Annotated in this window: 43 protein-coding genes and 1 pseudogene (1 of these 44 running past the window's edge); 19 read left to right on the plus strand and 25 right to left on the minus strand. The window is 64.5% G+C overall.

All coding sequences use genetic code 11. The features are described 5' to 3' along the window. Positions 1-449, minus strand: partial view of an AraC family ligand binding domain-containing protein gene (locus ACFW0B_RS13290; protein ID WP_449148836.1) — the 5' portion only. The gene continues 433 nt to the left of window position 1, outside the view; the window shows 449 of its 882 coding nt (coding positions 1-449); the start codon lies at positions 447-449; the stop codon falls past the left edge of the window. 131 nt (positions 450-580) lie between these two features. On the opposite strand from ACFW0B_RS13290, the gene ACFW0B_RS13295 reads away from it, so the two are divergent. From ACFW0B_RS13295 to mmsB, 5 genes are all read left to right on the plus strand, one after another. Further along, positions 581-2,074 (plus strand): CoA-acylating methylmalonate-semialdehyde dehydrogenase, encoded by a 1,494-nt coding sequence (locus ACFW0B_RS13295; protein ID WP_449148838.1) that lies wholly within the window; start codon positions 581-583, stop codon positions 2,072-2,074. An 84-nt stretch (positions 2,075-2,158) separates the two neighbouring features. Then, complete coding sequence (locus tag ACFW0B_RS13300; protein WP_449148840.1) at positions 2,159-3,322, plus strand: isobutyryl-CoA dehydrogenase; 1,164 nt, start codon at positions 2,159-2,161, stop codon at positions 3,320-3,322. 10 nt (positions 3,323-3,332) lie between these two features. Beyond that, on the plus strand, positions 3,333-4,151 hold the full coding sequence (locus tag ACFW0B_RS13305) for an enoyl-CoA hydratase (protein ID WP_449148842.1): 819 nt from the start codon (positions 3,333-3,335) through the stop codon (positions 4,149-4,151). A gap of 23 nt (positions 4,152-4,174) precedes the next feature. Continuing rightward, the gene (locus ACFW0B_RS13310; RefSeq protein WP_449148844.1) at positions 4,175-5,278 is read left to right on the plus strand and encodes an enoyl-CoA hydratase/isomerase family protein; all 1,104 of its coding nucleotides are present in this window, start codon (positions 4,175-4,177) and stop codon (positions 5,276-5,278) included. Positions 5,279-5,318: 40 nt separating this feature from the next. Next, positions 5,319-6,203, plus strand: coding sequence for a 3-hydroxyisobutyrate dehydrogenase (gene mmsB / locus ACFW0B_RS13315; RefSeq protein WP_449148846.1), 885 nt, complete (start codon positions 5,319-5,321; stop codon positions 6,201-6,203). A 91-nt stretch (positions 6,204-6,294) separates the two neighbouring features. Here the strand turns inward: mmsB and ACFW0B_RS13320 are convergent, their stop codons facing one another. The 3 genes from ACFW0B_RS13320 to ACFW0B_RS13330 all read right to left on the minus strand — a co-directional run bounded on the left by ACFW0B_RS13320 (position 6,295) and on the right by ACFW0B_RS13330 (position 11,258). Further along, entirely contained in the window at positions 6,295-7,653 is a 1,359-nt protein-coding gene (locus tag ACFW0B_RS13320) for an HlyD family type I secretion periplasmic adaptor subunit (RefSeq protein WP_449148848.1), read from the minus strand. Then, positions 7,643-9,799, minus strand: coding sequence for a type I secretion system permease/ATPase (locus tag ACFW0B_RS13325; RefSeq protein ID WP_449148850.1), 2,157 nt, complete (start codon positions 9,797-9,799; stop codon positions 7,643-7,645). Before ACFW0B_RS13325 ends, ACFW0B_RS13320 begins: the two co-directional genes overlap by 11 nt. A 109-nt stretch (positions 9,800-9,908) precedes the next feature. Then, on the minus strand, positions 9,909-11,258 hold the full coding sequence (locus ACFW0B_RS13330; protein ID WP_449148852.1) for a TolC family outer membrane protein: 1,350 nt from the start codon (positions 11,256-11,258) through the stop codon (positions 9,909-9,911). Between the two features lie 338 nt (positions 11,259-11,596). On the opposite strand from ACFW0B_RS13330, the gene ACFW0B_RS13335 reads away from it, so the two are divergent. Together ACFW0B_RS13335 and ACFW0B_RS13340 are read left to right on the plus strand one after the other, a co-directional pair. Beyond that, positions 11,597-21,904 carry a retention module-containing protein gene (locus ACFW0B_RS13335; protein ID WP_449148854.1) on the plus strand — a complete coding sequence of 3,436 codons (10,308 nt, stop codon included), beginning with the start codon at positions 11,597-11,599 and terminating at the stop codon, positions 21,902-21,904. Positions 21,905-21,990: 86 nt separating this feature from the next. Then, the gene (locus tag ACFW0B_RS13340; RefSeq protein WP_151135946.1) at positions 21,991-22,341 is read left to right on the plus strand and encodes a tryptophan synthase subunit beta; all 351 of its coding nucleotides are present in this window, start codon (positions 21,991-21,993) and stop codon (positions 22,339-22,341) included. Positions 22,342-22,578: 237 nt separating this feature from the next. Here ACFW0B_RS13340 and lapD read toward each other — a convergent pair whose 3' ends face one another. The 3 genes from lapD to ACFW0B_RS13355 all read right to left on the minus strand — a co-directional run bounded on the left by lapD (position 22,579) and on the right by ACFW0B_RS13355 (position 27,214). Further along, positions 22,579-24,528: a cyclic di-GMP receptor LapD gene (gene lapD / locus ACFW0B_RS13345; RefSeq protein WP_449148857.1), complete on the minus strand. Its 1,950-nt coding sequence runs from the start codon at positions 24,526-24,528 to the stop codon at positions 22,579-22,581. Positions 24,529-24,536: 8 nt separating this feature from the next. Further along, the gene (gene lapG, locus ACFW0B_RS13350; RefSeq protein WP_449148859.1) at positions 24,537-25,244 is read right to left on the minus strand and encodes a cysteine protease LapG; all 708 of its coding nucleotides are present in this window, start codon (positions 25,242-25,244) and stop codon (positions 24,537-24,539) included. A gap of 185 nt (positions 25,245-25,429) precedes the next feature. Next, on the minus strand, positions 25,430-27,214 hold the full coding sequence (locus ACFW0B_RS13355; protein WP_449148861.1) for an alkyl/aryl-sulfatase: 1,785 nt from the start codon (positions 27,212-27,214) through the stop codon (positions 25,430-25,432). A 97-nt stretch (positions 27,215-27,311) separates the two neighbouring features. Between ACFW0B_RS13355 and ACFW0B_RS13360 the strand changes: the two genes are divergently transcribed. Then, positions 27,312-28,214: a LysR family transcriptional regulator gene (locus ACFW0B_RS13360; RefSeq protein WP_449148863.1), complete on the plus strand. Its 903-nt coding sequence runs from the start codon at positions 27,312-27,314 to the stop codon at positions 28,212-28,214. Here the strand turns inward: ACFW0B_RS13360 and ACFW0B_RS13365 are convergent. Beyond that, positions 28,211-28,786, minus strand: coding sequence for a hypothetical protein (locus ACFW0B_RS13365; protein ID WP_449148865.1), 576 nt, complete (start codon positions 28,784-28,786; stop codon positions 28,211-28,213). The two genes, ACFW0B_RS13360 and ACFW0B_RS13365, sit on opposite strands and share 4 nt — an antisense overlap. A gap of 295 nt (positions 28,787-29,081) precedes the next feature. Between ACFW0B_RS13365 and ACFW0B_RS13370 the strand changes: the two genes are divergently transcribed. From ACFW0B_RS13370 to ACFW0B_RS13380, 3 genes are read left to right on the plus strand one after another with little or no spacing between them, the layout of a single operon-like run. Then, complete coding sequence (locus ACFW0B_RS13370) at positions 29,082-30,152, plus strand: DUF2157 domain-containing protein (RefSeq protein WP_449148867.1); 1,071 nt, start codon at positions 29,082-29,084, stop codon at positions 30,150-30,152. Further along, the gene (locus ACFW0B_RS13375) at positions 30,149-31,003 is read left to right on the plus strand and encodes a DUF4824 family protein (RefSeq protein ID WP_449148869.1); all 855 of its coding nucleotides are present in this window, start codon (positions 30,149-30,151) and stop codon (positions 31,001-31,003) included. Before ACFW0B_RS13370 ends, ACFW0B_RS13375 begins: the two co-directional genes overlap by 4 nt. Before the next feature lie 55 nt (positions 31,004-31,058). Next, entirely contained in the window at positions 31,059-32,552 is a 1,494-nt protein-coding gene (locus tag ACFW0B_RS13380; protein ID WP_449148871.1) for a sensor domain-containing diguanylate cyclase, read from the plus strand. 198 nt (positions 32,553-32,750) lie between these two features. Here ACFW0B_RS13380 and modC read toward each other — a convergent pair whose 3' ends face one another. From modC to ACFW0B_RS13405, 5 genes are all read right to left on the minus strand, one after another. Next, positions 32,751-33,836 carry a molybdenum ABC transporter ATP-binding protein gene (gene modC / locus ACFW0B_RS13385; protein WP_449148873.1) on the minus strand — a complete coding sequence of 362 codons (1,086 nt, stop codon included), beginning with the start codon at positions 33,834-33,836 and terminating at the stop codon, positions 32,751-32,753. Between the two features lie 3 nt (positions 33,837-33,839). Continuing rightward, positions 33,840-34,526 carry a molybdate ABC transporter permease subunit gene (modB, locus tag ACFW0B_RS13390; RefSeq protein ID WP_449148875.1) on the minus strand — a complete coding sequence of 229 codons (687 nt, stop codon included), beginning with the start codon at positions 34,524-34,526 and terminating at the stop codon, positions 33,840-33,842. Positions 34,527-34,664: 138 nt separating this feature from the next. Further along, the gene (gene gloA, locus ACFW0B_RS13395; protein ID WP_449148877.1) at positions 34,665-35,057 is read right to left on the minus strand and encodes a lactoylglutathione lyase; all 393 of its coding nucleotides are present in this window, start codon (positions 35,055-35,057) and stop codon (positions 34,665-34,667) included. Positions 35,058-35,131: 74 nt separating this feature from the next. Beyond that, positions 35,132-36,349: an argininosuccinate synthase gene (locus tag ACFW0B_RS13400; RefSeq protein ID WP_449148879.1), complete on the minus strand. Its 1,218-nt coding sequence runs from the start codon at positions 36,347-36,349 to the stop codon at positions 35,132-35,134. 129 nt (positions 36,350-36,478) lie between these two features. Continuing rightward, on the minus strand, positions 36,479-37,465 hold the full coding sequence (locus tag ACFW0B_RS13405; protein ID WP_449148881.1) for a flagellar protein MotY: 987 nt from the start codon (positions 37,463-37,465) through the stop codon (positions 36,479-36,481). Positions 37,466-37,632: 167 nt separating this feature from the next. Here ACFW0B_RS13405 and pyrC point away from each other — a divergent pair, with 167 nt between their 5' ends. Together pyrC and rnt are read left to right on the plus strand one after the other, a co-directional pair. Further along, positions 37,633-38,679, plus strand: coding sequence for a dihydroorotase (gene pyrC, locus ACFW0B_RS13410; protein WP_449148883.1), 1,047 nt, complete (start codon positions 37,633-37,635; stop codon positions 38,677-38,679). Next, complete coding sequence (gene rnt, locus ACFW0B_RS13415; RefSeq protein ID WP_449148885.1) at positions 38,676-39,350, plus strand: ribonuclease T; 675 nt, start codon at positions 38,676-38,678, stop codon at positions 39,348-39,350. Before pyrC ends, rnt begins: the two co-directional genes overlap by 4 nt. Before the next feature lie 217 nt (positions 39,351-39,567). Here the strand turns inward: rnt and ACFW0B_RS13420 are convergent, their stop codons facing one another. Beyond that, positions 39,568-40,170 carry a peroxiredoxin gene (locus ACFW0B_RS13420; RefSeq protein WP_449148887.1) on the minus strand — a complete coding sequence of 201 codons (603 nt, stop codon included), beginning with the start codon at positions 40,168-40,170 and terminating at the stop codon, positions 39,568-39,570. 283 nt (positions 40,171-40,453) lie between these two features. On the opposite strand from ACFW0B_RS13420, the gene ACFW0B_RS13425 reads away from it, so the two are divergent. Beyond that, positions 40,454-40,672 carry a bacterioferritin-associated ferredoxin gene (locus ACFW0B_RS13425; protein ID WP_449148889.1) on the plus strand — a complete coding sequence of 73 codons (219 nt, stop codon included), beginning with the start codon at positions 40,454-40,456 and terminating at the stop codon, positions 40,670-40,672. 199 nt (positions 40,673-40,871) lie between these two features. Further along, entirely contained in the window at positions 40,872-41,342 is a 471-nt protein-coding gene (gene bfr, locus ACFW0B_RS13430) for a bacterioferritin (protein ID WP_449148891.1), read from the plus strand. 250 nt (positions 41,343-41,592) lie between these two features. Here bfr and grxD read toward each other — a convergent pair whose 3' ends face one another. The 3 genes from grxD to ACFW0B_RS13445 form a co-directional block, all read right to left on the minus strand. Continuing rightward, positions 41,593-41,919 (minus strand): Grx4 family monothiol glutaredoxin, encoded by a 327-nt coding sequence (grxD, locus tag ACFW0B_RS13435; RefSeq protein WP_044870651.1) that lies wholly within the window; start codon positions 41,917-41,919, stop codon positions 41,593-41,595. A gap of 93 nt (positions 41,920-42,012) precedes the next feature. Beyond that, positions 42,013-44,121: a molybdopterin oxidoreductase family protein gene (locus tag ACFW0B_RS13440; RefSeq protein ID WP_449148894.1), complete on the minus strand. Its 2,109-nt coding sequence runs from the start codon at positions 44,119-44,121 to the stop codon at positions 42,013-42,015. A gap of 136 nt (positions 44,122-44,257) precedes the next feature. After that, positions 44,258-44,695 carry a hypothetical protein gene (locus ACFW0B_RS13445; RefSeq protein ID WP_449148896.1) on the minus strand — a complete coding sequence of 146 codons (438 nt, stop codon included), beginning with the start codon at positions 44,693-44,695 and terminating at the stop codon, positions 44,258-44,260. A gap of 675 nt (positions 44,696-45,370) precedes the next feature. Between ACFW0B_RS13445 and argF the strand changes: the two genes are divergently transcribed. Together argF and ACFW0B_RS13455 are read left to right on the plus strand one after the other, a co-directional pair. Beyond that, positions 45,371-46,288, plus strand: a complete 918-nt coding sequence (gene argF, locus ACFW0B_RS13450) for an ornithine carbamoyltransferase (protein ID WP_449148898.1) — start codon at positions 45,371-45,373, stop codon at positions 46,286-46,288. After that, entirely contained in the window at positions 46,285-47,394 is a 1,110-nt protein-coding gene (locus ACFW0B_RS13455) for an ABC transporter ATP-binding protein (protein WP_449148900.1), read from the plus strand. The genes argF and ACFW0B_RS13455 overlap by 4 nt, the downstream gene beginning before the upstream one ends. 93 nt (positions 47,395-47,487) lie before the next feature. Here the strand turns inward: ACFW0B_RS13455 and ACFW0B_RS13460 are convergent, their stop codons facing one another. The 4 genes from ACFW0B_RS13460 to ybaK all read right to left on the minus strand — a co-directional run bounded on the left by ACFW0B_RS13460 (position 47,488) and on the right by ybaK (position 51,228). Next, positions 47,488-48,270 (minus strand): PhzF family phenazine biosynthesis protein, encoded by a 783-nt coding sequence (locus ACFW0B_RS13460; RefSeq protein WP_449148902.1) that lies wholly within the window; start codon positions 48,268-48,270, stop codon positions 47,488-47,490. Positions 48,271-48,369: 99 nt separating this feature from the next. Beyond that, the gene (locus ACFW0B_RS13465; protein ID WP_449148904.1) at positions 48,370-49,098 is read right to left on the minus strand and encodes a substrate-binding periplasmic protein; all 729 of its coding nucleotides are present in this window, start codon (positions 49,096-49,098) and stop codon (positions 48,370-48,372) included. A gap of 82 nt (positions 49,099-49,180) precedes the next feature. Continuing rightward, positions 49,181-50,668 (minus strand): glycerol kinase GlpK, encoded by a 1,488-nt coding sequence (glpK, locus tag ACFW0B_RS13470; RefSeq protein ID WP_449148906.1) that lies wholly within the window; start codon positions 50,666-50,668, stop codon positions 49,181-49,183. Between the two features lie 89 nt (positions 50,669-50,757). Continuing rightward, complete coding sequence (ybaK, locus tag ACFW0B_RS13475; protein WP_449148908.1) at positions 50,758-51,228, minus strand: Cys-tRNA(Pro) deacylase; 471 nt, start codon at positions 51,226-51,228, stop codon at positions 50,758-50,760. 101 nt (positions 51,229-51,329) lie between these two features. Between ybaK and ACFW0B_RS13480 the strand changes: the two genes are divergently transcribed. Together ACFW0B_RS13480 and glpD are read left to right on the plus strand one after the other, a co-directional pair. After that, positions 51,330-52,088, plus strand: coding sequence for a DeoR/GlpR family DNA-binding transcription regulator (locus tag ACFW0B_RS13480; RefSeq protein ID WP_449148910.1), 759 nt, complete (start codon positions 51,330-51,332; stop codon positions 52,086-52,088). Between the two features lie 136 nt (positions 52,089-52,224). After that, positions 52,225-53,754, plus strand: a complete 1,530-nt coding sequence (gene glpD, locus ACFW0B_RS13485; protein ID WP_449148912.1) for a glycerol-3-phosphate dehydrogenase — start codon at positions 52,225-52,227, stop codon at positions 53,752-53,754. Between the two features lie 180 nt (positions 53,755-53,934). Here glpD and ACFW0B_RS13490 read toward each other — a convergent pair. The 4 genes and pseudogenes from ACFW0B_RS13490 to ACFW0B_RS13505 all read right to left on the minus strand — a co-directional run. Beyond that, positions 53,935-54,156, minus strand: a pseudogene (locus ACFW0B_RS13490) (alpha/beta fold hydrolase); the annotation flags it as partial. A gap of 158 nt (positions 54,157-54,314) precedes the next feature. Further along, complete coding sequence (betA, locus tag ACFW0B_RS13495) at positions 54,315-56,000, minus strand: choline dehydrogenase (RefSeq protein ID WP_449148914.1); 1,686 nt, start codon at positions 55,998-56,000, stop codon at positions 54,315-54,317. Then, a complete protein-coding gene (locus tag ACFW0B_RS13500) occupies positions 55,993-57,474 on the minus strand; it encodes a purine-cytosine permease family protein (RefSeq protein ID WP_271472050.1) in 1,482 nt (493 codons plus the stop codon). The genes betA and ACFW0B_RS13500 overlap by 8 nt, the downstream gene beginning before the upstream one ends. Positions 57,475-57,477: 3 nt before the next feature. Then, complete coding sequence (locus ACFW0B_RS13505) at positions 57,478-57,651, minus strand: hypothetical protein (RefSeq protein ID WP_190834324.1); 174 nt, start codon at positions 57,649-57,651, stop codon at positions 57,478-57,480. Positions 57,652-57,671 lie beyond the last annotated feature (20 nt).

Here is a 57,671-nt window from a genome sequence, read left to right on the forward strand (position 1 = left end):
AACCCCAGTAGCGCATCGAAGTCGGCCAGCAGGCGCGGCTGCACGCCGATCCGGTGCAGGACCGACAGCCCCAGGGGCCGCAGGTAGTCCGCCACCAGTTCCCCTTCGAAGTGCACCCAGTAGATGCTCCAGGGCCGTTGTGCATGGGCGCCGTATGCATGGGCGCGGCCCTTGGGCAACAGCAGCAGGTCGCCACCGCCCACATCGAATCGTCCATCCTCGGTTTCCAGCCAGCCCTGCCCGGAGCGGCAGTAGATCAGCAGGTTGTCTTCCGGTTCATGGCGATCCATGAGGTGCCCGCGGGCCTCCGGGTAGTAGCCCAGTGCCAGTGGATAACAGGCGGAGGTCAAGGGGTGACGAGCCAGCAGGCGGCGCAGGCGGGGCGGCGTGGTGAAGCGCACGCTATCGGCCGGCAGCGGCCAGCTGGAGGTTTCGACGGAGCGGCTCATGGTCATCATTGGAGTGGCTCGCAATCCCAAGATCGTCCATCCTGCTACCAAGATCGTCAATCCACATCTGGATCAGCGGCCGCTATAAGGGCAAGAAACAACAGGGTCCCGTCTTACGGGTGGAGGACCAGATGGCTCGGACAATTCCGCAACTGATCGACGGTGAATGGCGCGAAAGCCGCGCCCGCGAACTGATCGAAATCACCGATCCGGCGACCCAGGAAGTCCTGGCGCTCGCACCCAAGGCCACCGCCGAAGAAATCGAGGCCGCCGTCGCCAGCGCCAAGGCCGCCTTCCAGACCTGGCGGGAAGTGCCCGTCCCGGAACGCGCCCGCCTCATGCTGCGCTACCAGCAGCTGCTAAAGGAACATCACGACGAACTGGCGGAACTGCTGGCCAGCGAGACCGGCAAGACCTATGCCGACGCCAAGGGCGATATCTGGCGCGGCATCGAGGTGGCTGAACACGCCGCCAACGTGGCGAGCCTGATGATGGGCGAGACGGTGGAAAACGTTGCCCGCGAGATCGACACCGCCAGCTGGGTCCAGCCCCTGGGCGTCTGCGTCGGCATCACCCCGTTCAACTTCCCGGCGATGATCCCGCTGTGGATGTTTCCGCTGGCGATCGCCTGCGGCAACACCTTCGTCCTCAAGCCCTCGGAGCAGGATCCGCTGACCCCCAACCGCCTCGCCGAACTCTTCATCGAAGCCGGCGCGCCCAAGGGCGTGCTGCAGGTGATCCACGGCGGTCGCGAACAGGTGGATGCGCTGCTGACCCACCCGGACGTGCGCGCCATCTCCTTCGTCGGCTCGGTGCCGGTGGGCCAGCACATCTATCGCACCGGCACTGCCCACCTGAAGCGGGTACAGGCATTCGCCGGCGCCAAGAATCACATGGTGGTGCTGCCCGACGCCCACAAGGATCAGGTCCTGAGCAACCTGGTGGGCGCCAGTTGCGGTGCTGCCGGCCAGCGCTGCATGGCCATCAGCGTGGCGATCTTCGTCGGCGAGGCACGCCAGTGGATTCCCGAGCTGGCTGCACAGATGGCCGAGTTGCGCCCCGGCCACTGGAAGGACGCCCATTCGGCATTCGGCCCGCTGATCAGCCAGCAGGCCCGCCAGCGCGTACTGCGGCTGATCGCCGAGGGCAAGGCGGAAGGCGCCGAATGTCTGCTCGATGGCTCCCAGTGCACGGTGCCGGGCTACCCGAACGGCAACTGGCTGGGCCCGACCCTGTTCCGCGGCGTGACGCCGAAGATGGGGCTGTACCGCGAGGAAATCTTCGGCCCTGTCCTGGTCTGCATGGAAGTGGAAAGCCTCGAAGAAGCCATCGCCCTGGTCAACGCCAACCCCTACGGCAACGGCACCAGCCTGTTCACTCGCTCCGGTGCTGCCGCGCGGCACTTCCAGCATGCAGTGGAAGTGGGCCAGGTCGGGATCAACGTGCCCATCCCGGTGCCCCTGCCCTTCTTCTCCTTCACGGGCTGGAAAGGCTCCTTCTATGGAGACCTGCACGCCTACGGCAAGCAGGCGGTGCGCTTCTACACCGAGACCAAGACGGTCACCAGCCGCTGGTTCGATGACACACCGGTCACCGGGCCGAACATGACGATCCAGTTGAAATAGGGTCACGATGCAGATCGTAGGAGCGAGCTCTGCTCGCGAAAGAGTCCGGAGCTCGCTCCTCCAAACGAGAAAGGCAGTCAGACGATGGATTTCGACCTCGACGAGGAACAACGCCTGCTGGTGGACAGCGCCCGCGCCTTCGCCAGCCACGAACTGGCCCCCGGCGCCGCGGACTGGGACCGCGACCACCACTTCCCGCTGGAGGTGATCCGCCGCGCCGCCGAACAGGGCTACCTGGGCCTGTACATCGGCGAAGAAGATGGCGGCCTGGGCCTGTCCCGGCTGTCCGCCTCGCTGATCTTCGAGCAACTGGCCGCCGGCTGCGTGGCCACCACCGCCTACCTGACCATCCACAACATGGCCACCTGGATGCTGGCCTCCTTCGGTGACGCCGAACTCAAATCGCGCTGGCTACCCGGGCTGATCGGCGGCGAACTGCTCGCCTCCTACTGCCTGACCGAACCCGACGCCGGTTCCGATGCCGCCCACCTGCGCACCCGTGCCCGCCGTGATGGCGACCACTATGTGCTGGACGGCAGCAAATGCTTCATTTCCGGCGCCGGCTGCACCCAGGTGCTGATCGTCATGGCCCGTACGGGCGAGGACGGTGCCAAGGGCATTTCCTGCTTCCTGGTACCAGCCGACGCCGAAGGCATCCGCTATGGCCGCAATGAAGACAAGATGGGCTGGCGTGCCCAGCCCACCCGCACCATCACCTTCGAAGGCGTGCGCATTCCCGCCGGCAATCGCATCGGCCCGGAAGGCCAGGGCTTCGTCTACGCCATGAAGGGGCTGGACGGCGGCCGCCTGAACATCGCCAGTTGCTCCCTCGGCGCCGCCCAGGCAGCCCTGGAACAGAGCCTGCGCTATGTGGAGGAACGCAAACAGTTCGGTAAGGCGCTGGCCGATTTCCAGGCCCTGCAATTCAAACTCGCCGACATGCTCACCGCCCTCACCGCCAGCCGGCAGATGGTGCGCCTGGCCGCCCACCGCCTGGACCAGGGCCATGCCGAGGCCAGCCTCTTTTGCGCCATGGCCAAGCGCTTCGCCACCGACCAGTGCTTCGACCTGTGCAATGAAGCGCTGCAATTGCACGGCGGCTACGGCTACCTGAACGACTATCCTCTTGAGCGCTGGGTACGCGACACCCGGGTACACCAGATTCTCGAAGGCACCAACGAAATCATGCGCGTCATCGTGGCGCGTCGTTTACTGGAACAGGGCGGCGCCCTCGACCGACTTCTGTAAGGAACTGTACATGACCACAGCCTTGGAACCCTATCAGCCCGGCATCTTCGACCTCACCCACAAGCTGACGGTGGAAAAGCACGGCCACACCGCGCTGATCACCATCAACCACCCGCCGGCGAACACCTGGGACCGCGAGTCACTGATCGGGCTCAAGCAGCTCATCGAGCACCTCAACCACGACGACAACATCTACGCCCTGGTGGTAACCGGCCAGGGCCCGAAGTTCTTCAGCGCCGGCGCCGACCTCAACCTCTTCGCCGACGGCGACAAGGCCCGCGCCCGTGAAATGGCCCGGCGCTTCGGCGAGGCCTTCGAGGCGCTGCGGGATTTCCGTGGCGTGTCCATCGCCGCGATCAACGGCTACGCCATGGGCGGCGGCCTGGAATGCGCCCTGGCCTGCGACATCCGCATCGCCGAACGCCAGGCGCAGATGGCCCTGCCGGAAGCCGCCGTGGGCCTGTTGCCCTGCGCCGGTGGCACCCAGGCACTGCCCTGGCTGGTGGGCGAAGGCTGGGCCAAGCGGATGATCCTCTGCGGTGAGCGCGTGGATGCCGAAACCGCGCTGCGCATCGGCCTGGTCGAGCAGGTGGTGGACAGCGGCGAAGCCCGTGGCACCGCCCTGCTGCTGGCGGCCAAGGTGGCGCAACAGAGCCCGGTGGCGGTGCGCACCATTAAGCCGCTGATCCAGGGCGCGCGGGACCGCGGCCCCAACAGCTGGCTGCCGGAAGAACGTGAGCGTTTCGTCGACCTGTTCGACGCCGACGACACCCGCGAAGGCGTCAACGCATTCCTGGAAAAGCGCAATCCGAACTGGCGCAACAAATGAGCGGAAGCCGGACGAACACAATCATGAATGTGAGTTTCGAAGAACGTAACGGCCTGCACGGCGCCCGCATCGGCATCGCCAGCCTGAATGCCGAGGCCAGCCTCAACGCCCTGTCCTTGCCGATGATCGAGGCGCTGGACGCGCGCCTGCGTGCCTGGGCCGAAGACCCGGAGATCGTCTGCGTGTTGCTGCGCGGCAACGGCCCCAAGGCCTTCTGTGCCGGCGGCGACGTGCGCAAGCTGGTGGACGCCTGCCGCGAGCACCCCGGCGTGGTGCCGCCGCTGGCAGGCCGTTTCTTCGCCGACGAATACCGCCTCGACCACCGCATCCACACCTTTCCCAAGCCGCTGATCTGCTGGGCCCACGGCCACGTGCTGGGGGGCGGCATGGGCCTGATGCAGGGTGCGGCGATCCGCATCGTCACCCCCTCCAGCCGCCTGGGGATGCCGGAAATCAACATCGGCCTCTACCCGGATGTCGGCGGCAGCTGGTTCCTCGCCCGCCTGCCCGGCAAGCTCGGCCTGTTCCTCGGCCTGGGTGCCGGCACTATCAACGCCCACGATGCCCTCGACCTCGACCTGGCCGACCGCTTCCTGCTGGAAGACCAGCAAGACGCCCTGCTCGCCGGGCTGGTCCAGCTCAACTGGCAGGACAAGCCCCAGGCCCAGCTCAACAGCCTGCTCAAGGCCCTGGAGCACGAGGCCCGCGGCCAACTGCCGGAAGCCCAGTGGCTGCCACGGCGCAAGCGCATCGACGAACTGCTCGACGTCGCCGACCTGCCCGCCGCCTGGAAGGCCATGACCGCCCTGCAGCACGACAGCGATGTGCCGCTGGCGCGTGCCGCCAAGACCCTGGCCGCCGGCTGCCCGCTCACCGCGCACCTGGTGTGGGAGCAGATCCGCAGGGCGAAGCACCTGTCCCTGGCCGAGGTGTTCCGCATGGAATACGCCATGAGCCTGAATTGCTGCCGTCATCCGGAATTCCCCGAAGGCGTGCGCGCCCGCCTGATCGACAAGGACAACGCCCCTCGCTGGCACTGGCCGGATGTGGCGGCCATTCCCCGCGCGGTGATCGAGGCCCATTTCGAGCCGGTGTGGGACGGCCGGCACCCGCTGGACGATCTCTGACAATCCGCCCGCCGCCCCGGCCGGGCCAAGGAGTAGCACGATGAGCAAGATTGCCTTTATCGGACTCGGTCACATGGGCCTGCCCATGGCCCGCAACCTGCTCAAGGCCGGCCACGATCTCAAGGTCTACGACCTGGTGCAGGCCGCCGTCGACGAGCTCGCGGCCGAGGGCGCCAAGCCCGCGAGGGATGCACGGGACGCGGTCAACGGCGTCCAGGTGGTGATCACCATGCTGCCGGCGAGCCGGCATGTGGAAGGCCTGTTGCTGGGCGACGGCGGTCTGCTGGAGTCCATCGCCGCCGGCAGCCTGCTGCTGGAATGCTCCACCATCGCCCCGGAGTCCGCGCGCAAGGTTCACGCGGCGGCGAAGGCCCGTGGCATCGAGCTGCTGGACGCCCCGGTTTCCGGCGGCACCGCCGGAGCGGCGGCCGGCACCCTGACCTTCATGGTCGGGGGCGAAGCCGCGGCGCTGGAAAAGGCGCGGCCGATCTTCCAGGCCATGGGCAAGAACATCTTCCATGCCGGTCCCGACGGCGCCGGCCAGGTGGCCAAGGTGTGCAACAACCAGCTGCTGGCCGTGCAGATGATCGGCACCGCCGAGTCCATGGCACTGGGTGTGGCCAATGGCCTGGACCCGGCCGTGCTCGCTGAGATCATGCGCCAGAGTTCGGGCGGCAACTGGGTGCTGGAACGCTACAACCCCTGGCCGGGCGTGATGCCCAATGCACCGGCGAGCAAGGATTACGATGGCGGCTTCATGGCCGAGCTGATGGCCAAGGACCTGGGGCTCGCCCAGGAAACCGCGCAGGCCAGCCTCTCCAGCACACCCATGGGCGCGCTGGCGCTGCAGATCTATCGGCTGCTGCTCAAGCAGGGCAAGGGCAAGAAGGACTTCTCGGTGGTGCAGAAGCTGTTTACCGAGTGAGGGCCCGCTTTCCTGTGGGAACGAGCTTGCTCGCGAAGGATCGTGCTCGGGCTGTTCGCGAGCAAGCTCGCTCCTACAAGTTCGGCGGTGCTCAGCGCTCGCGCAGCGCCTCGGCGCGGGCCTTGATGATGGGCTTGAGCAGATAGCTCAGGATGCTCTTCTTGCCGGTCATGATGTCCACCGAGGCGACCATGCCGGGGATGATCAGCAGCGGATTCTCTTCCGTCCCCAGGTGGCTCTTCTTGGTGCGCAGCTTGATCAGGTAGAAGCTGTTGCCATCTTCGTCCGTGATGGTGTCCGCGCCGATCTGCTCCAGATCGGCGCTCAGTCCGCCGTAGATGGTGTAGTCGTAGGCGGTGAACTTGACCATGGCGCTCTGCCCGGGGTGCAGGAAGGCGATGTCCTGCGGGCGGATGCGCGCTTCCACCAGCAGGGTGTCGTCCAGCGGCACGATCTCCACCAGGTCGCTGCCCGGCTGGATCACGCCGCCGATGGTGTTGACCAGCAGCTGTTTGACGATGCCCCGCACCGGCGAGGTGACCAGGGTGCGCTTGACGCGGTCTTCCAGGGCCTTGCCGGTGGCACTGGCCTTTTTCAGTTCGGTGCGCGCCTCGTTGAGCTGGGCCAGGGCCTCGCTGCGGAAGCGTGAACGGGTTTCGGCGATCTTGCGTTCGGCTTCCTTGATCGCCGATTCGGCGCGGGGAATGGCCAGGCTGGTGGCCTCCAGCTCGCCACGGTTCTCCACTTCGGCGCGGCGCAGGCGCAGGACTTCCACCTTGGAAATCGCCCCCTGGGCCACCAGCGGTTCGGAGATGGAGATTTCCTGACGCAGCAGCTGCAGGCTGTTGCGGTACTGGCTCTGCTTGGAGATGAACTCCTGCAGTTCCTGGCGGCGCTGCACCAGTTGTTCTTCCAGACCGGCCACCTCTTCCTGCAATTGCTGCTGGCGGCTGCGATAAAGCGCTTCTTCGCTATTGGCCTGCTCTGGTGCGAGCTTGCGCAGCTCGTCGGAGATCTGCAGCGGCTGGTCATCCACCTCGGCACTCAGGCGTTCCACCCGCAGTTGCATGGCGGTGCGGTCCGCCTCGGTTTCACCGACGTTGGACTCGAAGCGGGTCGGGTCCAGGCGCAGCAGCGGATCACCGACTTCCACCACCTGGCCCTCGCGGACGAACAGCTCGGAGACGATGCCGCCTTCCAGGTTCTGTACCTTCTGTAGCTTGGATGAGGGAATCGCCTTGCCGTCGCCGCGAGTGACCTCGTCCACCTCGGCGAAGTTGGCCCAGACCAGCAGGAACAGGGTGAAGCCGATGAGGGTCCAGATGGTCAGGCGCACCACGCGGGGCGCGTCCTCCACCAGGGCCTTGTTGACCTCCGGCAGCGGCTGGTCGGTCAGCGAATCGCCGCCCTTGAAGTACTGGCGCAGCGCGCCCAAGCCCTTATGCGACACTGATCTGCCCCTTCTTCAGCGCTTCCATGACCGCGTCCTTCGGACCGTCGGCGATGACCCGGCCACGGTCGACAATCAGCAATCGGTCCACCAGCGAAAGCATCGAGGCACGGTGGGTGACCAGCAGCAGGGTCTTGTTGGCGATCATCCCGGCCAGACGCTCCTTGAGGCGCTCCTCGCCGGGGTTGTCCATGGAACTGGTGGGTTCGTCGAGCAGCAGGATCGGCGGATCGAGCAACAGCGCGCGCGCCAGGGCGACATTCTGCCGCTGGCCGCCGGAGAGGTTCTGGCCACGCTCGCCCACCTGCAGTTCATAGCCCTGCGGGTGCAGCCGGGCGAACTCGTGCACGCCGGCCAGCTCGGCCGCCTGCAGCACCAGTTCATCCTCCACGTAGCGGGCACCGGCGATGAGGTTGTCGCGCAGGGTGCCACTGAACAGCTGGATGTCCTGGGGCACGTAGCCGACGTTGTGGCGCAGCTCGCTGACGTCCAGCTGGCGGATATCGGTGCCGTCCACCAGCAGGCTGCCGGAATCGGCCTGGTAGAGCCCGACGATCAGCTTGGCCAGCGAACTCTTGCCGGAGCCACTGCGGCCGATGATGCCGATCTTCTCGCCCGGACGGACGATCAGGTTCACATCGTTCAGGGCCGGGGTTCGCTGGTGCGGGTAGGTGAAGTTGATCTGGCGCAGTTCGAGGCGGCCCTGCAGCTTGGCGCGGACCAAGGGCTGCTCACCCTCCTGGCGTTCCTGCGGCAGGTCCATCATCTGGTCGACGGACGTCATGGTCAGGCGCGCCTGCTGGTAGCGGGTGAGCAGGCCGGAAAGCTGGGTCAGCGGTCCGAGGGCCCGGCCATTGAGCATGTAGCAGGCAATCAGGCCGCCCATGCTGAGATCACCGGCCATGATCAGGTAGACGCCGGCGACGATCATCACCACGCCCGCCAGCTGCTGGATCATCACGGTCAGGTTCATCGCCAGGCTGGAGAGCATCTTCACCCGCAGCTCAAGGCGGCCCAGGGTGCCGATGGTCTGCTCCCAGAGGTACTGGCGGTCGCTTTCGGCGTTGTTGACCTTCACCGCGTCGAGGCCGGCGAGGGTCTCGATCAGGCTCGACTGGCGTTCGGCCGCCAGCGCCATGGTGCGGTCCATGGTCGCCGCCAGCGGTTTCTGCAACAGCCAGCTGATCCCCATGGCCAGCGGGAACGCCAGGACCGGCACCAGGACCAGCGGCCCGCCGAGCAAGCCGATCACCAGCAGGATCAGCAGAGTGAACGGCAGGTCGATGACGCTGGTGAGGGTCAGCGAGGCGAGGAAGTCCCGCAGCGTCTGGAACTCGTGGATGTTCTGGGCAAAGCTGCCGACCCGCATCGGGCGGTACTTCATCGCCATGCCAACGATGCGCTCGAACAGGGTGGCGGAGATTATCAGGTCGGTCTTCTTGCCCGCGAGGTCCAGGCACAGGCCGCGCATGGTCTTGAGCAGCAGATCGAAGACGTAGGCCCCGCAAATGCCGACGGCCAGCACCCAGAGGGTGGCTTCCGCCTGGTTGGGCACCACGCGGTCGTACACGTTCATCACGAACAGGGGGGCGGCAAGCCCGATCAGGTTGATCAGCAGGCTGGCGGCCACCGCATCGATGTAGAGCCAGCGGGAGCGCTTCAGCGTGTCGCGGAACCAGGATTTGGTGCGAGGGATCAGGCTGTCGGTGTTCAGGTCGTACTTGTGCTGCGGCTGGGCGAAGAACACCTGGCCGCTGTAGTCCTCCTGCAGCAGCTCGCGGGTGACCTTCACTTCGCCGCCATCGCTCTCGCTGAGAAGCAGGCGCGCCTTGCCGTCGTCGTCCCAGCCGAGCATCACCGCGCAGCGGCCTTCCTTGAGCAGCAGCAGCGCCGGCATGGCGATCTTCGGAATCTGCTCCAGGCGCCGCTGCATCAGGCGGCCCTGCAGACCCGCACGGGCGGCGGCGCGGGGCAGCAGATCGGCGGTCAGGCGTTGTTTCGGCAGCGGCAGGCCGCTGGTGAGCATGGCCCGGTTGGCGGGTTTGTGGTGCAGGACGCACAACGACAGCAATGAATCGAGCAAGGGGTCGTCGTGCTGCCCACGTGGATCGGCATTGACATGTAAACGGCTGACTTCTTGATCCACGCCGGGAATCTCTGCTCTGGGTTCTTACGGGAGGCAGGAGCTAGGCCGGACCCGACGACGCAAGAAGGAGGGGACGCCCTCTTGCGCCGCGTGGATCCGAATCGGGTGCCTAGTTCAGGCCGGGAAGGTTTGCCTCGGGCTTGAGCTCGGTCTGTACGACCGTAGCCATCGGCGCCACCACGCCCTGGCTCTTCAGCAACTCGCCCATGGTCGCCTTGATGCGGTACTGAGTAAACAGCTCGGTGTAGCGCAGGTCCACCAGGCGACGCGAGGCGGTGAAGAGTTCGTTCTCGCTGTCCAGCAGGTCGAGCAGCGTACGTTCGCCGATGCTGAACTGCTGCTGGTAGGACTCGCGCACGCGGGTGCTGTAGTCGACGTATTGCTGGGCGATCGGGAGCTGCTCACGGGCGTTCTCCAGGGCGTTCCAGGACAGGCCGAGCTCTTCGTTCAGCACGCGCAGGGCGTTGTTGCGAATGTCCAGCGCCTCGTTGATCTGGTAGGCCTTGGACTCCAGGTCGGCCTTGTGGCTGCCGCCGGCGAACAGGTTGTAACGCATGCGCAACATTGCCTGCCAATCGTTCACGTGGCCGTTTTCGCCATCCAGGTCATTGTCCGCTCCACGGGACAATTCGGCGTCGAAGCGCGGGTAGAAGAAGGATTTCGCGGCGTCGTACTGCTTCTCGGCCGCGGCCACGTCGGACTCGGCCGAACGCAGGATCGGGCTGTTGGCCAGCAGGGTGCTGCGGGCATCTTCGAGGGACCCGGGCAGCTGTCCGGGCAGACCGGCCGGCTCGCTCAGGTCCACCGGGTCCATGCCCACCACGCTGTAGAAGTTGGTACGGGCATCGCGCAGGTTGGTCTGTTCGGTGATCAGGTTGTTGCGGGCCTGGGCCAGGCGCGCTTCGGCCTGGTCCTGGTCGGCCAGGCGCCCAACCCCGCGCTCACTGCGCAGGCTGATCTGGTCGAAGATGCGTTCGTGGCTGCGCAGGTTTTCCTCGGCCAGGCGCACCATCTCCTGGCGACGCAGCACATCGATATAGACCTGGGCGACATCCAGCGCGGTGCGCTCGGACGTGCCGAGCAGGGAATAGGCGCGGGAGTTCACGGTGGCCTGCTGGCGGCCCACCTCGTTCTGGGTGGCGAAGCCGTCGAACACCATCTGCTGCAGACGCAGGCTGGACTCACCACGGGTCATGGTCCTCCAGTGGTCGCCATCACCGCGAGTGGTGGTGTTGTCGCTGCCCTCACGGCCATAACCGCCCAGCAGGTCGACGGAAGGCAGGTAGCCGCCCTTGGCCGCCCGCAACTGTTTGTCGGCCGACAGACGGCTGTTAACCCCCGCCTGGATTTCCGGGTGGACATCCATGGCGTGCTGCATGGCTTCGGACAGGCTCTGGGCCTGCGCAGGAAGGCTTGCAGCCAGGGCGAACGGGAGAATGGCGGAGAATCTCAGACGCATATTCTTGGCATCCTTTTCGATGAATTGGAGGTCCGGAAACCGCACCGGATCTTGCTTTACGTCAGTACTGCAGCGTGTGAACCACGCCACATTGCCGCGCACTGAACAGCGACGCAAATATCAAAGTGACAGCATGAAATCGATTGTTTAGGATGGGAGTCAATTGGTCAATACTTTGGCATATTCTCAATAGCCAATTGTAATAAGCCAATTATTTGGCGCCACTATTTCGCCACACATTAACTATAGAAAAGGAATGTCAGTCCTGCGCTTGGTCATCGAAATTCGACCCCAGCGACGACAAGCCAGCTGAGAGCCATCTTCAGGAGATTCACCCCATGAGCAGTGTTATTGCCGTTGTCAAAAGCATTGTTGGCCAGGTATTCGCGATGTCTCCGGAAGGGTTCCAGCGCCTGCTCGTCGAAGGCGACAGACTCTTCAAGGGCGAACAGTTGCAGACCGGTCTTGAAGGGATGGTGACTCTCGAACTCGCCGATGGCAGGACGGTCGACCTCGGCCGTGACAGCCAGTGGAGCGAATCGCAGGCCGTCACCAGCGCAGGAACCCAGGCTGCCCAGCCGGCCGCCCTGACCCCCGCCGACGACATCGCGCAACTGCAGCAAGCGATCGAGGCCGGCGTCGACCCGACCCGGGAACTCGAAGCCACCGCGGCCGGCCCGAGCGCCGGTGGCGCAGGCGGTGGTGCCGCCGGTGGCGGCCACAGTTTCGTGATGCTCGATGCCACGGCGGGCCGGGTCGATCCGACCATCGGTTTCGCCACCAGCAATGCTCCCCTGGCCACTGAAGCGCTGGTGGAGGAAGACGCGACGCCGGATACGGAGGCCACCCTGCCCGCCGACACCGGCCTGCCGGATGACACCGTACCGGTACCGGATATCCCCAACAGTTCCCCGCAGGGCCAGGACACCAGCATCACCACCGACGAAGACATCCCGGTCCAGGGACAGCTGGGCGCTACCGACCCCGATGGCGACCCGCTCTCCTACACCCCGGGCGACGCTCCGCGAAACGGCACCGTGGTGATCAACCCGGACGGCTCCTATACCTACACGCCCAATCCGAACTACAACGGCAATGACAGCTTCACGGTCATCGTCGGTGACGGTAAGGGCGGCAGCGACACCATCACCGTCACCATTGGTGTGAATCCGGTGAACGACGCCCCGGTTGCCGCCAACGATGGCCCGGTCCAGGTAACCGAAGACAGCCCGGCCACCGGCAACGTCCTGACCAACGACAGCGACACCGACGGCGATGCCCTGACCGTCACCCAGTTCACCGTGGGCGGCAGCACCTACACCGCTGGCCAGACCGCCACCCTCGGCGGCGTCGGCACCCTGGTGATCAACAGCGACGGCTCCTACACCTTTACCCCGGCACCGAACTACACCGGTCCAGTGCCCACCGCCACCTACACCGTGACCGATGGCACGGCCACCGACACCGGTGCGTTGACCTTTGCGGATGTAACGCCGGCGGATGACGCGTCCGTCCTCACCGCCGACAGCAACACCGTGGCCGAGGACACTCCGGCCACCGGCAACGTGCTGAGCAACGACTCCGACGTCGACAACAGCCTCAGCGTGTCCAGCTTCACCATTGCCGGTGTCACGGGCAGCTTTACCGCCGGCCAGACCGCCACCATTGCCGGCGTCGGCACCCTGACCATTGCCACTAATGGCGACTACAGCTTCATCCCGGATGCCAACTGGAACGGTACGGTCCCCCAGGTCAGCTACACCACCAACACCGGCAGCAACTCCGCGCTGAACATCAGCGTCACCCCGGTGAATGACGCCCCGGTTGCCGCCAACGATGGCCCGGTCCAGGTAACCGAAGACAGTCCGGCCACCGGCAACGTCCTGACCAACGACAGCGACACCGACGGCGATTCCCTGACCGTCACCCAGTTCACCGTGGGCGAGACCACCTACATCGCCGGCAAGGCTGCCATTCTCGAAGGCGTCGGCACCCTGGTGATCAACAGCGACGGCTCATACATCTTTACCCCGGCGCCGAACTACACCGGTCCGGTGCCCACCGCCACCTATACCGTCACCGACGGCACCGCCACCGATACGGGCGAGCTGAGCTTCGGCGCCATCAACCCGGTCAACGATGCGCCAGTCGCCATCAATGACGGCCCGTTACCGGTGACCGAAGACACCCCGGCCACCGGTAACGTCCTGACCAACGACAGCGATGCCGACGGCGATGCCCTGACCGTTACCGGCTTCAGCGTCGACGGGAGCAATTACCTGGCTGGCCAGACCGCGACCCTCGCCGGCATCGGCACCTTGGTGATCAACAGCAACGGCAGCTTCACCTTCACGCCGGCGCCGAACTACAACGGCCCGGTGCCGACCGCGACCTACACCGTCAGCGACGGCACCACCACCGACACCGCCGAGCTGAGCTTCGGCAACGTCACCCCGGTGGACGACGCTTCGGTCCTGGTCGCCGATACCAAGACCGTCACCGAGGACAACCCGGCCACCGGCAACGTGCTGGGCAACGATAGCGATGTGGACACCTCCCTGAGCGTCGCCAGCTTCAGCGTGGCTGGCGTCACTGGCAGCTTCTCCGCCGGCCAGACCGCCACCATCGCCGGTGTCGGCACCCTTACCCTTGGCAGCAACGGTGATTACACCTTCACCCCGGAGGCAAACTGGAACGGCTCGGTGCCCCAGGTGACTTACGTCACCAACACCGGCAGCAGCGCCACGCTGGATATCACCGTCACCCCGGCGAACGATGCGCCGGAGAGCAATGCGGCCAGTGGTTCAGGTAACGAAGACGCGGAAGGCATTCCGGTTGAGCTCAGCGGCTCGGACATCGACGGCAACGTTGATCACTTCGTGATCAAGACTCTGCCCACCGATGGCACCCTGATGTTCGACGGCGTGCCGCTTGCAATCGGCTCGGTCGTGCCAGCGAACAGCAATGGCGCAAGCCTCACCTTCGTACCCAACGCCAACTGGAATGGCAGCACCACCTTCCAGTACGCCACGGTGGATAACGATGGCCTGGAAGACGCCAGTCCGGCCACCGGCACCATTAACGTCACCCCGGTGGACGATGCCTCGGTCCTGGCGCCCGATACCAAGACCGTGGCCGAGGACACTCCGGCCACCGGTAACGTGCTGGGCAACGACAGCGATGTGGATAACACCCTCACCGTTGCCAGCTTCAGCATCAACGGCGTACCCGGAAGCTTCACCGCCGGCCAGACCGCCACCCTCGCCAACGTGGGTACCTTCTCCCTTGGCAGCAACGGTGATTACACCTTCACCCCGGCCGCCAACTGGAACGGCTCGGTGCCCCAGGTCACCTACACCACCAATACCGGCAGCAGCGCCACGCTGGACATCACCGTCACGCCTGAGAACGATGCGCCGATCGCGTCCAACGACGGCCCGGTACCGGTGATCGAAGACATCGCGGCGGTCGGCAACGTGCTGACCAATGACAGCGATGTCGACAACGACACCCTGACCGTCACTCAATTCGAAGTAGGCGGGAGCACCTACACCGCCGGCCAGACCGCGACCCTCGCCGGCGTCGGCACCCTGGTGATCAACAGCAACGGCAGCTTCACCTTCACCCCGGCGCTGAACTACAACGGCCCGGTACCGACCGCGACCTACACCGTCAGCGACGGCACCACCACCGACACCGCCGAGCTGAGCTTCGGCAACGTCGCCCCGGTGAACGACGCTTCGGTCCTGGTCGCCGATACCAAGACCGTGGCCGAGGACAACCCGGCCACCGGCAACGTGCTGGGCAACGACAGCGATGTGGACAACGTCCTGACCGTTTCCAGCTTCAGCATCAGTGGTGTGCCCGGCACCTTCACCGCCGGTTCAAGCGCTGTGATTGCCGGCGTTGGCACCCTGAGCATCGTTGCCAACGGCAACTACACCTTTACTCCGGATGCCAACTGGAACGGCTCAGTGCCGCAGGTGACCTATGTCACCAACACTGGCAGCAGCTCCACGCTGGATATCACCGTCACTCCGGAAAACGATGCGCCGGACACGAATGCGGCCAGTGGTTCGGGTGATGAAGACGCAGAAGGCATTCCGGTTGAGCTCAGCGGCTCGGACCTCGACGGCACCGTCGCCAGCTTCGTGATCAAGACTCTGCCCACCGATGGCACCCTGATGTTCGACGGCGTGCCGCTTGCAATCGGCTCGGTCGTGCCAGCGAACAGCAACGGCGCCAGCCTCACCTTCGTGCCGAACGCCAACTGGAATGGCAGCACCAGCTTCGACTACGCCGCAGTGGATAACCAGGGGCTGGAAGACGCTAGCCCCGCCACTGGCACCATCACCGTCGCCTCGGTCAACGATGCGCCGGACACGAATGCGGCCAGCGGTTCCGGCAGCGAAGATTCGGCGGGTATCCCGGTCAGCCTCAGCGGCTCGGACCTCGACGGCACCGTCGCCAGCTTCGTGATCAAGTCGCTGCCGGCCGATGGCACCCTGTTGCTGAATGGCGTCGCCCTGGCCATCGGCTCCGTGGTGCCGGCCAGCGGCAACGGTGCCAGTGTCACCTTCGTGCCGAACGCCAACTGGAATGGCACCACCACCTTCGAGTACGCCTCGGTGGATAACGATGGCCTGGAAGACGGTTCCCCGGCCACCGGCACCATCACCGTCACCTCGGTCAACGACGCGCCGGACACGAATGCGGCCAGCGGTTCCGGCAACGAAGACTCCGCCGGTATCCCGGTCAGCCTCAGCGGTTCCGATACGGACGGCACCGTCGCCAGCTTCGTGATCAAGTCCCTGCCGGCCAACGGCATCCTGCTGCTGAACGGTGTCGCCTTGGCCATCGGCGATAGCGTCCCGGCCAGCGGCAATGGCGCCAGTGTCACCTTCGTGCCGAACGCCAACTGGAATGGCAGCACCAGCTTCGACTACGCCGCAGTGGATAACCAGGGGCTGGAAGACGCTAGCCCCGCCACTGGCACCATCACCGTCGCCTCGGTCAACGATGCGCCGGACACGAATGCGGCCAGTGGTTCCGGCAATGAAGACTCGGCCGGTATCCCGGTCAGCCTCAGCGGCTCGGACTTCGACGGCACCGTCGCCAGCTTCGTGATCAAGTCGTTGCCAGCCAACGGCATCCTGCAACTCAATGGCGTGACGCTGACTATTGGTGACAGCGTGCCGGCCAGTGGCAACGGCGCCAGCGTCACCTTCGTGCCGAATGCCAACTGGAATGGCACCACCACCTTCGAGTACGCCTCGGTGGATAACGATGGCCTGGAAGACGGTTCCCCGGCCACCGGCACCATCACCGTCACCTCGGTCAACGACGCACCGGAGACACATGCGGCCAGCGGTTCCGGCAACGAAGACTCCGCCGGTATCCCGGTCAGCCTCAGCGGTTCCGATACGGACGGCACCGTCGCCAGCTTCGTGATCAAGTCGTTGCCAGCCAACGGCATCCTGCAACTCAATGGCGTGACGCTGACTATTGGTGACAGCGTGCCGGCCAGTGGCAACGGCGCCAGCGTCACCTTCGTGCCGAATGCCAACTGGAATGGCACCACCAGCTTCGACTACGCCTCGGTGGATAACCAGGGCCTGGAAGACGCCACGCCAGCCACCGGCACCATCACCGTCGCCTCGGTCAACGATGCGCCGGACACGAATGCGACCAGTGGTTCGGGTGATGAAGACTCGGCCGGTATCCCGGTTGCCCTCAGCGGTTCCGATGCGGACGGCACCGTCGCCAGCTTCGTGATCAAGTCGCTGCCGGCCAACGGCATCCTGCAACTCAATGGCGTAACGCTGACTATTGGTGACAGCGTGCCGGCGACCGGCAACGGCGCCAGCGTCACCTTCGTGCCGAATGCCAACTGGAATGGCACCACCAGCTTCGACTACGCCGCGGTGGATAACGATGGTCTGGAGGACGGTTCCCCGGCCACTGGCACCATCACCGTTGCCTCGGTCAACGACGCGCCGGACACGAATGCGGCCAGTGGTTCCGGCAATGAAGACTCGGCCGGTATCCCGGTCAGCCTCAGCGGCTCGGACCTCGACGGCACCGTCGCCAGCTTCGTGATCAAGTCGCTGCCGGCCGATGGCACCCTGTTGCTGAATGGCGTCGCCCTGGCCATCGGCTCCGTGGTGCCGGCCAGCGGCAACGGTGCCAGTGTCACCTTCGTGCCGAACGCCAACTGGAATGGCACCACCACCTTCGAGTACGCCTCGGTGGATAACGATGGCCTGGAAGACGGTTCCCCGGCCACCGGCACCATCACCGTCACCTCGGTCAACGATGCGCCGGACACGAATGCGGCCAGTGGTTCCGGCAATGAAGACTCGGCCGGTATCCCGGTCAGCCTCAGCGGCTCGGACTTCGACGGCAGCGTCGCCAGCTTCGTGATCAAGTCGTTGCCAGCCAACGGCATCCTGCAACTCAATGGCGTAACGCTGAATATTGGTGACAGCGTGCCGGCCAGTGGCAACGGCGCCAGCGTCACCTTCGTGCCGAACGCCAACTGGAATGGCACCACCACCTTCGAGTACGCCTCGGTGGATAACGATGGCCTGGAAGACGGTTCCCCGGCCACCGGCACCATCACCGTCACCTCGGTCAACGACGCGCCGGACACGAATGCGGCCAGCGGTTCCGGCAACGAAGACTCCGCCGGTATCCCGGTCAGCCTCAGCGGTTCCGATACGGACGGCACCGTCGCCAGCTTCGTGATCAAGTCGCTGCCGGCCAACGGCACCCTGCTGCTGAACGGCGTGGCGCTGAATATCGGCGACAACGTGCCGGCCAGTGGCAACGGCGCCAGCCTCACCTTCGTGCCGAACGCCAACTGGAATGGCACCACCAGCTTCGACTACGCCGCAGTGGATAACCAGGGCCTGGAAGACGCCACGCCAGCCACCGGCACCATCACCGTCGCCTCGGTCAACGATGCGCCGGAAACCCATGCGGCCAGTGGTTCCGGCAATGAAGATTCGGCCGGTATCCCGGTCAGCCTCAGCGGTTCGGACTTCGACGGCACCGTGGCCAGCTTCGTGATCAAGTCGTTGCCAGCCAACGGCATCCTGCAACTCAATGGCGTAACGCTGACTATTGGTGACAGCGTGCCGGCCAGTGGCAACGGCGCCAGCCTCACCTTCGTGCCGAACGCCAACTGGAATGGCACCACCAGCTTCGACTACGCCGCAGTGGATAACCAGGGCCTGGAAGACGCCACGCCAGCCACCGGCACCATCACCGTCGCCTCGGTCAACGATGCGCCGGAAACCCATGCGGCCAGTGGTTCCGGCAATGAAGATTCGGCCGGTATCCCGGTCAGCCTCAGCGGTTCGGACTTCGACGGCACCGTGGCCAGCTTCGTGATCAAGTCGCTGCCGGCCAACGGCATCCTGCTGCTGAACGGTGTCGCCTTGGCCATCGGCGATAGCGTCCCGGCCAGCGGCAATGGCGCCAGCGTTACCTTCGTGCCGAATGCCGGCTGGAATGGCACCGCGACCTTCGACTACGCCGCAGTGGATAACCAAGGCCTGGAGGACTCCACTCCGGCCATTGGCACCATCACCGTCACCTCGGTCAACGACGCGCCGGACACCCTCGCAGCCAGCGGTTCCGGTAACGAAGATTCCGCCGGTATCCCGGTTGCGCTCAGTGGTTCCGATGCGGACGGCACCGTCGCCAGCTTCGTGATCAAGTCGCTGCCGGCCAACGGCATCCTGCAACTCAATGGCGTAACGCTGACTATTGGTGACAGCGTGCCGGCCACCGGCAACGGCGCCAGCGTCACCTTCGTGCCGAACGCCAACTGGAATGGCACCACCAACTTCCAGTACGCCTCGGTGGATAACCAGGGGCTGGAAGACGGCACCCCGGCCACTGGCACCATCACCGTTGCCCCGGTCAACGATGCGCCGGAAACCAACACTGCCAGCGCCTCCGGCAATGAAGACAGCCTGGTCGCCATCAGCCTGAGTGGCTCGGACATCGACGGTACGATCGCCAGCTTCAAGATCACCTCGATGCCGCAGCACGGCACCTTCTACAGCGACGCCGCCGGCACCATCGCCATTACCGCGGCCAGCGTGATCACGGCCGTGAGCAATGGCGCGACCATCTACTTCCGCCCGGACAGCAACTGGAACGGCAACACCAACTTCCAGTACAGCGCGGTGGACAACGCAGGCCTGCAGGATGCCACCCCGGCCCAGGGCACCATCACCGTCAACCCGGTGAACGATGCGCCGACCTCGGCCAACGGCGCCGCCAGCGTCAATGCCGGCAGCACCTACACCTTCAAGGTGTCGGATTTCAGCTTCAGCGACAGCATCGACGCTGCCACCGGCCAGACCCACAGCCTGCAGAGCGTGATCGTCAAGGCACTGCCGGGCAGCGGTACCCTGCTGCTCAACGGCGTGGCCATCAACGCCAACACGTCGGTAAGCGCCAGCGATATCGCCCAGGGCAAGCTGACCTACCAGCCGGGCGCTTCCGGCAATCAGACAACCTTCCAGTTCGCCATACAGGACAACGGCGGCACCGCCAACGGCGGGGTCAATACCTCGGGTAATCATGACTTCACGCTGAACATCGGCCGTGTCGAAGTCCCGACCAACCCGAACGGTGATAACGACATCATCGGTGGCGGTGGCGACGACGTGATCCTTGGCGATACCGGCGGCACTCTGACCACTACCCAGCCGGGGACCAGCTACAACGTAGCGCTGATCGTCGATACCTCTGGCTCCATGGCCTACAGCCTGCAAGGACGAAGCGGCGTCAGCTACGCTGACTCCCGGATGAAGCTGGTCAAGGACGCCCTGCTGAACCTGGCCAACCAGCTGAAGAACCACGATGGGGATATCAACATCACCCTGATCGGCTTCGCTGGGTCTGCTACTACCAAGATCACCATCACCGATCTCAGCGATAGCAATATCGAGCAACTGCTGGCCGCGATCGGCCGCAGCCAGAACGAGGGCCTGAGTGCCACTGGTAGCACCAACTACCAGGACGCCTTCGAGGAGGCCACAAGCTGGTTCAATGGTCAGCAAAACGGCTACGAGAACCTGACGCTGTTCCTCACCGACGGCGACCCCACCACCACCAATAGTGGCGCCAGTGACGACTACAGCGTACTCACTCAGTCAATCAACACCTTCCGGGACCTGAGCGACATCAGCACCGTACGCGCTATCGGAATCGGCCCGGGCGTCAACGAGAACTACCTGAAGTTCTTCGACGACACCAACGTGACCGGCACCAGCTCCCTGGACTTCGGTACCACGAGTACGACCATTGCCAACTTCAACAGCAATGGCGGCATCAACCGGCCCAGCAACTGGACCACTACCGGCCCCGGCAGCGTAAGCCGCAGCTATGACGACCAGTTGCAGATCACCGACGCCTACAACAACGGCGCCACCGCCACCACCAGCCCAGAGTTCAACGTCAGCGCCAACAATGCCGGCAAGCTGACCTTCAGCTATCAGGGAACCGAGTTCAGCAGCGGTGACACCTTCACCTGGACTCTCTTGAAGAAAGTCACGGGAGCCAATGGCAGCACGACCTGGGCAGTGGAGGACTCGGGCACCCGGACCACTGGCACCAGTGCGACCATCGAATCCAAGGTACTGAACGACGGCACCTACAAGCTCGCATTCTCGCTGAACGATGGCAGCACCCACTGGCTCTGGGGAAGCGCCGACGCCATCGTTCGTATCGACAACATCGCCGTCACCAGCAAGAACACCGTTACCGGCCCCACCGGCCAAGTGGATATCGTTCAGCAGGCCGGCGACCTGACCAGTGCGCTCAATGGTGGCCACAGCAGTACCGATCCGGTCGCCGTGGGCCACGACACCATCAGTGGCGGTGCCGGCGACGACATCATCTTCGGTGACGTCATCAACACAGATAACCTGCCCTGGGGTCTCAACGGTAACCCGGCCAAGCCGGCCGACCTGCCGGCAGGGTCGGGCATGAAGGCGCTGCAGAGTTTCCTTGAGCTGAAGAACGGCCACGTCGCTACCTCGGACGAGCTGTACAGCTACATCAAGAACAACCACGCGACCTTCAACGTGGATGGCGATACCCGTGGCGGCAACGACCTGCTCCAGGGCGGTGACGGCAACGACATCCTCTATGGCCAGGGCGGCAATGACCAGCTGATCGGCGGCAACGGCAATGACATCCTGTTTGGCGGCACCGGTACCGATACCCTGACCGGCGGCAAAGGCAGCGACACACTATGGGGTGGCAGCGGCAACGACACCTTCGTGTGGAAAGCCGGTGACTCCGGCGTCGTGGGCAGCCCCGATCAGGATGTGGTGAAGGACTTCAAGATGAGCGAGGGCGACAAGCTCAACTTGAGCGACCTGCTGCAAGGGGAAACCAGCAGCACCATCGACAACTTCCTCAAGCTGATCGTCGATAACGGCACCGGCAACGCCACCCTGCTGGTAAGCAAGGACGGCCATCTGAACGATGCCGGTGGTACCGCCGCCAGCCACGCCGATCTGTCCATCACCCTGGAGGGCGCGGCAGCCCAGCTCAGCGGACAGTCCATCAACTCCCTGATCGCGGGTGCCGACCCGACCATCAAGGTCGACCAGAACTGATGTTTCACCGTCCGCGACCACTCCGGTGGTTGCGGACGGGAGGCATCTGCCCTCATGCTCGCGGCAGTCCTCAAGGGAGACTCGCCATGCTCTATATCCAGCGCGATGAAGACGGAAACCTGATTCGCGTCGAAGCAGCCGAATTCGACCAAATGACCGGCACACTGCCGGCTGACGACCAGGAAATTCAGGGCTGGTACGCCAACCTGGCGATGCAGAGCAGCCTGCTGCAATTGAAACAGAGCGACCTGGACATGATCCGGGTACTCGACGACCTGATCACGGTGCTGATGACCAAGGGTCTGATCCGCATCACCGACCTGCCGCCAGCGGCCCAATCCAAGCTGCTCAGCCGGAACCAGGCGCGGGAAGCCCTGGGTGGCATCTCGCGGTTGATCGTCGAAGAGGAAGAAGAAGCGGGATCAGGGCTCATCTGAGTCCACCCGCGTTTATCCCCTGCCCGCCCCGTAGGGTGCGCCGCGCGCACCGCCTCCGAAATCCTCGCGACACTGCTGCACACCACTTTTGCAGGTTGGGTCGGGCGGCGCTCCGCGAGCTTGTGAAACCCAACGCAGCAGACTTGCCCGACAGCGCTGGGCCTCGTTCCTCGGACCAACCTACGGGCCCTTCGCGAATGAATTCGCTACAGTCCCCCTGCCCTACGAGCCCGGCGACTAACGCCAGGGCGCCGGCGCTCCGAACAGCTGGCCCTGCACACCCTGGATGCCCATTTCCTGCAACACGAGCAGTTCACCTTCGGTTTCCACGCGTTCGGCGATCAGTGGCAGGTCGATGCTGTGGGCTGCGCGCTGCATGGCTTCGATGAACAGGCGCTTGTCGGCTTCCAGGTCGATGGCGCGGATATAGCTGCCATCCACTTTCAGGTAGGCCAGGCCCAGGCGGGCCAGGTTGCCGATCATGCTGAAGCGGCCGCCGAAGTGCTGCAGGCTGAGGCTGAAACCCAGTTCACGCAGGCGACGGGTGAGTTGCTCCAGCACGGCCTGCTCCGGCAGTTGGTCCTCTTCCAACTCCAGCACCAGACGCGGACCCAGTTGGGAGTGCTTGCGCAGCAGTTCGAATGCCTTCTCCAGCGCCTGAGACTCACGTAACAGCGCGCCGGAAAGGTTGAGTGCCAGGGTTTCGCCGTGGCTGGCCATCTGCTGCAACACCAGTTCCAGCATCAGCAGGTCGAGGCGCGCCATCCAGCCGAAGCGCTGCAGCCAGGGCAGGAAGCGCCCAGCCGGTATGTTCTCGCCACGCTCATCGCGCAGGCGTGACAGCACTTTGTAGTGCAGTACCCGCGAACGATCGCGGCTATCCACCACGGGCTGGAAATAGAGCTGCAACTGGCGCTGGCCCAGGGCCCGGTCCAGCAGTTGATGCCAGGCATGGCGCTCGTCGCCCACGCTGGGCGCATCGCCCTGGGTCAGGCTGGCCCAGGTCCGCTCCGTCTGGCTTTCCGCCCTGGCCAGGGCCTCGTCGGCCAGGCGCAATAGGTCGGCGAGTTGTTCGCCCGGACTGAACGGCACCAGGCCCATGTGGGCCACCGGCAGCGCATCGGCGGCCCCCGTGGTCACCAGGTTCGCCAGACCGGCATCCAGACGCTGGGCCAATTGCTCGACTTCCTCCGCCACCAGGCCAGGTACCAGGAGGGCGAAGTCACCACCCCGGCTGCGCGCCACCAGTTGGCCCGCCCCCTGCCCCGCTGCCACCTGGCGGAGCAGCTCGGCCACCGCCAGCAGCAACTGGTCGGTGCGCTGGCCGCCCAGGCGCTGATTGAGTCCGGCGAGATCGTGCAGGCGCAGCAGGAACAGGTAACCGGCGCTGGCCTGTTCCCCGGCGCTCAGGCGCGCCTGCAGCTGCATTTCGAAGTAACGGCGGTTGGCCAGCCCGGTCAGGCTGTCCTTGTAGGCCTCGTCGCGCAGCCGTTCGCTGCGTTCGGCCTGTTCCTGGAACAGCGCCTTGAGCTTCTCCACCATCTGGTTCATCGCCTGCACCACACGGCGCAGTTCGGGGGTGCGCGGCAGTTCCGGCAGGCTGAGGAACTCGCGGCGGGCGATGGCGTGGGACTGCTCCACCATGTAATCCAGGGGTCTCAGCTGGCGCCGTAGAAGGAAGGCGCCGAGGCCCGCGCTGACCAGGCCACAAACCAGCAACCAGCCGAGGCTGCCCAGCGCGCTCTGCCAGAGCCGGGCGAGCGCGAACAGCGGATGGCTCTTCACCTCCACTCGTGCCGCCTGCTGCCAGCCACGGCTGACGATGGCGTCGCCGCCGACCGATTGCAGACCGATCAGGCTGACGAACCACTGCGGCACCTGGGCGCCGGCCGCGTCGGGTACGCCGGTGCGCTCCACCAGCACGCTGTCGTTCGCGAGGTCGATCACCCGGATGCTCTCGTAATAACCACTGTCGAAGATGGAGCTGACCATCAGCTCGACCATCGCCGGATCGTCGATATGCGGGGTCAGCGACAGGCCGAGGGCGGTCGCCGCGTCCTGGGCGTGGGAGCGCAGCTGGTTAACGTACTGCTCCCGCGAGCTCTCCAGGCCGACCATGAAACTGCCGCTGAAGGCGACCACCAGAAACAGGCAGATGGCGATCAACAACTGTTTGAACAGAGACATCTCGACTCCTATCGGCTGGGCTCCACGGGGAAGCCTTCAGCATTCATTTTCTTGAGCAATTCCTGCCAGCGTGACAGCCGCTTGGCATCCCCCACCTGCTTGCCGCCACCGCTGCCGGCCAGCCACAGGCCCTCGGCATTGAAGGCGTAGACCGGCATCAGGTCGGTGCGCTGGTCGGCGGGCCGGATGATGCCGACCAGGTTGTCCAGCACCAGCGGCATGGCGCCCGGGGATGCGTAGTAGGTGAGCACCATGTGCGCCTGGTTCAGGCGCAGCGCCTTGACGTAGGTGATGCGCAGCTTCTCGCTGGGCACGCCGAGCCGGCGCAGGCTGAAGTACTTGGCGATGGCGAAATCCTCGCAGTCCCCGGCGCCGATACGCAGGGCCTGTACCGGAGTCGCCCAGTAATCGGTTTCGCCCCAGAGTTCGCGGTCGTCGCGAAAGCGCAATTTGGCGTTGAAGAAGCGGTTCACCTCTTCCAGCTGCGTCTTCTCGTCGGCACCGGCAAGGCGTCCCAGGGTCGCCTGCCAGTCATCGATTCGCTGCTTGCCGGGGCCAAGGGGGCCGTAGAGGTTTTCGGCGCGGCGGCTGATCAGGGTGAAGTCCCAGTCCGCCTGCAATGCGCCGGCCAGCAATGCCGCCAGCAACGCCAGCGCCAGGGCCGGCCTCCGCCGTCCCCGCCACGCACGCCAGGCCTGCACGCTACCTCGGACCATCCGCCATCCCGTCTCGGAGGCCTCCGGGCCCCATGGAACACGGCGCGAATGGTGCGGGCTGTACCGGAAAAAAACAATGGCATTCTGCCGCCATGCAACAGGCGGCAGCCTACTGGAACGCAGGGTGGGGTCAGGCGCAGCGCAGCCCAGCGAGGGGTTCAGTGCATCGCTGGGCTGGCGGCCGGTCAGCGCAAGGTCAAGGCAATGGGGGTTTCCTCGAAGTCGAAGCAACCGAGGAAAGTCTTGATGTCCAGCAGATTGCCGTCCACCTTCACGTCACCCAGCAGGGCACCCTTGAGCAAGCCGTTCTCGCCGCTGATGACGGTATCGAGATAGGTTTTGTCGAAGGTCAGCTTGAGCGTGGTGCCTTCAGGAATGCCCTTGTGCAGCTCGGCCACGCCACGGCGAACTTCCAGCGCCCACTCTTCCTCGATGTCGGGGAAGACGAAGCCCAGGGTCAGGTTCACGTCGGCGCTCTTTTCCGGGTCCAGGCGGGTTACCCAGTTCTGCAGGAAGATCCGCGCCGGCAGATTCTTCAGCATGTCCGGCGAGAGGAAGGCATTGCGCATGGCCTGGGACAGCTGCAGAGCGGCGTCGCCATCCAGCTTGCCCTCCAGCTCCATGGCGCTCATCAGATACCAGTTGCGCCAGTTGATGTTCATGCTGGCGTAGCCCAGGCGGCGGAAGCTGCGTGCCTTGATCTCGCGGGCCAGCTGGTCGTCGTGGTCGATGCGGATGGCGTAGCCCGCCAGTTCGGCGGCCCACTGGTAGTCGCCCTTGAGGTAGGCGTCGCCAGCGGCCAGCAGCACCTTCTCGCGTCCGCCCATCAGCTCCACCAGGCGTTTGGCCTTTTCCACGGGCGGGACTGGGTCGAGGTCCACCGGATCACCCTGGAACCAGCCAAGGTAGCCCTGGTAGATCTGCCGCACGCTGTGCTTCACGGTGCCGTAGTACTCACGCAGGTAGGGCGTATAGCCGGCCAGATAAGGCGGTAGCTGGACCTTTTCCACCAACTCGTCGGGCGTCAGGCCCTTGTTCATCCAGCGCACGGTCTGGTCATGGACATAGGCGATGGCGTCGCGGGTCATGCGCAGCACGTCCTCCACCTTGTCCTTGCCGCTCACCGGCTGGCCGTGCAGCGGAACCATGTAGTCGGCCTGGTAGGCGCGTAGCTTGTCGAGGCTGTTCACCCACACCACCGGGTCGCGGAACTTGGTGCCGCGCAGGGTATGGATGTTCGGCAGGGTCGGGCCCTGGGTGACCTCGGCACTGATCAGCACCCTGTTCTGCGGCAGGAACAGCACGATCTCATCCGGCGCCTCGCTGGGCACGTGGAGGAACTCCACCGGCAGCCCGGCAATGGTGGTGTCCAGCTTGTCCTTGAAGGTGATGGTGGGGGCAATGAAGGTGGACTTGCCTTCATGGGCCAGGGGGCCGAGGCCGGCGTTCATGTCCTGCTTGTCGGCGTCCGGCAGCGCCACGCCGAAGCTGTAGCCCGAGCGCATGCCGAGGATCGGGCCGACCAGCGCGCCCTGGGTCACCACGTTATCCAGCAGGGTTTCCTGGGCGTAGATCTGCACCTCGCCCGACCTCACCTGCTCCTCGCTGACAAAACCCTTCACGCCGTTGATGTGGTCCGGGTGGAAGTGGGTGTAGACGATGGCCTTGATCGGCTTGTCGCTGACCTTGCGGAACTCCGCGAGCACCTTGCGCGACTGCTCGGCCGACTCGCCGGTGTCGACGATGATCAGCCCTTCCGGGGCCACGATCATCACGCTGTTGGCGAGGTTCCAGCCCACCGCCGAGTACACGTTGTCGGCGACTTTGTAGACCTTCTCGTCGAAGTGCCGGGTGTGCTCGGCGAGTTCGGCGTTGATGCTCGGCTCGATGGATTCTTCCGGCAGTGCGGCGGCGCCCAGGGGCAGCGCGGCGGCCAGGAGCAGGCCGCTGAAGCGGGTAGTGATACGCATGGTTCGCTCGGGATTGTTGTTATTGGCCGAGACAGGCTGTCAGGCGCCTGTTAATAATTCCAATGCATTCTTTTCCATAACTCGATGCATGGCACGCATGAACGACCTTCGCCAGCTCCGCCATTTCGTCGCCCTCGCCGAGCACGGCCACTTCGCCCGCGCGGCGGCAGCGGTGAATCTCAGCCAGCCCGCCCTCAGCCGCAGCATCCAGGCGCTGGAGGCCAGCCTGGGTTGCAGCCTGCTGGACCGGGCACCCCGCCAGATCAGCCTGACCGCCCACGGCCGGCTGGTGCTGGAACATGCCCGGCGCCTGCTGGACGGCAGCCGCGCCCTGCACAGTGCGGTGACCCAGCTGGACAATCTCGACAGCGGCGAACTGCGCCTGGGCGCCGGCCCCTACCCCGCCGCGCGCCTGGTGCCCCGAGCCCTCGGACGATTCGCCAGCCACCATCCCGGAGTTCGCGTGCAACTCACCCTGGAGAACTGGCACAGCCTGCGCCAACGCCTGCTGGACGACGCCATCGAGCTGTTCGTCGCCGACATCCGCGAACTCGAAGGCGATCCCCTGCTGGACATCATTCCCCTGCGCCGCCATCCCGGCACCCTGTTCTGCCGGCCCGGCCATCCCTTGCTGGCGCAGGACCGGCTGCAACTGACCGACCTGGCCCGCTACGCCCTGGCGGGTACCCAATTGCCGGTGGAAGTGGCAAGGGCCATCGGTGAGCTTGCCGGCAACGAAAAACCGCTGGCGATCGAGTGCGACAACTTCATGGTGCTGAAGGCGGTAGTCGCCGGGAGTGATGTGGTCAGCATGGCGCCGTGGGACGTGGTGGCCGAGGACATACAGGCCGGGCGCCTGGCGCTGCTGCAGATCCCGGCAGGCACCGAAACCTCATCGGCCTATGGCGTCGTCAGCCATGCCGCGCGCAGCCTGTCTCCGGCTGCGCGGGCGGTGAGGGAGTTGTTGCTGGAAGAGGACCGGGACTTCTCCGCCGTCTAGCGGCGATTCTTCAGCGACCAGTCACTGCGATTGTTGTAGCGCGGATTGTGCGGCCGTGCCTCGTAGCCCGGCTCTACCCGGTACTGCTGGCGAACGCTGTGCTGCTGATGCTTGCGTTGCGAATAGTTGGGCTGCTGATAGTTGGGCTTGCGATAGTTCTGCTGCCGATAACCCGACTCGCGGTAGCCCGGCTGCACGTTGTTCCGGCCCCAAGTCTGCAGACGCGGCGTGTAGTCGTGGCGGCGTTCCTGGAAGTTGTCATGGGGTTGCTGGTAATAGCGCCGCTGGTGCTGGAACTTGCGGTCCTTGTCGTGGAAGCGCTTGTCGGACTTGTAGTAGTTCTTGCGGCCGTCGTAGTCGCGACGGTCGTAATAGCGGCGATCGTAATACCGGTCGTTGTCACGATGATCGACGATGTAATAGTTCCGCTTCGGCACGTCGTAATGGTTTCGATGCACCGGGTAACCGTCGTCGTAATAGCGGCGACCGTAGTAATCATTGTCGTAGTCATAGACGGCACAACCGCCCAGGGCCAGGCTCAGTACAGCAAGGAAGAATGATCGGCAGGACATGGCGGCCTCCTTCGACCGCTAGGGACGGCGCAGACAAATGTCAGCGACTGGGATTTCTCCCACTGCGTTGGACAGCGCGTCCTACAGAACAGCACGCGACATCTGTCGGAAAAGTCCGTTTCCAATTGTTGCGCGCAGTGGAAAACCACACCGCCAGCGGCCCCTGGCAGGTGCAGGTACCCGCGTGAAAGCCGAGAAATGGGGCTGCTCCCCTGCGGAAATACTCGGTGCTCATTGCCGCCCCCCTTCCGCAGCCCTACAGTTTCTAGCGGCACCGCACGCAAAAGGACCCGCAATGCCGCTGCTCAGCCGCGACCAGGCACAACGCCGCGCCGACGATATCCAGGCCTTCTACCGGGAGGTGGAGCGCCTGCACGAAGAACAGGCCCTGCGGCTTTCCGCCGAACAGATCGACCAGCTGGGCGCGCACCATCGCCAGTTGCTGGCGGACTATCGCAACAGCTTCGACATCGACCCGGATGCCCAGGCCCGGCGCCTCTCCCTCGGCATGCGCATCGCCTCCCTGCTGGGTGCCCTGGCGCTGGCGGCCAGCCTGTTGTTCTTCTTCTATCAGTTCTGGGGCCTGTTCCCGGAAACCGCCCAGGTGGGCATCCTCGCCGGCTTCTCGGTGGGCAGCCTGCTGCTGACGCTGCTGCTGCGCCAACGCGACCCGTCCGGCTATTTCGCCAGGCTGGCGGCGGTCCTGGCCTTTGCCTGCTTCGTGCTCAACGTGAGCATGCTCGGGCAGATCTTCAACATCACCCCCAGCGACAAGGCGCTGCTGCCCTGGGCGGCTTACGCCCTGCTGCTGGCCTATGCCTGCGAGGTGCGACTGCTGCTGGCGGCCGGGCTGGCCTGCGGCATGGCTTTCATCGCCACCCGGCTGACGAGCTGGAGCGGGCTCTACTGGCTGGACTGCGTCGAACGCCCGGAACATCTGTTGCCGGCCGGATTGCTGATCTTCCTGGTGCCGCAGTTCATTTCCCAGGCGCGCCATGGCGGTTTCGCCGCCATCTACCGGGTAATGGGCCTGCTCGGGCTGTTCGTGCCGCTGCTGGTACTGGCCAACTGGGCGGCAGGCAGCTATCTGCCCTGGCCACGGGAGCTGGTGGAAGGCTTCTACCAGATCATGGGATTCACCGGCGCGGCGCTGGCCATCTGGCTCGGCAATCGTCGCGACTGGCCTGAAGTGATGCATACCGGCCTGCTGTTCTTCGTTCTCTTCCTCTTCATCAAGCTGTTCGACTGGTGGTGGGAGGCCATGCCGAAGTACCTGTTCTTCCTTGTCCTGGGACTGGTTGCCGTGCTCATCCTGCTGGTGCTCGGCCGCCTGCGCCGCGCCCACAAGGGGGGACGCCACCCATGAAAGCCCGCGTTGCCCTGCTCGGTGGCCTGGTGCTGATCGGCCTGACCAACGCCATCGCCCTGGGTGGCGTCTGGTTCAACCGCAATGGCGAACCGGACAGCCGCCTGCTGCTTTCCGAACGCGAACTGCGCCGTGACCACGACTGGACCCTGCGCGAAAACAGCGGCCTGGCCCTGCGCCTGGACTGGCGGCTCCCCAGCGACCCAAAGAGTGGCGACCGCTACCAGCGCCTGCCGCTCGATGAAACCAGGCTGCAGCAACTGGGCTTCACCGCTGATGATCGCCAAGGGCTGCATGTCGATCACCGCAACCGCGAGGTGCTTGTGGTACTCGAACTGGACGGCCCCGCGCGCAAGGCGGAACTGGAGCGCGCCCGGCAGCGCTTGAAGGAGGCCGAAGGCGAATTGCGCGCAAAGCCCTCGGACCAGCGCAAGCAGGACGCCGAACGCGCCGCCCGCGGCTATCTTGAGCAGGAGGAAAAGCGCGAAAGCCGCCTGTTCGCCGTGGACGTGGGGCTGGACCATGAAGTCCTGCGCCAGCGTTACCCCGATCGCAGCCGCTATGCCATCGTGCCGGGCAGCGTCAGCGCCTGGATTCGCGATGGACGCCTTACCGGCCAAATCAGCAGTCTACGCATCAGCGAAATCAACGTGCCCCATGCCTGGCGCGAAACACTGGGCAAAGAACTGGCACGCGATCGCAACGGAGAATCGCCGCCACGCTTCCAACTCTGGATGAGCTTTGGCCAACGCCTTGAACCCTGGATCGATTCGGCGCCCGAACTTCAGCGCCGCAACCGTCAAGGAACGCCCGACGCCGCCGATAGCCCGGCGCCAAACAACCTTCCGTGACGCCTGTATCACTGCACGCTAGCATTGCGCCACCCAACCGAGGCCACGTTGTCCAATGCCGCTGAAAGAACACGCCAAGCAAAGCCACCGCCTGCTGGTCATCACACTGGTACTGCTGCTTGGCTGCGGTTTCCTGGCCACCTCGCTGGTCAGCTACCAGGCATCGCTCAAGACCATTCGCAACACCATCATCAACACCGAGCTGCCGCTGACTTCAGACAACGTCTACTCGGAAATCCAGAAGGATCTGGTCCGGCCCATCCTGATCGCCTCGATGATGAGCCGCGACACCTTCCTGCGCGACTGGGTGATGCAAGGCGAGAAGAATGCCGAGTCCATGACCCGCTACTTGAGCGAAGTGCAGGAGCACTACGGCGCCTTCACTTCCTTCTTCATTTCCGACCGCACCCTCACCTACTACCAGACCAAGGGCGTGCTCAAGCAGGTGAACCCGAAGGAACCACGGGACATCTGGTACTTCCGCGTGCGCGACATGAAGGAGCCCTACGAGATCAATGTCGATGTGGACATGGCCAACCAGGACCGGCTGACCATCTTCATCAACTACAAGGTGTTCGATTACGACGGCCAGTTTCTCGGCGCCACCGGCGTCGGCCTGACGGTAGACGCGGTGATCAAACTGATCGACGAATACCAGCGCCGCTACGATCGCAGCGTGTACTTCGTCGACACCACCGGGCGCATCGTCCTCACTGGCGCGGACGGTGGACCGCAGGGGGCACGGGTCGGCCAGACGCTGGCCGAGGTGCCGGGGCTGGAGGACCTGCAGGCGAGACTGGGACGCCCGCAGACGGGCAAGTTCGCCTATAACGAACGCGGTCGCGACCACTACCTGAACGTGCGCTACATCCCCGAACTGGACTGGTACCTGTTCGTCGACAAGCATGAGGGAGGCCTGCTCGCGAGCCTGCGCAACACGCTCTACCTCAACTTGCTGATCTGCCTGCTGGTGACCGCCATCGTATTGGTGCTGGTGATTCGCCTGATGCGCCGCTACCAGCACAGCATCGCCGCCCTGGCCACCACCGATAGCCTGACCGGCCTGCCCAACCGCCGCGGCTTCGAACTGCTCGCCGGCCAGGCGCTGCAGGAAGCCCGCCGCGACCGCAAGCCGCTGGCGGCGCTGCTGCTGGACCTGGACCACTTCAAACTGCTCAACGACACCTACGGCCACCAGGCCGGCGACCTGGTGTTGAAGGGTTTTGCCCAGAACCTGCGCGACAGCCTGCGCCAGTCGGACATCATCTGCCGCTGGGGTGGCGAGGAGTTCATCATCCTGCTGAAGGATACGGGCAACGCCACCGCTCGCCAGCTTGCGGAGAAAGTCCGTGGCGAAGTGGCCGCGAAACGCTATCCCTTCAAAGGGGTGAACCTGCAGGCGACCACCAGCATCGGCCTGGCCGAGATGCACCCGGACGATTCCCTCGACAGCCTGATCGGCCGCGCCGACCGGGGCCTGTATCGTGCCAAGCAGTCAGGGCGCAATTGCGTGTGCGTGGAGCCGTCCGGCAACCACGACGCGTTGTGATGCTGTAAGGGTCTGAAGGCCCGCACGGACAGCCCCCTCTCCCGCTGGCGGGGCGAAGAGGCGCGCTTTTGGAAGCACTGCTTCCGGCGCCTCTGAGCGACAGAACGCGAAACGTTCTGGCCGGGGCGCAAAGTGGGGTTGGGGAGAGGGCAACTGCTTGGGCCGGGCGGCGTTCCACTTCAGCCCATCCACTGCACCTCAGGCCAGCAGCGCCACCGACTTGATCTGCGCCCAGATCGACTGCCCCGGACAGAGGCCCAACTGGTCACGGGAAAAGCGGGTAATGCGCGCCAGCATGGGCACGCCCTCCACATCGAGGCGTACCAGAACATGGGCCGGATTGGCGGCCGGAAACTCTTCCACCACCCGCGCCGGGAGCAGATTGAGGATGCTGCTGTCGCGCTGTTTCTCCAGGCTCAGGCTGACGTCCCGCGCCAGCACCCGGAAGCGCAGCGCACGGCCTTCGGCAACCGGAGAATGGGCCACCCGCACGCTCAGCGAGCTGCCGGGCAGCGCCAGGGTCAGCAACTGGTAGCGCGGATCGAATCCCTGTACGCGGCCTTCGATCACCACGCCCGCGTCGTCTTCCTGGGCGATGGGCAGGTCGAGGCGCGACAGGGTCTGGTCGAGCGGTCCGCTGGCCAGCACCCGGCCGTTGTCCAGCAACACCAGGTGATCGGCCAGGCGCGCCACTTCATCGGGCGAATGACTGACGTAGAGCAGCGGAATATCCAGTTCGTCATGCAGGCGCTCCAGATAGGGGAGGATTTCACCCTTGCGCTTGAGATCCAGCGCCGCCAGGGGTTCGTCCATCAGCAGCAGGCGCGGGCTGGTCAGCAGGGCGCGGGCGATGCCGACGCGCTGGCGTTCGCCGCCGGACAGGCGGCCCGGCATGCGTTCCAGCAGATGACTGATACCCAGCAATTCCACCGCGTGGTCCAGTTCCACCCGGCGATCCTGCGCGGGAATACGCCGCTTGCCGAACTCCAGGTTGCGTCGCACCGAGAGGTGTTCGAACAGGCTGGCCTCCTGGAACACATAGCCCAGCGGCCGCTTGTGGGTGGCTAGGAAATGGCCCCGGGCGCTGTCCTGCCAGATTTCGCCATTCACCTCCAGGAAGCCTTCGGCGGCCCGTTCCAGGCCGGCGATGCAGCGCAGGAGGCTGGTCTTGCCCGAACCGGAATGGCCGAACAGGGCGCTGACGCCGCGCCCCGGCAGGAGCAGATCAGCCTCCAGGAGGAAGTCGGGGTGGCGCAGGTTGAAGCGCGCGCGAATCTGTTGCATGGCTCAGCTCCAACCAGGTTTCAGGCGTCGGCTGGTGTTCAGTGCCAGCAGGATGAGGAAGGAGAACAGCAGCATGCCACCAGCCAGCCAATGGGCCTGGGCGTATTCCATGGCTTCGACGTGATCGAAGATCTGCACCGAGACCACACGGGTCTTCTCCGGGATGTTGCCGCCGATCATCAGCACCACGCCGAACTCGCCCACGGTGTGGGCGAAGCCGAGGATCGAGGCGGTGACGAAGCCCGGTCTGGCCAGGGGCAGCACCACCGAGAAGAAGGTGTCCCAGGGGCTTGCGCGCAGGGTCGCAGCCACCTCCAGCGGACGCGCGCCGATGGCGGTGAAGGCGTTCTGCAGGGGTTGCACCACGAAGGGCATGGAATAGATCACCGACCCCACGACGAGGCCGGCGAAGGTGAAAGGCAAGGTGCCCAGGCCAAGGCTCTGGGTGAACTGGCCGATGAAGCCGTGGGGCCCCATGCTCACCAGCAGATAGAAGCCGATGACAGTGGGCGGCAGCACCAGCGGCAGGGCGACCACGGCCGCCACCGGCCCTTTCAGGCGAGAACGGGTGCGTGCCAGCCACCAGGCGATGGGCGTACCCACCACGAGCAGGAGCACAGTGGTCAGGGTCGCCAGTTCGAGAGTCAGCCAGATGGCGGCCAGGTCGGTGCGGTCGAGGGGGAAGCTCATGGGGTGGCCGAATGCTCAGTTTTCGCTGTGTAGTGAACTATATAGCGAAGCCCGACGACCGGCCAGAATCAGGACGTCGCCCCCGGTGCAGGAAGCCGGAACGATCGCCGCGCCCCGGCTTCACCCCGGCCTTGAACGTCAGTCGTTGCGCGAGGGGGACAGCAGTTCGATCTTGTAACCGTCGGGGTCTTCCACAAAGGCCAGGATACTGGTGCCATGCTTCATCGGCCCCGGCTCGCGGGTGATCTTGCCACCGCGGGCACGGATGTCTTCGCAGGCCTTGTAGACATCGTCCACTTCCAGGGCAATGTGGCCGTAGGCGTTGCCCAGATCGTACTTGTCCACACCCCAGTTGTAGGTCAGCTCGATCACACTGTTGTGGGCCTCGTCGCCGTAGCCGACGAATGCGAGGGTGAACTGGCCGTCCGGGTAGTCCTTGCGGCGCAGCAGGGTCATGCCCAGCACTTCGGTGTAGAAGGCGATGGATTTGTCCAGGTCGCCAACTCGCAGCATGGTATGCAGCAGTCTCATCAGGTTTTTCCTCTTCTAGAAAAGCAGAACCCCGGCTCGTGGCCGGGGTTCGTCTGGCACAGGCGTTCAGCTTATCAGAACAGCTTGCGACCCTTGCCAGCGGCGATGCGCATGCGCAGGGCGTTGAGCTTGATGAAGCCAGCAGCGTCAGCCTGGTTGTAGGCGCCGGCATCGTCCTCGAAGGTGGCGATGTTGGCGTCGAACAGGGAGTCGTCGGACTTGCGGCCGACCACGATGACGTTGCCCTTGTACAGCTTCAGGCGTACCACGCCGTTCACGTTGACCTGGGAGGCGTCGATCATCTGCTGCAGCATCAGACGCTCCGGGCTCCACCAGTAGCCGGTATAGATCAGGCTGGCGTACTTGGGCATCAGCTCGTCTTTCAGGTGGGCCACTTCGCGGTCCAGGGTGATGGACTCGATGGCGCGGTGGGCCTTGAGCATGATGGTGCCGCCGGGGGTCTCGTAGCAGCCGCGGGATTTCATGCCGACATAGCGGTTCTCGACGATGTCGAGGCGGCCGATGCCGTTCTCGCCGCCGATGCGGTTCAGCTCGGTCAGCACCTGCGCCGGGGTCATGTCCTTGCCGTCGATGGCGACGATGTCGCCCGCGCGGTAGGTCAGCTCGATGTAGGTCGGGGTATTCGGTGCGGCTTCCGGGGACTTGGTCCAGCGCCACATGTCCTCTTCGTGCTCGGTCCAGGTGTCTTCCAGCACGCCGCCCTCATAGGAGATGTGCAGCAGGTTGGCATCCATGGAATACGGGGACTTCTTCTTGCCGTGGCGCTCGATCGGGATACCGTGCTTCTCGGCGTAGTCCATCAGCTTCTCGCGGGACAGCAGGTCCCACTCGCGCCAGGGGGCGATCACTTTCACGCCCGGCTTGAGGGCGTAGGCGCCCAGCTCGAAGCGCACCTGGTCGTTGCCCTTGCCGGTGGCGCCGTGGGAGATGGCGTCGGCGCCGGTCTCGTTGGCGATTTCGATCAGGCGCTTGGCGATCAGCGGACGGGCGATGGAGGTACCCAGCAGGTACTCGCCTTCATAGATGGTGTTGGCGCGGAACATCGGGAATACGAAGTCGCGAACGAATTCTTCGCGCAGGTCATCGATGTAGATTTCCTTGACGCCCAATGCCTGAGCCTTGGCGCGGGCCGGTTCGACCTCCTCGCCCTGGCCGAGGTCGGCGGTGAAGGTCACCACTTCACAGTTATAGGTATCTTGCAGCCACTTGAGGATCACCGAGGTGTCCAGGCCACCGGAATAAGCCAGGACAACCTTCTTCACGTCCGCCATGCCATCAACTCCACGGGGGTTGTACGAAAAACCCGTGATTCTACTGACCCTGGCGGCCAAATTACAGTGTCGCGACAGCTTATGACGACGAGGCGACAGTTTCTGTCAGCCGCGCGACGAACGGCGGGATCACGACCCGGTTCGCGGCGAGGGATTGGCAGCAGCGCCCTGGACACCAGGCCCGCTGGCCGGTGCGGCCGGCGCCTCCGCCGGAGCCGGGGCTGGCGCTGCATCCGGCGCGGCGGCAGGCGCTTCCACGGGCAGGTCGACGCGGGACAGCTGCACAGTGGCGCGACGGTTCTTCGCCCGGTTGGCCGGGCTGTTGTTCGGCGCCAACGGGTAACGCTCACCATGGAAACGCATGACCATCTGTGCTTCGGGGAAGCCATTGGCCTTGAAGTAGTCGAACACCGCCAGGGCGCGGCGGCGCGACAGGTCGCGGTTGGTCAGACGGTTGCCGCTGTTGTCGGAGTGACCGTCGATTTCGATGTGATTGACGCTGGGATCGGCCTTGATGAAGTCGAGCATGATTTCCAGCTTCGCCCGCGCCATCTCGTCGAGCTCCATGCCACCGCCCGGAAAGCCGACCTGCACATGCTTGACCTGGTCGAAGTTCACCGGCAGCAGCTTGGCGGTGCAGGCCAGGTAATCCTCGTAGGCCTGGCTGAACTTCACCGGCAGCAGGCGCACCTCCATGACATCGCCGCCCTGCAGGGTGCGGTGACGAACCAGCGGGCTGCGCCCTTCCAGCAGGCCGGTGAGCAGACGCCCGGCCTGCTGCTGGGAACTGTTGAACGGCACTTCACCGCCGCCGACGCTGACCACACCGAGGTTGATGTCTCCCCTCCCCGGTTGCCAAGGCGCCGCCGCCGCCAGCAGCGTCGCCGAGCCGGCGCCCATCCAGCGCTCGCGCGCCTGCAGGCGGAAGGTGGCCTGCTCGCCGGCGCGGCGCACGAATTCCCCCGCACCGAAACCGGTGATGGGCTGCGACAGGCGGCATTCGAACTTGTCCCCCTCGACTTTCCACTCCACCTTCTCCAGGCGCGTCTGGAAAGTAATGGCCATGGCCGGCAGGCTGGCGAACAAGCTCAGGAAGACGAGATAGCGCTGGCGCACGGCGGGCTCCACGGGGAATTGCGGCGTTCCTGCTGGATATCGGTGCCAGGCGGAAAAACTTGAGCACGGATTTGCCTGCGAGGCTGCCGCCGGCTCCTGCCCTGCGTGCCCCGGAAGGGCTTTTCCGGTAGCATGGCGGCCCAGTTCTGCCCGCCTGGAAACCCCTCATGTCCGACCGTTTGACCCTCCTGCGTCCCGACGACTGGCACATCCATCTGCGCGATGGTGCCGTGCTGGCCCATACCGTCGCCGATGCCGCCCGCACCTTCGGCCGCGCCATCATCATGCCCAACCTGGTGCCCCCGGTGCGCAATGCCGAAGAAGCCGACGCCTATCGCCAGCGCATCCTCGCTGCCCGTCCGGCCGGCAGCCGCTTCGAGCCGCTGATGGTGCTCTACCTCACCGATCGCACCACCGCGGAAGACATCCGCGCGGCCAAGGCTTCCGGCTTCGTCCACGCCGCCAAGCTCTACCCGGCCGGCGCCACCACCAACTCGGACTCCGGCGTCACCAGCATCGACAAGATCTTCCCGACCCTCGAAGCCATGGCCGAAGTGGGCATGCTGCTGCTGGTCCACGGTGAAGTGACCCGTGGCGAGATCGACGTGTTCGACCGCGAGAAGGTGTTCATCGACGAGCACCTGTCCCGCGTGGTCCAGCGCTTCCCGACCCTGAAGCTGGTGTTCGAGCACATCACCACCGGCGATGCGGTGCAGTTCGTGCAGTCGGCCCCGGCCAACGTCGGCGCCACCATCACCGCCCATCACCTGCTGTACAACCGCAACCACATGCTGGTCGGCGGCATTCGCCCACACTTCTATTGCCTGCCGATCCTCAAGCGCAACGTGCACCAGGAAGCCCTGCTGGACGCCGCCACCAGCGGTAGCGCCAAGTTCTTCCTCGGCACCGACTCGGCGCCCCACGCCAAGCACGCCAAGGAAGCCGCCTGCGGCTGCGCCGGCTGCTACAGCGCCTATGCGGCCATCGAGCTGTACGCCGAAGCCTTCGAACAGCGCAATGCACTGGACAAGCTCGAGGCCTTCGCCAGCTGCAACGGGCCGGACTTCTACGGTCTGCCGCGCAACACCGACCGCATCACCCTGGTGCGCGAGGAATGGACCGCCCCGGCCACCCTGCCGCTGGGCGAGCAGGCCGTAGTACCGCTGCGCGCCGGCGAGAAACTGCGCTGGCGTCTGCTGGAGGAGCAAGCGTGAGCGAAGACCTTTACGACGACGAACTGGACGGCAGCCTGCCGTCCGGCCCGCGCCACCCGATGGCGGCGCGCTTCCGTGGCTACCTGCCGGTCGTGGTGGACGTGGAAACCGGCGGATTCAACGCCGCCACCGACGCCCTGCTGGAAATCGCGGCGACCACCGTCGCCATGGATGAACAGGGCTTCCTCTATCCGGACCACACTCACTTCTTCCGCATCGAGCCGTTCGAAGGCGCCAACATCGAACAGGCTGCGCTGGAGTTCACCGGGATCAAGCTGGACCACCCGCTGCGCATGGCGGTGAGCGAGGAACACGCGCTGACGGAAATCTTCCGCGGCCTGCGCAAGTCGATCAAAGCCAACGGCTGCAAACGCGCCATCCTGGTCGGCCACAACGCCAGCTTCGACCTCGGCTTCCTCAATGCCGCGGTGAACCGGACCGGCATCAAGCGCAATCCCTTCCACCCCTTCTCCAGCTTCGACACCGCGACGCTTGCCGGCCTCGCCTACGGCCAGACCGTACTGGCCAAGGCCTGCCAGGCCGCCGGCATCGACTTCGACGGCCGCGAAGCACACTCGGCGCGTTACGACACCGAGAAGACCGCCGAGCTGTTCTGCGGCATCGTCAACCGCTGGAAGGAGATGGGCGGCTGGATCGACGACGAGGAATGACCTCGAACGTCACTCGCAGGAGCCAGACACAAAAAAGCCCCGGCAATCGCCGGGGCTTTTTTGTGCCTGGGGGCCGTAGCCTGAGTCACGATCTCGCGAGCTAGAGAAGAGCAAGGCGAAAATGGCCGAGGACGCGGAGTTTACGAGCTGTAAATGAGCAGCCCGAGGCCATTTTCAACGCAGCTATTCCGACGCGCAGCAGATCGTGGCCAGGCTCTTACAGGCTGGAAGCGTTTTCAGCCAGGTACTTGGCAACACCTTCCGGAGAAGCGGTCATGCCCTTGTCACCCTTCTTCCAGTTGGCCGGGCAGACTTCGCCGTGCTCTTCGGTGAACTGCAGGGCGTCAACCAGACGCAGCAGCTCGTCCATGTTACGGCCCAGCGGCAGGTCGTTGACGATCTGGGAACGCACGATGCCGTTCTTGTCGATCAGGAAGGCGCCACGGTAAGCCACGCCACCTTCGGACTCGACGTCGTAGGCCTTGGCGATTTCGTGCTTCATGTCGGCAGCCAGGGTGTACTTGACCGGGCCGATGCCGCCCTTGTCCACCGGGGTGTTACGCCAGGCGTTGTGGGTGAAGTGGGAGTCGATGGACACGCCGATCACTTCCACGCCGCGAGCCTGGAACTCGGGGATGCGGTGGTCCAGGGCGATCAGCTCGGACGGGCAAACGAAAGTGAAGTCCAGCGGGTAGAAGAACACCAGGCCGTATTTGCCCTTGATGGCTTCGGACAGGGTGAAGCTGTCAACGATTTCGCCATTGCCCAGAACGGCGGCGACGGTGAAGTCCGGAGCCTGCTTGCCTACGAGAACGCTCATTCCATGTCTCCTGAGTTGTCATGAGTAATCAGTGGGGCCGGGGTCACAGCCTGGCCGACCAATGTGGCGGCGCCATGACACCCGCTTCCAAAAGGACGGGCAATAATACACTCGGTAGGGAGCCCCGCCCACCGCTTTCGACTAGCGGGTCAATGTCGGCGGATGGCCATCCGCGAGCGCGGAAAGGCCTCTGGTCCGGGGGTTTCAGGCATATCTTTGACAATCATTCTCATTACTATTAGTATCCCCTGCATCCCATCACTCACCTGAGTCCCAAGTCGCCATGTACGTCTGTCTCTGTCTAGGTGTCACTGACGGTCAAATTCGCGAAGCCATCTACGAAGGCTGCTGCAGCTATCGCGAAGTACGCAATGCCTTGGAAGTAGGCACCCAGTGCGGCAAGTGCGCGTGCCTGGCCAAGCAGGTGGTCAAGGAGACTCTCGCCGAGGTACAGAGCAGCCAAGCAGCCCTCGCCTACCCCGCGGCCTACGCCGTCGCCTGACCATTCGGCGGAAAGACAAAAAACCGGACCTCGGCGTCCGGTTTTTTTGTGCCTGTTTTTCAACTATTTAGAGTTCAAATGTAGAAGTTAAACATTCTTATTAATATTCAAATTCATTTTGAATTCAACAACTTAGATTTGACACACCAAGTTGCGAAGGTCAAAATTCAAAAATCTCCCACCTACGGCAGGACTCCACATGAAAGGCGACAAGAAAGTCATTCAGCATCTCAACAAGATCCTTGGCAACGAACTTGTTGCGATCAACCAGTACTTCCTGCACGCCCGCATGTATGAAGATTGGGGCCTGAAGAAACTGGGGGATCACGAATACCACGAGTCCATCGACGAGATGAAGCATGCGGACAAGCTGGTCAAGCGCATCCTCTTCCTCGAAGGCCTCCCCAATCTGCAGGACCTTGGCAAGCTGATGATTGGCGAGAACACCAAGGAAATGCTTTCCAGCGACCTGAAGCTGGAGCTGCAAGCGGTGCCGGACCTGAAAGCCGCCATTGCCTACTGCGAAAGCGTGGGCGACTACGGCAGCCGCGAACTGCTGGAAGAGATCCTCGAATCCGAGGAAGAACACATCGACTGGCTGGAAACCCAACTGGGCCTGATCGAGAAGGTTGGCCTGGAAAACTACCTGCAGTCGCAAATGGACGAATAATCCAGCGCGATAGAAAGAGCCCCGCAACTGCGGGGCTTTTTATTTTCCATTGCAATAACGAAAAACGGAAATATTTCCAATTGGTAAATAGCGACAGGAAATAAAACAGAACTTTCCGACATAAACTTCCACCAGCTTTCCGTGCACCGACTTCGCCGATAGGCACAAGACTGATTTGCGTTCCCCAGCGGTTTCCGCATTCCCATGAAAAAGCCCCGAACTTGGCGGGGCTTTTTCATTGAATGACGGATCAGGCGCTGGCCTTGCTCACGGCATCCTTGACCAGGGTCTGCAGCTCACCCTTCTCGAACATCTCGGTCATGATGTCGCTGCCGCCAACCAGTTCACCGCCTACCCAGAGCTGCGGGAAAGTCGGCCAGTTGGCGTACTTCGGCAGGTTGGCGCGGATTTCCGGGTTCTGCAGGATGTCCACGTAGGCGAACTTTTCGCCACAAGCCATGAGGACCTGCGCGGCGCGAGCCGAGAAGCCGCACTGCGGAGCGTTCGGCGAGCCTTTCATGTACAGCAGGACAGTGTTGTTGGCGATCTGCTCTTTGATGGTTTCGATGATATCCATTGGGCACCTCGGCTGAACTTTCCGACTGGCGAGTCGGCAGGATGGCGGCATTGTAACGGAAAGCCGAGCGGTGCGCTCGGACTCTCCATGCCTTCAGGCGGCCACCACTTCCACGGGAACGCCATTGAGCGCCGCATTGCCGGAAACCGCGTCCAGATGGCGCTCGTCGGTGAGGTCGTTGACACTGGCGCCGGGCTGCTCGCTGGCGATGCCCATGCGAACCCCGGGGCGGGAATGACCCCAGCCGTGGGGCAGGCTGACCACGCCGGGCATCATCTCGTCGCTGGCAACCACCTCCACTTCGATCGCACCCACCCGCGAGCGCACCCTGACCCGCTGGCCATCCACCAGAGCGCGCGCCTCCAGGTCGTTCGGGTGCATCAGCAACTGATGGCGCGGCTTGCCCTTCACCAGACGGTGGTAGTTGTGCATCCAGGAGTTGTTGCTGCGTACGTGACGGCGGCCGATCAGCACCAATTGCCCCTCCCGGGGTACGGTCTGCGCCGCAAAACGATCGAGGTCGCCCAGCAGGATCGCGGGGGCGGCCTCCACCTTGCCGCTGGTCGTCTTCAGGCGTCCGGCCAGGTTGGGTTTCAGCGCGCCCAGATCGATGCCGTGGGGATGTTCACGCAGGCGCGCCAGCGACAGTTTGTGCTCGGAGCGGTCGCCATAAGGGCCGGCGCGCAGGCCAAGGTCGATCATCTGTTCCGGTGCCAGGCTGGGCTTGAGCTCGATACCGGTTCGCGCGGCAAAAGCCCTGGCCAGGCCGACGAAGATTTCCCAGTCGTGTTTCGCCCCAGCGGGCGGGGTCAGCACGGCCTCGTTGAAACGGGTGACATTGCGCACGGCGAAGAGGTTGAAGGTAGTGTCGTAGTGCTCGTGTTCCAGCGGCGCGGTGGGCGGCAGGATCAGGTCGGCGTAACGGGTCGTCTCGTTGATGTAGAGGTCGATACTGAGCATGAACTCCAGGCCGTCCAGTGCCTGTTCCAGTTGGCGGCCGTTGGGCGTGGACAGCACCGGGTTGCCGGCGACCGTTACCAGCGCCCTCACCTGCCCCTCGCCGGGCGTGAGCATTTCTTCGGCCAGGGCCGCCACCGGCAGCTCGCCGCCGTACTCAGGGAGACCAGATACACGGCTCTGCCAGCGGTTGAAATGCCCGCCGGAGGTGGCGGACACCAGGTCCACCGCCGGCTCGGTGCAGAGCGCGCCGCCGACCCGATCGAGGTTGCCGGTGACCAGGTTGATGAGCTGGATCAGCCATTGGCAGAGGCTACCGAAGGCCTGGGTGGAAACGCCCATGCGGCCATAGCAGACTGCACTCTCGGCCGCAGCGAAATCCCGTGCCAGCTGGCGAATCTGTTGCGCCGGGATGCCGCAGCGCTGGCTCATCGCTTCCGGGGTGAAATCGGCGATGGCCGCCCGGACCTGCTCCAGCCCCTCCACCTGGAGGTGGGTGGCGCGCCCCAGACCTTCTTCGAACAAGGTATTGAGCAGGCCGAGCAGCAGCGCGGCGTCCTGCCCCGGACGCACGAACAGGTGCTGGTCCGCCATGGCCGCGGTTTCGCTGCGTCGCGGGTCCACGACCACCAGCTTGCCGCCCCGCTCCTGCAGGGCCTTCAGGCGTTTTTCCACATCCGGCACGGTCATGATGCTGCCGTTGGAGGCCAGCGGGTTACCGCCGAGGATCAGCATGAAGCCGGTGTGGTCGATGTCGGGGATCGGGATCAGCAGGCCATGGCCGTACATCTGCTGGCTGATCAGGTGATGGGGCAGCTGGTCAACCGAAGTAGCGGAGAAGCGCCCGCGGGTCTTGAGCAGGCCGAGGAAGTAGTTGCTGTGGGTCATCAACCCATAGTTGTGCACGCTCGGGTTGCCCTGATACACGGCCACCGCGTTGTTGCCATGGCGCGCCTGGATATCGGCCAGGCGCTCGGCAACCAGGGCGAAGGCTTCATCCCATTCGATGGGTAGCCATTCATTGCCGGCACGACGCATTGGCTGGCGAATGCGGTCGGGGTCGTTCTGGATGTCCTGCAGGGCCACGGCCTTGGGACAGATATGGCCGCGACTGAAGTTGTCCTGCGCGTCGCCCTTGATGGAAAGGATGCGGCGACTGCCGTCTTCCTGGTCTTCGGTCTCGATGGTCAGGCCGCAGATGGCCTCGCAGAGATGGCACGCACGGTGATGGAGGGTCTTGGTCATGGCCTGGCCTCATGTTCTTGTTCGAGACGACCAGTTGGGTCGCCAAGAGAAGACTATGGAGCCAGTCTGGCCGATCGGCCAGCAGCGTCAGCGCCATGAATCGGCAGGCATCAGGCCTGCCGATTCGCCAACGCGGTCAGCGGATGGACTTGATGGTGCCCTTGTTGCCGGTCACCTTGGCGGTCACCTTCTTGAACACGAAGTAGTCCTGCACGGTCAGCTCGTAGCGAGGCGCTACGATCAGGTCGGCACCGGATTCCTTGACGGCCTTGTAAGCAGCGGCGGATTTCACGGCGGAGATGGGATCGGGACCGAAGGGCAGGCCACCGCCAGTGTCGCCACCATAGGCAACGCCATCCGCGAACTGGGAGTCTCCACCGAACTGCAGGAAGCTGAACAGGATGTTCACCTCGGACTGTCCGCTGATCTGCTCACCCACGGCGACGTCGGCCTTCAGATCAGTTTTCACGCTGCCGTTCAGCGGCGAAGTCGGCTGGCTGACGTTGTAGCTGCTGCAACCCGTCAGGGCAGCGAGGGCGGCGGCCAGGGCAGCGGGGACGAGGAACTTATTCATTGGAATCTCCATGGATCGTTGAAAGTCTGAGCGGCTCCGCAGGTTTCTATATGCCGGAGCCATCCCCGGAACCACTCGATTCCGGGGACGCGCAAACCTATCAACGGACGGCTTGGAGCATCAGTTCATGCATTCCCAAAGTTCTCTCAGATACTTTCCCGCCGTTTCCACCCCGAATTACCTCAGGACGTAGGCTCCACCAGGCAGACCCGATTGCGGCCACCAGACGCAAGGCATAGGCCAGCCACAGAGAACGTCGGGTTCCCGGATTGTCCTGAACGGGTTCCGGACCGGTTCCAGCCGTTCGCATTCTCATCCCTGCCTGCGTGTGGAAACAGCTTGGCCAAGCACCCGGGTAGAAACTATCCCGGGCAATGGGTGATTGCCGTCACCCCCGAGGTCGTTGTACAACATCCGCCCCGGCGCGAAAGGCAAGCTATAGCAGCCTTTCCGATGACACCGGAGGGCCCCGGCCGATGCCGCCCCGTCAGGCGCATAGCCACGAACGACGCGGCCTCCGGCGCATATTGGAAATGCGCGACATTTCCTTATAAGATCGCGCCTTCCCCCTGAATCGTCGCCACGTGCGGCCTCAACCGCCCGTCCCGCCTGCTTTGTTCCCGCAACACCCGGCCAGGACATGCGGCCAGTGACAAAAGAAGAAAGGTAGTAACCATGAGCGCTAGGCATTTTCTCTCCCTGATGGACTGCACTCCCCAGGAGCTGAACAGCCTGATCCGTCGAGGCACCGAGCTGAAGGATCTGCGCAACCGAGGCGTACGTTACGAACCTCTGAAAAGCCGTGTGCTGGGCATGATCTTCGAGAAGGCCTCCACCCGGACCCGTCTTTCCTTCGAGGCCGGCATGATCCAGCTCGGCGGCCAGGCCATCTTCCTGTCCCCGCGCGACACCCAGCTCGGCCGTGGCGAGCCCATCAGCGACAGCGCCATCGTCATGTCGCGCATGCTCGATGCAGTGATGATCCGCACCTTCGCCCACAGCACGCTGACCGAGTTCGCCGCCCACTCCCGCGTACCGGTGATCAACGGCCTGTCCGATGACCTGCACCCCTGCCAGCTCCTGGCCGACATGCAGACCTTCCTCGAACACCGCGGCAGTATCCAGGGCAAGACCGTGGCCTGGATCGGCGACGGTAACAACATGTGCAACTCCTATATAGAGGCGGCCATCCAGTTCGACTTCCAGCTGCGCGTCGCCTGCCCTGAAGGCTACGAGCCCAATCCGGCGTTCCTCGCCCAGGCCGGCGACCGCGTCAAGGTCGTACGTGACCCGCGCGAAGCCGTGGTTGGCGCCCACCTGGTCAGCACCGACGTCTGGACCTCCATGGGCCAGGAAGATGAAACCGCCAAGCGCCTGGCGCTGTTCGCCCCCTACCAGGTGAACAAGGCGCTCCTCGACCTGGCCGCAGAGGACGTGATCTTCATGCACTGCCTGCCGGCCCACCGCGGCGAAGAGATCAGCGTCGACCTGCTCGACGACCCGCGTTCGGTAGCCTGGGACCAGGCGGAAAACCGTCTCCATGCCCAGAAGGCCCTGCTCGAACTGCTGGTAGAACACGCCTCTCACGCATGAATCGCGAACTGCTCCTCAGCCTGCGCAACCTCAGTTGCGGTTACCACGACCAGCAGGTTGTGCGGGGCCTGAACCTTCATCTCAATGCCGGTGACATCGGCTGCCTGCTCGGCCCATCGGGCTGCGGCAAGACCACCACCTTGCGCGCCATTGCCGGTTTCGAGCCGGTGCTGGAGGGCGAGATCGAGCTGGCCGGCGAAATCATCTCCCGTGCCGGTTTCACCCTGGCGCCGGAGAAACGCCACATCGGCATGGTGTTCCAGGACTACGCCCTGTTCCCGCACCTGACCGTGGCGGATAACGTCGCCTTTGGCATTCGCAAGGAGCCCGGTTTCGAAAGCAAGGTCGGCGAACTGCTGGAGCTGGTGAAGCTGGGCCATCTGGCCAAGCGCTATCCCCACGAGCTGTCCGGCGGCCAGCAGCAGCGCGTATCGCTGGCCCGCGCGCTGGCGCCGGAGCCGCGCCTGCTGCTGCTCGACGAACCCTTCTCCAACCTCGACGGCGAACTGCGCCGCCGCCTCAGCCAGGAGGTCCGCGAGATCCTCAAGGCTCGCGGCACCAGCGCCATCCTGGTGACCCACGACCAGGAAGAAGCCTTCGCGGTCAGCGACCATGTCGGCGTGTTCAGGAACGGCCTGCTGGAGCAGTGGGATACGCCCTACAACCTCTATCACGAGCCCTTGACCCCTTTCGTCGCCAGCTTCGTCGGCCAGGGGTATTTCATTCGCGGCCAGCTGATTTCGGCCGATTCGGTGAACACCGAACTGGGCACCATCCGCGGCAACCGCGCCTACACCTGGCCGCAGGGCTCGTCGGTGGACGTGCTACTACGCCCGGATGACATCGTGCATGCGCCCGATAGCGACCTGCGCGCCAAAGTGATCGGCAAGACCTTCCTCGGCGCCGCCACGCTCTACCGCCTGCAGCTGGCAACCGGCAGCCAGCTGGAATCGATCTTCCCCAGCCATGCCGACCACCAGCCCGGGGAGGAAGTCGGCATCCGCATCGCCGCCGACCACCTGGTGGTGTTTCCGGCCCAGGGCAGCGTCGCCGCCCACTTCACACCCCAGGAATCCGGCGTACGCCGCATCAGCGGCGCACTCTGAAACCTTCACGCTCGCAGAAGGTGGTGTTCTGACCGTAGGAGCGAGCTTGCTCGCGAACAGCCCGAGCACGATCCTTCGCGAGCAAGCTCGCTCCTACAGCCACATCCTCCCACTGGCCACCAGCACCGAATGCCCGGCGATGCTCACCCGATCTCCGTCGAGCCGGCACCAGAGTTCGCCGCTGCGCGCAGAACATTGCTCGGCGCGCAGCACGCGCTTGCCGAGACGATTCGCCCAGTAGGGGATCAGCGCGCAGTGGGCCGCGCCGGTCACGGGGTCTTCGTCGATGCCGATCACCGGGCCAAAAAAGCGCGAGACGAAGTCATGTTTCATCCCCGTCGCGGTGACGATCACACCCGACCATGGAAGTTTCGCCAGTGCCTTGAAGTCCGGCGTGCAATCGCGCACGGCCTTTTCCGAATCCAGCACCACCAGCAGGAAGTTGGCGCCCAGGGCATCCACCGGGGCAACGCCGAGGGCATGTTCCAGTTCCAGGGTCACGCCTACCTCGCGGGGAACCTGGGCGGGGAAGTCCAGAGCCAGGCGCCCCTCCTCCTCACGGCTCACCCGCAGTTCACCGGACTTGCTCATGAACTCCAGGCAGTCGCCCGGTTCCTGATAAAGCTCGAACAGCACATGGGCGCTGGCCAGGGTGGCATGGCCGCACAGCGGCACCTCGGCCTTGGGGGTGAACCAGCGGATGTGCCAGGCACTGCCCTCCTTCACCAGGAAAGCGGTCTCCGACAAGTTGTGTTCGGCGGCGATGCGTTGCATGAGCTGGTCATCGAGCCAGGCGTCGAGGCGATAGACCACAGCCGGGTTGCCGCCGAACGGGCGTTGGGTGAAGGCGTCGACCTGATGGAATTCCAGCTGCATCGCAAGCTCCTCTTGAAGCGGGGTGGGGAAACCAGCCTGCCAGCCATCAGCGCCCTGCGCGCCGTACAGCGGCCAGCATTCATCGTTGGTACAGCCAGATCAGTCTAGTGGAGGCAGGCCATAGCGCTGCAGCAGCGCATTCATCCGCCCGGACTCGTGCAGGCGCTTGAGTCCGGCCTCGAACACCGCGGCATGACGCGCGCTGGCTTGCAGCGCCGGCGAGAATGCGAGGTAGATAGGCACGTCCGGCGAGCGGCACCCCGCCTTCACCAGCTTGCCCTGCTGTCCACTGCTGGCAAGCAGCGAGTCCATCACCCAGGCATTCTCGATGGTGGCGTCGATGCGCCCCAGCAGAACCTTTTGCACGTTCATTTCCAGGGCCTGGTCACCGGATGCCACCTGCACCCGCGCGGGGTCGTCGCGCTTGATGCGGATGTAGGTGTCGAGTTCCTGGCCGTAGCTGTAGCTGTTGATGCTCCCCAGGCGGACTTCGGCAAGGGACTCCAGGCCCCGATAGCGCCACCGGGTTCCAGGGGCGACGTAGAAGCACATGCGTGACACGCCGGGCGCGGTGGGCGTGAAGATGAAGTCGGGGGCGTCCTGCAGACCGGCGCCGATCAGGGCATGCAGCTGGCCGCCACGGGCGTCGTGGACGGCGCGGGCCCAGTTCACCACGCGGTATTCCACATCGATGCCGGCCTCGCCGAAGATTTCCGTTGCCAGTTCAACGAAGATGCCCGGCCGTGGCGAACCGGGCTGGCAATTGATGGGGCACCAGATATCTCCGGCGATCACCAGGGTGTCAGCGCGGGCCAAAGGAAAGAGCAAAGAAGCGGCCAACAGCACCAGAAGCTGCCAGCGGCGTTTCAGCCTTCCTTTCCCCATTACCCCTCCCTTCCCCATGGCAACCTCAAGCCCCGCTACGCACCCGCCTGACCGCATCCAGCCAGCCGTCATAGAGCTTCTTGCGATGCGCTTCGGCCATGCGCGGGGCAAAGCGTTGTTGACGATGCCAGTGGCTGGCCACTTCGTCCAGATCGCGATAGAGCCCGGCCTGCAAGCCTGCGAGGTAGGCCACGCCCAACGCAGTGGTTTCGGTCACTTCCGGGCGCTCCACCGGCACTCCGAGGATGTCGGCAAGGAACTGCATCACCCAGTTGTTTTCCACCATGCCGCCGTCCACGCGCAGGGCACTGGGTGTGTCGGCACCGTCCTGGGCCATCGCCTCCAGCAGGTCGCGGGTCTGGTAACAGACCGATTGCAGCCCGGCGGTGACGATCTCCTTGATGCCGGTATCGCGGGTCAGGCCGAAGATGGCGCCGCGGGCGCGCGGGTCCCAGTAGGGCGCGCCGAGGCCGGTGAAGGCCGGCACCAGGTACACACCGCAGGCATCGCCGGTCTGTTCGGCCAGGGCCTCGGTATCGCGGGCGTGGCTGATCAGCTTGATGCCGTCACGCAGCCACTGCACAGCGGCGCCGGCGACGAAAATGCTGCCTTCCACTGCATAGCTCACCTTGCCGTTCAGGCGGTAACCCACCGTGGTCAGCAGGCGGTTGCGCGAAACCACAGGTTGATCGCCGGTGTTCTGGATCATGAAGCAGCCGGTGCCGTAGGTGCTCTTCACCATTCCCGGCTGGAAGCAGGCCTGGCCGATCAACGCTGCCTGCTGGTCGCCCGCCATGCCGCGTACCGGAATACTGGCGCCGAGCAGTGCCGGGTCGGTATCGCCGAACTCCGCCGCGCAATCCAGCACCTCCGGCAGCAGGCTGGCGGGAATTTCGAACAGGCGCAGCAGTTCCGCGTCCCACTGCTGGCTATGGATGTTGAACAGCAGGGTCCGTGATGCGTTGGTGGCATCGGTGCGATGCACCTTGCCGCCGGTCAGGCGCCACAGCAGGAAGCAATCCACAGTGCCGAAGAGCAATTCGCCCCGCTCGGCACGCTCACGGGCGCCCGGCACGTTTTCCAGCACCCAGCGCAGCTTGGTGGCGGAGAAATAGGGGTCGATCAGCAGGCCGGTGCGATTGGCCACATCCGCTTCGTGGCCGGCGGCCTTGAGCGAGGTGCAATAGTCCGCGGTGCGGCGGTCCTGCCAGACGATGGCCGGGTGGATGGGCGTGCCGGTCAGCGCATCCCAGACCAGGGTGGTCTCGCGCTGGTTGGTGATGCCGATGGCGGCGATATCGGCAGGGTCGAGGCCGCTCTGCTCGATGGCTTCGCGGCAGACCTTGAGGGTGGTCAGCCAGATTTCCTCGCCGTCGTGCTCCACCCAGCCGTCCTTGGGAAAATACTGCTTGAACTCCTGCTGAGCACGCGCCACCGGCAGACCTTGGGCGCTGAAGACGATGGCACGGCTACTGGTGGTGCCCTGGTCGATGGCGAGCAGGTATTGGGCCATGGGGATCTTTCCTTGTTGGCGTTCTTGTTGTCAGTTTCGAGCCTGCCCCCCATCCCGCCAAGCCTGCACGGCGGATCGTGGGCGATTGATCAGGGCCGGCCGATGTCGGCGAAATGTCCCTGGGTATGGGTCGCCAGGGTGTCGGCCGAGAGTTCCACTTCCAGCCCGCGCCGGCCGGCGCTGACGTGGATGGTGTCGAAGTTGCGGGCGCTGCCGTCGATGAAGGTGCGCAGGCGCTTCTTCTGCCCCAGAGGGCTGATGCCACCCACCAGGTAACCGGTGCTGCGCTGGGCCTGGCCGGGGTCGGCCATCTCGACCTTCTTCACGCCGGCGGCCTGGGCCAGGGCCTTGAGGTCCAGGGTGCCAGCCACGGGGACCACGGCCACCAGCAGTTCGCCCTTCTCGGTAGCGGCGAGCAAGGTCTTGAACACCCGCGCCGGGTCCAGGTTGAGCTTTTCGGCGGCCTCCAGCCCGTAGGAAGGCGCCTTGGGATCGTGGTGGTAGCTGTGCACCTTGTGCTCAGCCTTGGCTTTCTTCAGCAGATCGATGGCGGGAGTCATGTTCGATTGTGAAAATCCTGCGACAGATTCGGCGTACCTTAGCGGAAAAGCGATGATTCCACAGCCCACCGCTATAATCCCGCGCAACACAAGGAGCCAGCATGAACCTGGGCCCGCGCCAACAAGACATCCTCGACCTCGCCCGCGAACGCGGCTACGTCAGCATCGACGAGCTGGCCCAAGCCTTCGCCGTCACCCCGCAGACCATCCGCCGCGACATCAACCAGCTCGCCGAACACGGCCTGCTGCGGCGCACCCACGGCGGCGCCGCCAGCGAGGCATCGAGCATTCAGAACACCGCCTACGCCATGCGCGCCGGGCAGAACCGCGACGAGAAGCAGCGCATCGCCGAGGCGGTGGCCGAGTACATCCCCGACCATGCCTCGCTGTTCATCAATATCGGCACCACCACCGAAGCCATCGCCCGCGCCCTGATGGGCCACAAGGGCCTGAAGGTGATCACCAACAACCTGCACGTGGCCGCGCAACTGGCGGACAAGCCGGACTTCGAAGTCCTGGTGGCCGGCGGCACGGTGCGCAGCGACGGCGGCATCGTCGGCCAGGCGGCGGTGGATTTCATCCAGCAGTTCAAGGTGGACTACGCGCTGGTGGGCATCAGCGGCATCGATGAAGACGGCAGCCTGCTGGACTTCGACTACCAGGAAGTGCGGGTTTCCCGGGCCATCATCGAAAACGCCCGGCAGGTTTTCCTCGCCGCCGACTCCAGCAAGTTCGGCCGCAATGCCCTCGTTCGCCTGGGCTCCATCGCCCTGGTGGACCGCCTGTTCACCGACCACCAGCCCTCCCCCGCGCTGAGTCGCCTGCTGGCCGAGCACAAGGTGCACCTCGAACGGGTCTGACCCAACCTCCCCTGTATGAATTGTCCATGACCACCTGGCGCGAAACCGCGCATCGGGCTGGTCATTTTGTTTGAGCTCATCTAGGCTATTTTCGGAAGTGAACATCTTAAGTTCAGTTTCGACCTTGGTGCCTGCCATGAATCACAACCATTCCCCAATCGCCGAGGTCTATGACCTCGCCATCGTCGGCGGCGGAATCAATGGCGTCGGCATTGCCGCCGACGCGGCTGGCCGGGGCCTGTCGGTGTTCCTCTGCGAGAAGGACGACCTCGCCCAGCACACCTCATCGGCCAGCAGCAAACTGATCCACGGCGGCCTGCGCTATCTGGAACACCACGAATTCCGCCTGGTACGCGAAGCCCTGGCCGAGCGCGAAGTGCTGCTGGCCAAGGCGCCGCACATCGTCAAGCCGCTGCGTTTCATCCTGCCTCACCGGCCGCACCTGCGCCCGGCCTGGATGATCCGCGCCGGCCTGTTCCTCTACGACCACCTCGGCAAGCGCGAGCGCCTGCCCGCCTCCCGCAGCCTGCGCTTCGGCCCCGGCAGCCCGTTGCAGGCGGAGATCACCCGCGGCTTCGAATACTCCGATTGCTGGGTCGACGACGCCCGCTTGGTGGTGCTCAACGCCATGGCCGCCCGCGAGCGCGGCGCCCATGTGCATACCCGCACCCGCTGCGTCAGCGCCCGCCGCAGCAAGGGTCTCTGGCATATCCATCTGGAGCGCGCCGATGGCAGCCTGTTGTCGATCCGCACCCGCGCCCTGGTGAACGCCGCCGGCCCCTGGGTGGCACGCTTCCTCGAAGAGGATCTCAAGCAGACGGCGCCCTACGGCGTGCGCCTGATCCAGGGCAGCCACATCATCGTGCCGCGCCTGCATGACGGTGAGCAGGCCTACATCCTGCAGAACGAGGATCGCCGCATCGTCTTCGCAATTCCCTACCTCGAGCGTTTCACGCTGATCGGCACCACCGACCGCGAATACCACGGCGATCCGGCCCGGGTGGCGATCACCGCCGAAGAAACCCGCTACCTCTTGGACGTGGTCAACCGCCACTTCAAGCGCCAGGTGAGCGAGCAGGACATCCTCCACAGTTATTCCGGCGTGCGTCCCCTGTGCGACGACGAGTCGGACGATCCGTCGGCGGTGACCCGCGACTACACCCTGGCCCTGTCCTCCCACCCCGGCGATGCGCCGCTGCTTTCAGTGTTCGGCGGCAAGCTCACCACCTACCGCAAACTCGCCGAAGCCGCCCTGCAGCAGCTCGCGCCCTGGTTCCCCTTGGCCAAGGGTCCCTGGACCGCCAGTGCGCCGCTACCGGGTGGCGAACAGATGGAAAGCCGCAGCGCCCTGGTGGAAGAGCTCTGCTCCAGCTTCGGCTGGCTGCCCACCCACATCGCCCGGCGCTGGGCCAACCTCTACGGCAGCCGCAGCTGGCACCTGCTGCGCAACGTCCGTGAACTGGCTGACCTCGGCGAACACCTGGGCGCCGGCCTCTATGCACGGGAAGTGGACTATCTCTGCCAGGAGGAATGGGCGACCAGCGCCGAAGACATCCTCTGGCGCCGTACCAAGCTCGGCCTGTTCATGAGCACGGCCCAGCAGGCGCGCCTGGCCCAGTACCTGAAGCACGAACATCCGCGCCGGCCGCGGGCGGATGCGGCCTGAGGTGTACATGTGGGGGCGAATTCATTCGCTAACCGGACCGAAGGTTCGGCCGTGGGTCCCATAGGGGGACGCTGCGCATCCCTTCGCGAATGAATTCGCCCCCACAAGAGCCCCGACGAAATCAGGCGCCGACAGTGATCACAGCTGCGCCACATGCCCCTCGGCACGACGATGGGCCATCAGGCGCTGCACCACCTCATCCGGCCAGTGGATGAGCTGGCCACCCAAGCCCATGATCATCAGCAGTGCCGGATCGCGCTCGCGCCCCACGCTCTGGTACGCCAGACGCACCTCACCCAGGTCGACGGTTTCCGTCGGCACGGTCACATCACAGCGAGCGTTGGCGAAAGCAAATGAAGGCAGGCCACAAATGAGCGCGGCGAGCAGGATCAGCACACGCATGTTGGAAATCCAGAGCGCAAAACCCCAGTCGAACGCAATTCTGATGAATTCCTGCCGTTCGCTCTGCCACAGAACGGTGACAGTTTGATGATCAGCGCCGAACGGTCATTGCCAGGCCCGGGGAAGCGACCGGCGCGGCCGCCTCCCCAATGCCAGTCTCAGGCGCCGACCTGGCGCACGGGAGCGTGGCTGCGCTGCGCAGTTTCCCAATTGGCCGCCAGCCCCACGGGCATTTCCTCGGGGGCCAGGGGCCTGCGGCCACGCACCAGGTCCGAGGCGCGTTCGGCGAGCATGATGGTGGGTGCGTTGAGGTTGCCGTTGGGCTCGGTGGGGAAGACCGACGAGTCGATCACCCGCAGCCCCTGGATGCCACGCACGCGCAGCTCGGAATCCACCACCGCCATGTCGTCCTCGCCCATGCGGCAGGAGCCGCAGGGGTGCATGGTGCTTTCCATGTTGGCGCGCACGAAGGCGTCGATTTCCTCGTCGGTCTGCACGTGCGGACCAGGCGCCAGTTCCTCGCCACGGAAACGGTCCATGGCCGGCTGGCCAATGATCTCGCGGGTCAGGCGCACGCAGCGGCGGAAGCCCTCGCGGTCCTCTTCGCTCTCCAGGTAGTTGAAGCGGATCTCCGGGTGCTGGTACGGGTCAGCCGACAGTGCGTGGACATGCCCCCGGCTCTTCGGCTTGTTGGGGCCGGTCAGTACCATGAAACCATGGCCCTTGAACGGCTTGTCACCGTCGTAGCGCATCGCTGCCGGCAGAAAGTGGAACTGGATGTCCGGCCAGCGCAGCCCCTTCTCGGAACGAATGAAACCGCCCGCTTCGAAGTGGTTGCTGGCGCCCAGGCCATCCTTGAACAGCAGCCAGCGCAAGCCGATCAGTGCCTTGCCCCACAGGCTCATCTTGCCGTTGAGGGTGACAGGCTCCTTGCAGGCGTACTGGATGTAGATCTCCGAGTGGTCCTGGAGGTTTTCGCCCACACCCGGCAGGTCGTGACGGACCTCGATGCCAGCCTTCTTCAAGACCGCCGCCGGGCCGATGCCGGAACGCTGCAGCAGGTGCGGCGAGCCGATGGGACCGGAAGACACCAGCACTTCGCGATTGCACTGCACGACATGGGTCTGGCCACCCTGGTCGTACTCCACGCCCACGGCACGCTTGCCATCGAGGATGATGCGTCGGGTCATGGCGTGGGTGACGACGGTCAGGTTGGGGCGCTCCATGGCCGGGCGCAGGTAGGCGTTGGCGGTGGACCAGCGCACGCCGTCCTTCACCGTCATGTGCATGGCGCCGAAGCCTTCCTGCATGTAGCCATTGCAGTCGTCGGTCTTGATGTAGCCAGCCTCGGCGCCGGCCTCCACCCAGGCACCGTACAGGGGGTTCTGCATGTTGTTGCCGTTGTTGGTGGAAAGCGGGCCGCTGTCGCCGCGATAGTCGTCACCACCGAACTTGTAGGTCTCCGCCCGCTTGAAGTACGGCAGGCAGTTCCGATAGCCCCAGTTCTTCGCACCCAGGCTTTCCCACTCGTCGAAGTCGTAGGCGTGGCCACGGATGTAGACCAGGCCGTTGATGGAGGACGAACCACCCAGCACCTTGCCGCGCGGGCAATGCAGGCGGCGGCCATCCAGGTGTGGCTCGGCCACGGTCTCGTAGCGCCAGTTGTACTTCTTGGTGTTCATCGGGATGGAGAAGGCGCTGGGCATCTGGATCAGCACACTGCGATCGCTGCCGCCGAATTCCAGGACCAGGGCCGAAGTGCCGGCATCCTCGGTCAGGCGGTTGGCCAGGACGCAGCCAGCCGAACCGGCGCCGATGATGATGTAGTCGTAGCGCTTATTCATTGCTGTAGCCCTTTGCGGTGAGGTCCAGAACCTCGACGTTGCGTTCGTTGCCCTTTGGGTAGGCGCCCCAGCCCAGGCGGGCGGCCATTACGCGGGTCAGCACGTAGTGCACCACCCCGGCCAGAAGGCAGGACGGCAGGGATGCGGTGGCGAAGGTAAAGAAGGTGGTGTTGGCCAGGGTCTGCGGGTTGAACACCACCACGTAGATGACGAAGCCCGCGACCAGCGCCACCAGGGCTGCCGGGTTGAACCCGCGCCAGAAGTGGAACGGCGACCGCTCATCCTCGCTGTAGAGGTGGCGCAGGTTCAGGCGCTGGCGGCGGAGGAAGAAGTAGTCGGCGATGCCGATACCTGCCAGGGTGCTGTTCAGGGCCGAGGTCCAGACCAGGAAGATGAAGAAGCCGTCATAGATGCCCGGGGCGAACAGCACGATCAGTGCCGGGATCAGGCAGAACAGCACCACCAGCCATTCCCAGCTCATGTCCCGCAACTTCTGCCCGACCACCTGACGCAGGCCGACGATGGAGGTATAGAGGATGTTCACCATGCTGGTGACGTTGGCGAAGGCCACGAAGCCCAGGGCGATGACGCCGAAGGTCAGGCCGCCGATGCGAGTCATCCACACCGTCGGGTCGCTGTCGCCCAGCGCGGCGGCGGCCAGCAGGCCCACCACTTCGCCAAGGGCGGCGGCGCCGAAGATGCCGATGATGTTCGGCCAGAATGAGGTGCGCTGGTTCTTCGACAGGCGCGCCAGGTTGCCCACATAGGGCCACCAGGAGAAGCCCGCGGCCATGTTCACTTCGACGGCGATCATGAAGTTGACCCGTTTGTCGTCGAACGGCGCATCCAGCGCGGGCATGGCCATCAGTTCGGAGAAGGCGTGCTCGCTGAGGATCATGTAGAACATCACGCCCATGATCACCACCAGGGCCGGCGCCACGATGGTGTTGAACACCTTGATCGAGGTGGGCCCCTTGGCGACCACGAAACCGGTCAGGACGATGGCGAAGAAGCCCGACGCCAATACCAGCCAGCCGTTGGCGTCGGCCTTGTGCTCCGACACGAGACCGGTCAGGCCATCGATGGAGCGGCCGAACATCAGTCCCAGCACTGCCAGCCAGCCCATGGTGAGGAACACCACTGCCAGCACATAGACCAACCGGCTACCGTTGCCGCCGAACATGCTGCGCAGGAAAGTGAACTGCTCGGTGCCGTACTTGCCGCAGGGTACACAGGTGGCGAAGGTGGTCAGCAGCACCCCGAGAATGTTACCGATGATGATGGCGGCGATGCCCTGCATCGGCCCGACGAAAAGCGCCGTGGCACCACCAATGAGGAAGGCCCAGGTGGCGATGGCCAGGGCGGAGTTGGCGTAGGTGAATTCCCAGAAGCCCCACATGCGTTCCGAGGGGAGGAGCGGCGTATCGCCCCGCTCGGCTTCCAGGCTGTGATTGACGGGTTCGTGACGGGTCATGGCTCAGTACCCCCAGAGGTAGAAGCCGACGACCAGAACCAGCGTCATCAGGATGGTTGCTATGTAGTCGACGGCGTTCAGCGCCCCCGGCCACTCTCTGCTTGATTCCAGCTGTTCGTAGACGCGTATGCGCCTTTCCAGTTCTTGCGCACGCTCGATATCAGGTTGGCTGTTCATCTGGGCATCACCTCTAGGGG

The organism is Metapseudomonas phytobenefica, from assembly GCF_043392685.1.
GTDB lineage: Bacteria > Pseudomonadota > Gammaproteobacteria > Pseudomonadales > Pseudomonadaceae > Metapseudomonas.

Coding starts and splice junctions, on each gene's coding strand:
- ACFW0B_RS13295 (WP_449148838.1), top strand. CDS start 581: ATGGCTCGGACAATTCCGCAACTGATCGACGGTGAATGGCGCGAAAGC.
- ACFW0B_RS13300 (WP_449148840.1), top strand. CDS start 2,159: ATGGATTTCGACCTCGACGAGGAACAACGCCTGCTGGTGGACAGCGCC.
- ACFW0B_RS13305 (WP_449148842.1), top strand. CDS start 3,333: ATGACCACAGCCTTGGAACCCTATCAGCCCGGCATCTTCGACCTCACC.
- ACFW0B_RS13310 (WP_449148844.1), top strand. CDS start 4,175: ATGAATGTGAGTTTCGAAGAACGTAACGGCCTGCACGGCGCCCGCATC.
- mmsB (WP_449148846.1), top strand. CDS start 5,319: ATGAGCAAGATTGCCTTTATCGGACTCGGTCACATGGGCCTGCCCATG.
- ACFW0B_RS13330 (WP_449148852.1), bottom strand. CDS start 11,258: ATGCGTCTGAGATTCTCCGCCATTCTCCCGTTCGCCCTGGCTGCAAGC.
- ACFW0B_RS13335 (WP_449148854.1), top strand. CDS start 11,597: ATGAGCAGTGTTATTGCCGTTGTCAAAAGCATTGTTGGCCAGGTATTC.
- ACFW0B_RS13340 (WP_151135946.1), top strand. CDS start 21,991: ATGCTCTATATCCAGCGCGATGAAGACGGAAACCTGATTCGCGTCGAA.
- lapD (WP_449148857.1), bottom strand. CDS start 24,528: ATGTCTCTGTTCAAACAGTTGTTGATCGCCATCTGCCTGTTTCTGGTG.
- lapG (WP_449148859.1), bottom strand. CDS start 25,244: ATGGTCCGAGGTAGCGTGCAGGCCTGGCGTGCGTGGCGGGGACGGCGG.
- ACFW0B_RS13355 (WP_449148861.1), bottom strand. CDS start 27,214: ATGCGTATCACTACCCGCTTCAGCGGCCTGCTCCTGGCCGCCGCGCTG.
- ACFW0B_RS13360 (WP_449148863.1), top strand. CDS start 27,312: ATGAACGACCTTCGCCAGCTCCGCCATTTCGTCGCCCTCGCCGAGCAC.
- ACFW0B_RS13365 (WP_449148865.1), bottom strand. CDS start 28,786: ATGTCCTGCCGATCATTCTTCCTTGCTGTACTGAGCCTGGCCCTGGGC.
- ACFW0B_RS13370 (WP_449148867.1), top strand. CDS start 29,082: ATGCCGCTGCTCAGCCGCGACCAGGCACAACGCCGCGCCGACGATATC.
- ACFW0B_RS13375 (WP_449148869.1), top strand. CDS start 30,149: ATGAAAGCCCGCGTTGCCCTGCTCGGTGGCCTGGTGCTGATCGGCCTG.
- ACFW0B_RS13380 (WP_449148871.1), top strand. CDS start 31,059: ATGCCGCTGAAAGAACACGCCAAGCAAAGCCACCGCCTGCTGGTCATC.
- modC (WP_449148873.1), bottom strand. CDS start 33,836: ATGCAACAGATTCGCGCGCGCTTCAACCTGCGCCACCCCGACTTCCTC.
- modB (WP_449148875.1), bottom strand. CDS start 34,526: ATGAGCTTCCCCCTCGACCGCACCGACCTGGCCGCCATCTGGCTGACT.
- gloA (WP_449148877.1), bottom strand. CDS start 35,057: ATGAGACTGCTGCATACCATGCTGCGAGTTGGCGACCTGGACAAATCC.
- ACFW0B_RS13400 (WP_449148879.1), bottom strand. CDS start 36,349: ATGGCGGACGTGAAGAAGGTTGTCCTGGCTTATTCCGGTGGCCTGGAC.
- pyrC (WP_449148883.1), top strand. CDS start 37,633: ATGTCCGACCGTTTGACCCTCCTGCGTCCCGACGACTGGCACATCCAT.
- ACFW0B_RS13420 (WP_449148887.1), bottom strand. CDS start 40,170: ATGAGCGTTCTCGTAGGCAAGCAGGCTCCGGACTTCACCGTCGCCGCC.
- ACFW0B_RS13425 (WP_449148889.1), top strand. CDS start 40,454: ATGTACGTCTGTCTCTGTCTAGGTGTCACTGACGGTCAAATTCGCGAA.
- bfr (WP_449148891.1), top strand. CDS start 40,872: ATGAAAGGCGACAAGAAAGTCATTCAGCATCTCAACAAGATCCTTGGC.
- grxD (WP_044870651.1), bottom strand. CDS start 41,919: ATGGATATCATCGAAACCATCAAAGAGCAGATCGCCAACAACACTGTC.
- ACFW0B_RS13440 (WP_449148894.1), bottom strand. CDS start 44,121: ATGACCAAGACCCTCCATCACCGTGCGTGCCATCTCTGCGAGGCCATC.
- ACFW0B_RS13445 (WP_449148896.1), bottom strand. CDS start 44,695: ATGAATAAGTTCCTCGTCCCCGCTGCCCTGGCCGCCGCCCTCGCTGCC.
- argF (WP_449148898.1), top strand. CDS start 45,371: ATGAGCGCTAGGCATTTTCTCTCCCTGATGGACTGCACTCCCCAGGAG.
- ACFW0B_RS13455 (WP_449148900.1), top strand. CDS start 46,285: ATGAATCGCGAACTGCTCCTCAGCCTGCGCAACCTCAGTTGCGGTTAC.
- ACFW0B_RS13460 (WP_449148902.1), bottom strand. CDS start 48,270: ATGCAGCTGGAATTCCATCAGGTCGACGCCTTCACCCAACGCCCGTTC.
- glpK (WP_449148906.1), bottom strand. CDS start 50,668: ATGGCCCAATACCTGCTCGCCATCGACCAGGGCACCACCAGTAGCCGT.
- ybaK (WP_449148908.1), bottom strand. CDS start 51,228: ATGACTCCCGCCATCGATCTGCTGAAGAAAGCCAAGGCTGAGCACAAG.
- ACFW0B_RS13480 (WP_449148910.1), top strand. CDS start 51,330: ATGAACCTGGGCCCGCGCCAACAAGACATCCTCGACCTCGCCCGCGAA.
- glpD (WP_449148912.1), top strand. CDS start 52,225: ATGAATCACAACCATTCCCCAATCGCCGAGGTCTATGACCTCGCCATC.
- betA (WP_449148914.1), bottom strand. CDS start 56,000: ATGAATAAGCGCTACGACTACATCATCATCGGCGCCGGTTCGGCTGGC.
- ACFW0B_RS13500 (WP_271472050.1), bottom strand. CDS start 57,474: ATGACCCGTCACGAACCCGTCAATCACAGCCTGGAAGCCGAGCGGGGC.
- ACFW0B_RS13505 (WP_190834324.1), bottom strand. CDS start 57,651: ATGAACAGCCAACCTGATATCGAGCGTGCGCAAGAACTGGAAAGGCGC.